At 70.7% G+C, this 57671-nt stretch carries 49 protein-coding genes (1 of these 49 running past the window's edge); 42 read left to right on the plus strand and 7 right to left on the minus strand.

The genetic code is table 11. The features are described 5' to 3' along the window. Positions 1-505 precede the first annotated feature (505 nt). From ACIQCZ_RS25450 to ACIQCZ_RS25515, 14 genes are all read left to right on the plus strand, one after another. The gene (locus tag ACIQCZ_RS25450; RefSeq protein WP_402285100.1) at positions 506-2191 is read left to right on the plus strand and encodes a CTP synthase; all 1686 of its coding nucleotides are present in this window, start codon (positions 506-508) and stop codon (positions 2189-2191) included. Between the two features lie 89 nt (positions 2192-2280). After that, positions 2281-2907, plus strand: a complete 627-nt coding sequence (locus tag ACIQCZ_RS25455) for an NUDIX hydrolase (protein ID WP_351085806.1) — start codon at positions 2281-2283, stop codon at positions 2905-2907. Between the two features lie 305 nt (positions 2908-3212). After that, a complete protein-coding gene (locus ACIQCZ_RS25460; RefSeq protein ID WP_402285103.1) occupies positions 3213-5276 on the plus strand; it encodes a tetratricopeptide repeat protein in 2064 nt (687 codons plus the stop codon). Between the two features lie 143 nt (positions 5277-5419). Further along, a complete protein-coding gene (gene ald / locus ACIQCZ_RS25465) occupies positions 5420-6535 on the plus strand; it encodes an alanine dehydrogenase (RefSeq protein WP_391740456.1) in 1116 nt (371 codons plus the stop codon). Positions 6536-6903: 368 nt separating this feature from the next. Beyond that, positions 6904-8022, plus strand: a complete 1119-nt coding sequence (locus tag ACIQCZ_RS25470) for a ParA family protein (RefSeq protein ID WP_351074738.1) — start codon at positions 6904-6906, stop codon at positions 8020-8022. Then, positions 8019-8630 (plus strand): hypothetical protein, encoded by a 612-nt coding sequence (locus ACIQCZ_RS25475; protein ID WP_402285627.1) that lies wholly within the window; start codon positions 8019-8021, stop codon positions 8628-8630. The genes ACIQCZ_RS25470 and ACIQCZ_RS25475 overlap by 4 nt, the downstream gene beginning before the upstream one ends. Positions 8631-8740: 110 nt before the next feature. Further along, on the plus strand, positions 8741-9829 hold the full coding sequence (locus ACIQCZ_RS25480) for a segregation/condensation protein A (RefSeq protein ID WP_402285105.1): 1089 nt from the start codon (positions 8741-8743) through the stop codon (positions 9827-9829). Further along, positions 9826-10473, plus strand: a complete 648-nt coding sequence (scpB, locus tag ACIQCZ_RS25485) for an SMC-Scp complex subunit ScpB (RefSeq protein WP_402285107.1) — start codon at positions 9826-9828, stop codon at positions 10471-10473. The genes ACIQCZ_RS25480 and scpB overlap by 4 nt, the downstream gene beginning before the upstream one ends. Then, entirely contained in the window at positions 10473-11579 is a 1107-nt protein-coding gene (locus ACIQCZ_RS25490) for a pseudouridine synthase (RefSeq protein WP_402285108.1), read from the plus strand. Before scpB ends, ACIQCZ_RS25490 begins: the two co-directional genes overlap by 1 nt. Before the next feature lie 182 nt (positions 11580-11761). Beyond that, positions 11762-12457, plus strand: a complete 696-nt coding sequence (gene pnuC, locus ACIQCZ_RS25495; RefSeq protein WP_402285110.1) for a nicotinamide riboside transporter PnuC — start codon at positions 11762-11764, stop codon at positions 12455-12457. After that, positions 12454-13563, plus strand: a complete 1110-nt coding sequence (locus tag ACIQCZ_RS25500; RefSeq protein ID WP_402285111.1) for an AAA family ATPase — start codon at positions 12454-12456, stop codon at positions 13561-13563. Before pnuC ends, ACIQCZ_RS25500 begins: the two co-directional genes overlap by 4 nt. Further along, positions 13560-14294, plus strand: a complete 735-nt coding sequence (locus ACIQCZ_RS25505) for an NUDIX hydrolase (RefSeq protein WP_402285113.1) — start codon at positions 13560-13562, stop codon at positions 14292-14294. The genes ACIQCZ_RS25500 and ACIQCZ_RS25505 overlap by 4 nt, the downstream gene beginning before the upstream one ends. Next, positions 14291-15313 (plus strand): ADP-ribosylglycohydrolase family protein, encoded by a 1023-nt coding sequence (locus tag ACIQCZ_RS25510; protein ID WP_402285115.1) that lies wholly within the window; start codon positions 14291-14293, stop codon positions 15311-15313. Before ACIQCZ_RS25505 ends, ACIQCZ_RS25510 begins: the two co-directional genes overlap by 4 nt. Positions 15314-15316: 3 nt before the next feature. Then, positions 15317-16114 (plus strand): DNA polymerase beta superfamily protein, encoded by a 798-nt coding sequence (locus tag ACIQCZ_RS25515; RefSeq protein WP_402285117.1) that lies wholly within the window; start codon positions 15317-15319, stop codon positions 16112-16114. 431 nt (positions 16115-16545) lie between these two features. Here the strand turns inward: ACIQCZ_RS25515 and ACIQCZ_RS25520 are convergent, their stop codons facing one another. After that, entirely contained in the window at positions 16546-17250 is a 705-nt protein-coding gene (locus ACIQCZ_RS25520) for a DNA polymerase beta superfamily protein (protein WP_402285119.1), read from the minus strand. Positions 17251-17362: 112 nt separating this feature from the next. Here ACIQCZ_RS25520 and ACIQCZ_RS25525 point away from each other — a divergent pair, with 112 nt between their 5' ends. From ACIQCZ_RS25525 to der, 6 genes are all read left to right on the plus strand, one after another. Continuing rightward, entirely contained in the window at positions 17363-20734 is a 3372-nt protein-coding gene (locus ACIQCZ_RS25525) for a hypothetical protein (protein ID WP_402285121.1), read from the plus strand. A 178-nt stretch (positions 20735-20912) separates the two neighbouring features. Then, complete coding sequence (gene aroH, locus ACIQCZ_RS25530; protein WP_351074760.1) at positions 20913-21275, plus strand: chorismate mutase; 363 nt, start codon at positions 20913-20915, stop codon at positions 21273-21275. Further along, positions 21272-22357: a prephenate dehydrogenase gene (locus ACIQCZ_RS25535; protein WP_402285123.1), complete on the plus strand. Its 1086-nt coding sequence runs from the start codon at positions 21272-21274 to the stop codon at positions 22355-22357. The genes aroH and ACIQCZ_RS25535 overlap by 4 nt, the downstream gene beginning before the upstream one ends. 124 nt (positions 22358-22481) lie before the next feature. Beyond that, complete coding sequence (gene cmk, locus ACIQCZ_RS25540; RefSeq protein WP_376221433.1) at positions 22482-23198, plus strand: (d)CMP kinase; 717 nt, start codon at positions 22482-22484, stop codon at positions 23196-23198. Further along, positions 23195-23878 carry a lysophospholipid acyltransferase family protein gene (locus ACIQCZ_RS25545; RefSeq protein WP_402285126.1) on the plus strand — a complete coding sequence of 228 codons (684 nt, stop codon included), beginning with the start codon at positions 23195-23197 and terminating at the stop codon, positions 23876-23878. The genes cmk and ACIQCZ_RS25545 overlap by 4 nt, the downstream gene beginning before the upstream one ends. 63 nt (positions 23879-23941) lie before the next feature. Beyond that, positions 23942-25411, plus strand: a complete 1470-nt coding sequence (gene der, locus ACIQCZ_RS25550) for a ribosome biogenesis GTPase Der (protein WP_351074767.1) — start codon at positions 23942-23944, stop codon at positions 25409-25411. A gap of 89 nt (positions 25412-25500) precedes the next feature. On the opposite strand, the gene ACIQCZ_RS25555 is transcribed toward der, so the two are convergent. Both ACIQCZ_RS25555 and ACIQCZ_RS25560 read right to left on the minus strand, forming a co-directional pair. Further along, positions 25501-25839, minus strand: coding sequence for a hypothetical protein (locus ACIQCZ_RS25555; protein ID WP_402285127.1), 339 nt, complete (start codon positions 25837-25839; stop codon positions 25501-25503). A 137-nt stretch (positions 25840-25976) separates the two neighbouring features. Continuing rightward, the gene (locus ACIQCZ_RS25560; RefSeq protein WP_391740454.1) at positions 25977-26756 is read right to left on the minus strand and encodes a hypothetical protein; all 780 of its coding nucleotides are present in this window, start codon (positions 26754-26756) and stop codon (positions 25977-25979) included. Positions 26757-27113: 357 nt separating this feature from the next. Between ACIQCZ_RS25560 and ACIQCZ_RS25565 the strand changes: the two genes are divergently transcribed. From ACIQCZ_RS25565 to ACIQCZ_RS25580, 4 genes are all read left to right on the plus strand, one after another. Beyond that, positions 27114-28397, plus strand: a complete 1284-nt coding sequence (locus tag ACIQCZ_RS25565) for a glycosyltransferase family 4 protein (RefSeq protein WP_402285129.1) — start codon at positions 27114-27116, stop codon at positions 28395-28397. Further along, positions 28394-29239, plus strand: coding sequence for a transferase (locus ACIQCZ_RS25570; protein WP_402285130.1), 846 nt, complete (start codon positions 28394-28396; stop codon positions 29237-29239). Before ACIQCZ_RS25565 ends, ACIQCZ_RS25570 begins: the two co-directional genes overlap by 4 nt. Positions 29240-29332: 93 nt before the next feature. Beyond that, positions 29333-30292, plus strand: a complete 960-nt coding sequence (locus tag ACIQCZ_RS25575) for a helix-turn-helix transcriptional regulator (RefSeq protein WP_402285132.1) — start codon at positions 29333-29335, stop codon at positions 30290-30292. Between the two features lie 413 nt (positions 30293-30705). Then, entirely contained in the window at positions 30706-30921 is a 216-nt protein-coding gene (locus ACIQCZ_RS25580; RefSeq protein WP_376208776.1) for an I78 family peptidase inhibitor, read from the plus strand. A 113-nt stretch (positions 30922-31034) separates the two neighbouring features. Here ACIQCZ_RS25580 and ACIQCZ_RS25585 read toward each other — a convergent pair whose 3' ends face one another. Next, complete coding sequence (locus ACIQCZ_RS25585; protein ID WP_402285134.1) at positions 31035-32054, minus strand: phosphatase PAP2 family protein; 1020 nt, start codon at positions 32052-32054, stop codon at positions 31035-31037. Positions 32055-32633: 579 nt separating this feature from the next. Here ACIQCZ_RS25585 and ACIQCZ_RS25590 point away from each other — a divergent pair. Both ACIQCZ_RS25590 and ACIQCZ_RS25595 read left to right on the plus strand, forming a co-directional pair. Next, positions 32634-34337, plus strand: coding sequence for an MFS transporter (locus ACIQCZ_RS25590; protein ID WP_402285136.1), 1704 nt, complete (start codon positions 32634-32636; stop codon positions 34335-34337). A gap of 73 nt (positions 34338-34410) precedes the next feature. Next, positions 34411-35625 (plus strand): acyl-CoA dehydrogenase family protein, encoded by a 1215-nt coding sequence (locus ACIQCZ_RS25595; RefSeq protein ID WP_402285138.1) that lies wholly within the window; start codon positions 34411-34413, stop codon positions 35623-35625. Between the two features lie 23 nt (positions 35626-35648). Here ACIQCZ_RS25595 and ACIQCZ_RS25600 read toward each other — a convergent pair whose 3' ends face one another. Next, complete coding sequence (locus ACIQCZ_RS25600; protein ID WP_351074782.1) at positions 35649-36092, minus strand: cell division protein SepF; 444 nt, start codon at positions 36090-36092, stop codon at positions 35649-35651. Positions 36093-36406: 314 nt separating this feature from the next. On the opposite strand from ACIQCZ_RS25600, the gene ACIQCZ_RS25605 reads away from it, so the two are divergent. Continuing rightward, positions 36407-37648, plus strand: coding sequence for a DUF5685 family protein (locus tag ACIQCZ_RS25605; RefSeq protein ID WP_402285140.1), 1242 nt, complete (start codon positions 36407-36409; stop codon positions 37646-37648). Between the two features lie 229 nt (positions 37649-37877). On the opposite strand, the gene ACIQCZ_RS25610 is transcribed toward ACIQCZ_RS25605, so the two are convergent. After that, positions 37878-38813, minus strand: a complete 936-nt coding sequence (locus ACIQCZ_RS25610; RefSeq protein ID WP_402285142.1) for an ABC transporter substrate-binding protein — start codon at positions 38811-38813, stop codon at positions 37878-37880. A 548-nt stretch (positions 38814-39361) separates the two neighbouring features. On the opposite strand from ACIQCZ_RS25610, the gene ACIQCZ_RS25615 reads away from it, so the two are divergent. The 10 genes from ACIQCZ_RS25615 (at position 39362) to ACIQCZ_RS25660 (ending at position 49947) form a co-directional block, all read left to right on the plus strand. Continuing rightward, positions 39362-40228 (plus strand): amino acid ABC transporter permease, encoded by an 867-nt coding sequence (locus tag ACIQCZ_RS25615; RefSeq protein ID WP_402285144.1) that lies wholly within the window; start codon positions 39362-39364, stop codon positions 40226-40228. Continuing rightward, positions 40225-42081 carry an FAD/NAD(P)-binding protein gene (locus ACIQCZ_RS25620; RefSeq protein ID WP_402285146.1) on the plus strand — a complete coding sequence of 619 codons (1857 nt, stop codon included), beginning with the start codon at positions 40225-40227 and terminating at the stop codon, positions 42079-42081. The genes ACIQCZ_RS25615 and ACIQCZ_RS25620 overlap by 4 nt, the downstream gene beginning before the upstream one ends. Positions 42082-42141: 60 nt before the next feature. Beyond that, positions 42142-43041 (plus strand): amino acid ABC transporter permease, encoded by a 900-nt coding sequence (locus ACIQCZ_RS25625; protein WP_402285147.1) that lies wholly within the window; start codon positions 42142-42144, stop codon positions 43039-43041. A gap of 38 nt (positions 43042-43079) precedes the next feature. Continuing rightward, entirely contained in the window at positions 43080-43832 is a 753-nt protein-coding gene (locus ACIQCZ_RS25630) for an amino acid ABC transporter ATP-binding protein (RefSeq protein WP_402285629.1), read from the plus strand. A 44-nt stretch (positions 43833-43876) separates the two neighbouring features. Further along, a complete protein-coding gene (locus tag ACIQCZ_RS25635) occupies positions 43877-44851 on the plus strand; it encodes an ABC transporter substrate-binding protein (protein WP_402285149.1) in 975 nt (324 codons plus the stop codon). A gap of 19 nt (positions 44852-44870) precedes the next feature. Next, positions 44871-45938, plus strand: a complete 1068-nt coding sequence (locus ACIQCZ_RS25640; protein WP_402285151.1) for an LLM class flavin-dependent oxidoreductase — start codon at positions 44871-44873, stop codon at positions 45936-45938. A 17-nt stretch (positions 45939-45955) separates the two neighbouring features. After that, positions 45956-47236 carry an NtaA/DmoA family FMN-dependent monooxygenase gene (locus tag ACIQCZ_RS25645; protein WP_402285631.1) on the plus strand — a complete coding sequence of 427 codons (1281 nt, stop codon included), beginning with the start codon at positions 45956-45958 and terminating at the stop codon, positions 47234-47236. A 4-nt stretch (positions 47237-47240) separates the two neighbouring features. Continuing rightward, positions 47241-48056 (plus strand): DUF1684 domain-containing protein, encoded by an 816-nt coding sequence (locus ACIQCZ_RS25650; protein WP_402285153.1) that lies wholly within the window; start codon positions 47241-47243, stop codon positions 48054-48056. Positions 48057-48354: 298 nt separating this feature from the next. Beyond that, complete coding sequence (locus ACIQCZ_RS25655) at positions 48355-49257, plus strand: S1 family peptidase (RefSeq protein ID WP_402285154.1); 903 nt, start codon at positions 48355-48357, stop codon at positions 49255-49257. A gap of 210 nt (positions 49258-49467) precedes the next feature. Next, positions 49468-49947, plus strand: a complete 480-nt coding sequence (locus tag ACIQCZ_RS25660) for a hypothetical protein (RefSeq protein WP_402285155.1) — start codon at positions 49468-49470, stop codon at positions 49945-49947. A 57-nt stretch (positions 49948-50004) separates the two neighbouring features. Here ACIQCZ_RS25660 and ACIQCZ_RS25665 read toward each other — a convergent pair whose 3' ends face one another. Then, entirely contained in the window at positions 50005-50931 is a 927-nt protein-coding gene (locus tag ACIQCZ_RS25665; protein WP_402285156.1) for a DUF4231 domain-containing protein, read from the minus strand. A 289-nt stretch (positions 50932-51220) separates the two neighbouring features. Between ACIQCZ_RS25665 and ACIQCZ_RS25670 the strand changes: the two genes are divergently transcribed. The 5 genes from ACIQCZ_RS25670 to fxsT form a co-directional block, all read left to right on the plus strand. Beyond that, a complete protein-coding gene (locus ACIQCZ_RS25670; protein WP_402285158.1) occupies positions 51221-51865 on the plus strand; it encodes a hypothetical protein in 645 nt (214 codons plus the stop codon). Between the two features lie 274 nt (positions 51866-52139). Beyond that, positions 52140-52313: an FxSxx-COOH cyclophane-containing RiPP peptide gene (fxsA, locus tag ACIQCZ_RS25675; protein ID WP_402285159.1), complete on the plus strand. Its 174-nt coding sequence runs from the start codon at positions 52140-52142 to the stop codon at positions 52311-52313. A gap of 30 nt (positions 52314-52343) precedes the next feature. Continuing rightward, entirely contained in the window at positions 52344-54578 is a 2235-nt protein-coding gene (fxsBH, locus tag ACIQCZ_RS25680; RefSeq protein WP_402285161.1) for a radical SAM/SPASM protein FxsBH, inactivated beta-hydroxylase extension form, read from the plus strand. 210 nt (positions 54579-54788) lie between these two features. Further along, positions 54789-56144, plus strand: a complete 1356-nt coding sequence (gene fsxC, locus ACIQCZ_RS25685) for an FxsC protein (RefSeq protein WP_402285634.1) — start codon at positions 54789-54791, stop codon at positions 56142-56144. Then, a protein-coding gene (gene fxsT / locus ACIQCZ_RS25690; protein WP_402285163.1) for an FxSxx-COOH system tetratricopeptide repeat protein crosses the window boundary here: on the plus strand, positions 56128-57671 show its 5' end (the start). It continues 2392 nt past the right edge of the window; the window shows 1544 of its 3936 coding nt (coding positions 1-1544); it begins with the start codon at positions 56128-56130; its stop codon lies off the right edge, out of view. The genes fsxC and fxsT overlap by 17 nt, the downstream gene beginning before the upstream one ends.

Raw genomic sequence — 57671 nt, forward strand, 5'->3', positions numbered from 1 at the left:
GCGGGGAAGGCACAGCCAGTCGACTGTGCCGTCCCGGCAGACCAGGGCGGCGGTCTGCATGTCTCCGATAAGTGCGTAATCCTCGATGCGCCCGGCCACGTGCATCTCCAGTCGAACGGCCTTGTCACCCCGTAGGGCATTACTGCGGGTCAAGAGGTCGTCGCAAGGGGTTGTTGTGGGGGAACCTGCGTGCTCCGAACCTCGCCCGGAGCGAGTGTCCGAGCAGGATACGACGCACCCGGGTGATCTGCGCGACCGTCTCATCAACGGACCTGCGCCGAACGGGTGCGGTGTGAGGGGCTTGAGATGATCTTGTGTGGTGAGTGTGCGGGGTGTGGCCGGAAGCAGCCTCCCCTGGTCGCTGATACCCTGGTAGCCCGTGGACCGGTGGTCGTCCGCAACAGCGGACGAGGCCCCCGAACCGCAGCGACGGCACCTCCGGAACGACCGGACGGCAACGCCGGTACGCACCTCACGATCGCGACCACGGGAGCCCCCTTTGGCTATGCAGCCCACATCCACGACGACCAAGCACATCTTCGTCACCGGGGGTGTCGCCTCTTCCCTGGGCAAGGGTCTGACTGCCTCCAGCCTCGGCGCCCTGCTCAAGGCGCGCGGACTCCGGGTCACCATGCAGAAGCTCGACCCGTACCTGAACGTCGACCCGGGCACGATGAACCCGTTCCAGCACGGTGAGGTGTTCGTCACCAACGACGGCGCCGAGACCGACCTGGACATCGGCCACTACGAGCGCTTCCTCGACGTCGACCTCGACGGCTCCGCCAACGTCACCACCGGGCAGGTCTACTCCCAGGTGATCGCCAAGGAGCGGCGCGGCGAGTACCTAGGTGACACCGTGCAGGTCATCCCGCACATCACCAACGAGATCAAGCACCGCATCCGCCGCATGGCCACCGACGACGTCGATGTCGTCATCACCGAGGTCGGCGGCACGGTCGGGGACATCGAGTCGCTGCCGTTCCTGGAGACCGTGCGCCAGGTCCGCCACGAGGTCGGCCGGGACAACGTCTTCGTCGTGCACATCTCGCTGCTGCCCTACATCGGCCCGTCCGGCGAGCTCAAGACCAAGCCGACCCAGCACTCCGTCGCCGCGCTGCGCAACATCGGCATCCAGCCCGACGCCATCGTGCTCCGCGCCGACCGTGACGTGCCGACCGCCATCAAGCGCAAGATCTCGCTGATGTGCGACGTCGACGAGGCCGCCGTGGTGGCCTGCGTGGACGCCAAGTCGATCTACGACATCCCCAAGGTGCTGCACACCGAGGGCCTGGACGCCTATGTCGTGCGCAAGCTCGACCTGCCGTTCCGTGACGTCGACTGGACCACCTGGGACGACCTGCTGGACCGCGTCCACAACCCCGACCACGAGGTCACCGTCGCGCTCGTCGGCAAGTACATCGACCTGCCCGACGCCTATCTCTCGGTCACCGAGGCCATCCGGGCGGGCGGCTTCGCGAACAAGGCCCGGGTCAAGGTCAAGTGGGTCGCCTCCGACGACTGCAAGACCCCGGCCGGCGCCGCCAGGCAGCTCTCCGACGTGGACGCGATCTGCGTCCCGGGCGGCTTCGGCGACCGCGGTGTCAACGGCAAGATCGGCGCCATCCAGTACGCCCGTGAGAACAAGGTGCCGCTGCTCGGCCTCTGCCTCGGCCTCCAGTGCATCGTGATCGAGGCGGCGCGCAACCTCGCCGAGATCCCCGACGCCAACTCCACCGAGTTCGACGCCGCCACCGCGCACCCCGTCATCTCGACGATGGAGGAGCAGCTCGCGTACGTCGAGGGCGCGGGCGACCTGGGCGGCACCATGCGCCTCGGCCTGTACCCGGCGAAGCTCGCCGAGGGCTCGCTGGTCCGCGAGGCGTACGACGACCAGCCGTACGTGGAGGAGCGTCACCGCCACCGCTACGAGGTCAACAACGCCTACCGCGCCGAGCTGGAGAAGAAGGCCGGTCTGGTCTTCTCCGGCACCTCCCCGGACAACAAGCTCGTCGAGTACGTCGAGTACCCGCGCGAGATCCACCCCTACCTGGTCGCCACCCAGGCGCACCCGGAGCTCCGCTCCCGCCCGACCCGCCCGCACCCGCTCTTCGCGGGCCTGGTGAAGGCCGCCGTCGAGCGCAGGACGGGTGCCGGGGCCGGTGGCAAGCAGGCCGCCGCATCGGGCAAGTAGTCCGGCGGCGAACAGGCATTAACGTTGACCGGGGTACGGATCCACTGTGGATGCGTGCCCCGGTTTCTGTTCTTCGTGGGAGGACGTAGATGGGTTTCCAGGACACGCCCGAGGAGTGGCAGGTCACCGCGACCAAGACGCCCTTCACCGGCAACAAGACCAGCGTCCGCACCGATGAAGTGGTGATGCCCGACGGCACGGTCGTACGCCGCGACTACCAGGTCCACCCGGGTTCGGTCGCCGTGCTCGCGATCGACGAGGAGGACCGGGTCCTCGTGCTGCGGCAGTACCGCCACCCGGTGCGCCACAAGCTCTGGGAGATCCCGGCCGGACTGCTCGACATCCCCGGCGAGAACCCGCTGCACGCGGCGCAGCGCGAGCTCTACGAGGAGGCGTACGCCAAGGCCGAGGACTGGCGGGTGCTGACGGACGTCTACACCACGCCGGGCGGCTGCGACGAAGCCGTACGGATCTTCCTGGCCCGGAATCTCTCCGAGGCCGACGGGGAGCGCTACGAGGTCTCCGAGGAGGAGGCCGACATGGAGCTGGCCCGGGTGCCGCTCCAGGAGCTGGTGCGCGGGGTGCTCGCCGGGGATCTGCACAACAACTGCCTCGTGGTGGGTGTCCTCTCGCTCGCGGCGGTGCGCGCCGGTGACGGGATCGATTCCCTGCGTCCGGCCGAGGCGCCCTGGCCGGCCCGTCCGTTCGAGGTCTGACGACGGCAAGGACCGCTCGGGGTCCGGCCGTTCGACGGGCAGGCGCCGTCCGGGGAGGACCGGGCGGGGTGTCGCCCGGAGCCCGGTGGTCCGATCGGTGGCCTGACCGGCGGCTCGGCGGACCGCGGAACGGTTCACCGGCATCACCGACATCACCGAGATCTTCTGATCGGAAAAGATGCTGATCCGATCGGGGGACCTCTGCGCCATGCTCCACGGAATTCGTCCATACGCCTGAACTACGCTCGGAATGCCCTGACCGGAGTCCCGGCGGGCGATGCGTGCAGCGAAGTGGAGCGTGGCCCGTGACGGATCAGGCGGTGGACACCAGCGGCCCGGTTGAGGCAGCGGGAACCGAGGAGCCGTCCGGCGCCGCCCCACCCCGATTCTTCGGCCGCGAACGCGAGTTGAAGGCACTACGGGCCGACATCGAGCGGGCCGGACTGGACACCCTGGCCGGCCGCAAGGCCGCCCGCGCCCGGGTCCTGCTGATCGCCGGCCGTCCCGGTTCCGGACGCACCGCGCTCGCCGACGAACTCACCCGCCGGCTGCTCTCCACCGACGGCTACGCGGACGGACCGCTCAGGGCCCGGCTCACCGATCCCGGCGGCGCGCCGGTTCCCACCGAGCGCACCGCGCGGGAGCTGCTCGACCAGCTGGGCGTGACGGGGCCGCCCGGCGCGGACGGGGACGAGCTCTCCGAGCTGCTCCGCGAGGCGCTCGCCGGGCGCCGCACCCTGCTGCTCCTCGACGACGCCGTGGACGCGGAACAGGTCGACCCGCTGCTGCCGGACGACCCCGACTGCCTGGTCGTCGCCACCTCCGAGGGCCCGCTGACCGGCATCCCGGGCGTCCGCCCCTGCACCCTCGGCGGTCTGGACGCGGGCTCGGCGGTCCGGCTGCTCGCCCGGCTCATCGGCCAGGTCAGGATCACCGTCGACCCGCGGACCGCCGAGACCCTGGCCGAGGAGTGCGGTGGACTGCCGGCGGCCCTGGTGATGGTCGGAGGCTGGCTCGCCGCCCGTCCCATGGCCTCGGTCGCCGATGTCACCAAACAGCTGCGGGAACTGCCGGACGAGCCGGAGCAGTCCAACGGTGCCCGCCCGCTGGCCCGCGCCTTCCGGCTGGTCCACGACTCCCTGCCGGCGACCGCCGCCCGGATACTGCGCCTGCTCGCGCTCGCTCCCGCCGGGCTCGCCGACGCGCACACCGCCTCCGCGCTGGCCGGCTGTTCCGTCTCGGCCGCCCGGTCGACCCTCGACGACTTCGTGGCCCTGGGGCTGCTGCGCACCGACGGGGCGGACGAGCCGCAGTACGAGGTGCCCGGCTGCCTCGCCCCGTTGCTGGGGGCGCTCCTGGGGGCCAGGGACCGGCCGACGGAGATCCAGCTGGCCAGGGCCCGGATGCTGGAGCGGACCGTACGGCTGTTGCAGTCCTGCCGGGCGGTCACCGACCCCGAGGGCTCCCCGGCCCGCCGCAAGCTCGCCGGGCTGCCGCGTTCGCTGCGCTTCTCCGGCCCCGACGCGGCCGCCGCATGGCTGCGAATGCGCCGGCCCGCGCTGCTGGCCTCGGCCAGAATCGCCGTCGAGGACGGTGAACTCGACACTCTGGCAAGGAGGTTGGTGGCGGCTCTGGTGCGGGCGCTGGCCGTGCATCAGGGCACCGAGGCCGCCGCGCCCGACCTGTACGGGCTGCACGGTCTGGTCCTGGCCGTCGCCGAACGGCGCGATCTGCCGCGCGAGCGGGCCGCCGCACTGCTCAACCTCGCCGACCTCGATGCGAGGACCGGCCGTACGCGGGAGGCGCTGGCCCGCTACCGCGCCGCGCTGGACGCCGGACGGGCCGCGAAGGACCCGTACGCCACCGGCCGCGCGATGGAATCCGTAGGCGGCGCCTACGCCGAGCTGGGGGACTTCCAGCGGGCCTCCGACTGGTACGGCCGGGCGCTGGCGCAGCGGCTCACCCAGGGCGAGCGGGCCGACGAGGCGCGGTTGTACGGGCGGCTCGGCGCCGTCCACACCTATGCGGGGCGGTACGGCGAGGCGCTGCGGAACTGGCGCGCCGCCGCCGCCGGGTACCGCAGGCTCGGCGATGTCCCGGCCCAGGCGCGGGCGCTGAGCGAGGCCGCCCGGGTGCAGGAGTACGCGGGCCGCCCGCGCGAATCGCTGCACACCTGCCAGGAGGCCGTTCAGTGGGCCAGGCGGGCGGGGGACGTACGGCTGCAGGCGGCGCTGGAGCTGCGGCTGGCCGACACCCTCGAACGGCTCGGCGACCCGGCTGCGGCCCGGCTGCACAGGGGTCTGGCCGACAGATTGCTGGGCGAGAAGGGTGCAACCTGCGAAATCCGCAGTGCGGTCACTGAAAAATAATGCTTTGTAAGGCTAGACAGTGAGAAGTCCTTCATTAAACTGGCTGTACCGCGTGTGCTCGCGGTATCTCCATTTACGCAGTGTCTATCCGGATATGTGTAGCTGTGTCCGGGTAACCCTCTGAGTCAAGGACCGTGATCGACGTGAAGGTCGGCATCCCCCGCGAAGTCAAGAACAACGAGTTCCGCGTGGCGATCACGCCTGCCGGTGTGAACGAGCTCGTCCGCCACGGCCATCAGGTCGTCGTCGAGGAGAACGCCGGGGCCGGCTCCTCCATCACGGACGAGGAGTACATCGCCGCCGGAGCGCAGATACTCGCCACCGCCGACGAGGTCTGGGCCGCCGCCGACCTGCTGCTCAAGGTCAAGGAGCCGGTCGCCGAGGAGTACCACCGCCTCCGCAAGGACCAGACGCTCTTCACGTACCTGCACCTCGCCGCCTCCCGCGAGTGCACGGACGCGCTGCTGGAGTCGGGCACCACGGCCATCGCGTACGAGACGGTCGAGACCGCGAACCGCGCGCTGCCGCTGCTCGCCCCGATGTCCGAGGTCGCGGGCCGGCTGGCCCCGCAGGTCGGCGCCTACCACCTGATGCGCTCGGCCGGTGGCCGCGGCGTGCTGCCGGGCGGGGTCCCCGGCACGGCGGCCGGCAAGGCCGTCGTCATCGGCGGCGGTGTCTCGGGCTGGAACGCCACGCAGATCGCCGTCGGCCTCGGCTTCCACGTCACGCTGCTCGACAAGGACATCAACAAGCTGCGCGAGGCCGACAAGATCTTCGGCACCAAGGTGCAGACGGTCGTCTCCAACGCCTTCGAGCTGGAGAAGGCCGTCGTCGAGGCCGACCTCGTCGTCGGTGCCGTGCTCATCCCGGGCGCGAAGGCCCCGAAGCTCGTCACCAACGAGCTCGTCGCCAAGATGAAGCCCGGAAGTGTACTTGTCGACATTGCGATCGATCAGGGTGGCTGCTTCGAGGACTCCCACCCGACGACCCACGCCGAGCCGACCTTCATGGTCCACAACTCGGTCTTCTACTGCGTCGCGAACATGCCCGGCGCGGTGCCGAACACCTCCACGTACGCACTCACCAACGCCACGCTGCCGTACATCGTGGAGCTCGCCAACCGTGGCTGGGTCGAGGCGCTGCGCCGTGACGCCGCACTGGCCAAGGGGCTCAACACCCATGACGGACAGGTCGTTTACCGCGAGGTGGCCGAGGCGCACGGTCTGCCGCACGTCGAGCTGAGCTCGCTCCTCGGCTGACGGGTCAACATCTTCCGTCAACCCCATGAGTCCGGCCGGACCTTGCCGAGCAAGGTCCGGCCGGACTCATGTCGGGCCCCGTGGGGTCCCCGCGCAACTCGTCTCGAACGTAACCCTTCAACCGATTCGTGCACCTGTTAAAAGTGTGCGCCGGTGGCTGCGTGCCCTTGACAGGGAGGTGTTCGATTGCCGACACATCGGGCCGGGTCCGGCGGATTGTGTTGCTGCGGAGCGGTGACACGCCATAGAGTCGCCAATCGTCGGCATGGTGCCACGCTGACCTATCGATAAGTTTCCTGGTCACATCCAAGGAGGTAAGACGACTTGTGAATGAGTCGACATTTACTCCCGGGGGTGTTCAACCAGGGATGCCTGCACGGGGCCAGAGCCCGAACGGGCTGGAGGCTGTCGGCTCCGTCGCTGTCCGCACCTTCGCCACCCACCAGCACATGACGACAGCCCCCCAGATGATGGACGGCCTACACGTGAACGCCATGGCCGGCAACGAGAGTGGCCGAGACACCGCCCACTTCGCCGACTTCGACGAGGTGCCCCAGGGGCACTTCTACGACCCCGACGCCGAGTACGAGCCCGATCCGGAGTACGCGGCCACCCTCGCGCCCGACGCTGCCCGACAGCGCCGCGAGCGGATCGGCCCGACCGGTCGGCCCCTGCCCTATTTCCCGATCCCGGGTCCGCTGACCGACCACGGTCCCGCGAAGATCATCGCGATGTGCAACCAGAAGGGCGGCGTCGGCAAGACCACGTCGACCATCAACCTGGGTGCCGCACTCGCGGAGTACGGACGTCGCGTCCTGCTCGTCGACTTCGATCCGCAGGGAGCCCTGTCGGTCGGGCTCGGCGTCAACCCGATGGAGCTCGACCTCACGGTCTACAACCTGCTCATGGAGCGGGGCATGTCGGCCGACGAGGTCCTGCTGAAGACCGCGGTCCCGAACATGGACCTGCTGCCCAGCAACATCGACCTGTCGGCTGCGGAGGTGCAGCTGGTGAGCGAGGTCGCCCGGGAATCCACGCTGCAGCGCGCCCTGAAGCCGCTGATGGCCGACTACGACTACATCGTGATCGACTGTCAGCCGTCGCTGGGCCTGCTCACCGTGAACGCCCTGACGGCGGCCCACAAGGTCATAGTGCCGCTCGAATGCGAGTTCTTCGCGCTGCGCGGTGTGGCCCTGCTCACCGAGACCATCGAGAAGGTCCAGGAGCGCCTCAACCCGGATCTGGAGCTCGACGGCATCCTCGCCACCATGTACGACTCCCGTACGGTGCACAGCCGCGAGGTCCTCGCACGCGTCGTCGAGGCCTTCGACGACCACGTGTACCACACGGTCATCGGGCGCACCGTGCGTTTCCCGGAGACCACGGTCGCGGGTGAGCCCATCACCACGTACGCCTCCAACTCGGTCGGTGCCGCCGCCTATCGCCAGCTCGCCAGGGAGGTGCTCGCCCGGTGTCACGCCGAGTGAGTCTGCCCGGGGCCGACGAACTGTTCCGTACCACCGGGGGGATGGGTCTGCAGGCCTCGTCCCCCGCGGACCGGCGACGCAAGGCGAACGGCGAGGCCCGGGTGCCCGGTCCGGCCGGTGAGAGCGAGACCGGGGCCGACGGGCCGGCTGCGGGCACGACGGAGACCGGAACCGCTGCCGCCGCGCGGGAGGAGCACTCCGCGGCGGACGCCGACGCGGGGGAACCGCGCAGCCGCGGCGGCGACCGGGCCGCGGTGGCGGGACAGCCGGGGCGCAGGCCCCAGCAGTCCCCGCCGTCCGCGCAGTCGCCGGCGCCGTCGTCCGCGCAGGAGGCGGTTCCCGCCGTCCAGCAGCAGCGCAGGCGTGGCGGCGGGCGCGGGGCGAACCGGCGGCCCAGCGGCCGTGAGCGCCACGACGAGAAGATCACCGTCTATGTCTCCGCCGAGGAACTGATGGACCTCGAACACGCGCGTCTCGTGCTGCGCGGGGAGCACGGGCTCGCGGTCGACCGCGGACGGATCGTCCGCGAGGCCGTCGCGGTGGTCCTCGCGGACCTGGAGTCGCGGGGCGACGCGAGCATCCTCGTACGGCGGCTGCGCGGCCGCTGACGGGCGGGGCGCCGGTAGCCTGCCCGGGGTGCCGCCGTCGGCCGAGCGGCCCGGCCCCTTCCGTGCGGGCCTTCGCCCGCCGCCCGTATCCCGTTTGCCCCTGGACCCTCATGCCGACGAACGACAAGCCCGCCCGCACCTCTCGCCGCCCCTTGGGCCGGGGTCCGGGCGGTCGGCCTGCTCCGGCACCTGCGGTGTCCGGGGGCGGCGACGGCGAACCCGCCGTAGTGCCGCTTCCCGGCACCGATGAGGCGTCCCCGGCCCCGTCGCCGTCGGATGCGGCGGCGGCCGGGCCTGCCGGGACCGAGGGGTCCCGGGATCCCGCACCGCCTGCCGAGCCCGTCGCGACGGTGCCACCGGGCCCGTCCCCCGAGCCGGCCGACGACGGGCGGTTCACCGTGCGGCTGGCGAACTTCGAGGGGCCGTTCGATCTGCTGCTGCAGCTCATCTCCAAGCACAAGCTGGATGTGACCGAAGTCGCGCTGTCCAAGGTCACCGACGAGTTCATGGCCCATATCCGGGCCATGGGGCCGGACTGGGACCTGGACCAGACCACCGAGTTCCTCGTCGTCGCCGCCACCCTGCTCGACCTGAAGGCCGCCCGTCTGCTGCCCGCGGCGGAGGTGGAGGACGAGGCGGATCTGGCGCTGCTCGAAGCGCGTGACCTGCTCTTCGCCCGGCTGCTCCAGTACCGTGCGTACAAACGCATCGCGGAGATCTTCAGCGACCGGCTGGAGTCGGAGGGGCGGCGCTTCCCGCGGACCGTGGGCCTGGAGCCGCACCACGCCGAGCTGCTGCCCGAGGTCGTCATCAGGATCGGAGCGGAGAAGTTCGCCGAACTGGCCGCGCGGGCGATGCAGCCGAAGCCCGAGCCGCAGGTGTACGTCGACCACATCCACGCGCCGCTGGTCAGCGTGCGGGAGCAGGCCGAGATCGTGGTGGCCCGGCTGCGCGGGGGCGGGGAGATCAGCTTCCGGGTGCTCACCGAGGACGCGTCGGACACCCTCACTGTCGTCGCCCGGTTCCTCGCGCTGCTGGAGCTGTACCGGGAGAAGGCCGTGGCGCTGGACCAGGACGAGGCGCTCGGGGAGCTCCTGGTGCGCTGGGCCGGGGGAGAGGGGGCCGGGCCCGTCATGACGGACGAGTTCGACACCGAGGTGACCGGGGCGCAGGACGTCCGGGAGGATGGGAAGGCATGAGTCAGCAGGACACCACGGGTTCCCCCGTCGCGGATCTCGATCTCAAGCCCGCGCTGGAGGCCGTCCTCATGGTCGTCGACGAGCCCGCCACGGAGGAACACCTCGCCAAGGTGCTGGAACGGCCCCGCAGGGCCGTCGCCGACGCGCTGCGCGAGCTGGCCGACGAGTACACCGTGCAGCGCCGCGGGTTCGACCTGCGGCTGGTCGCGGGCGGCTGGCGCTTCTACACGCGCCCGGAGTACGCGGCGGCCGTCGAGGGCTTCGTCCTGGACGGCCAGCAGGCGCGTCTCACGCAGGCGGCGCTGGAGACCCTCGCGGTGGTCGCGTACCGTCAACCGGTCAGCAGGTCGAGGGTCTCCGCGGTCCGCGGCGTGAACTGTGACGGGGTCATGCGGACCCTGCTGCAGCGGGGCCTCGTCGAGGAAGCGGGCGCGGAACCCGAAACAGGTGCGATCCTGTACAGGACGACGAACTACTTTCTGGAGCGGATGGGCCTGCGTGGCCTGGATGAGCTCCCGGAGCTCGCGCCCTTCCTCCCCGAGGCGGACGCGATCGAGGCCGAGACGCAAGAGGGTGTGCCGTCGTTCGATCCGGACGCACCGGACACCCCGGAAACTCACGCAGACGACAAGACGGAATTTTGATGCGAAGCAGTGGCAGGAACAGCGGAAGCGGCAGCGGCAGGAGCGGCGGCAACCGGAATCCCCGGGGTGCCGGCGCCGGGCGCGACGGCAAGCAGGAGCAGCGTCCTCGTCGGCCCCGGCCCGAGGAGCGCCGCTACGACGTGGGCGCCACCGGCGAGAAGAGCGGCGACGGTCCCCGCAAGGGCCGCGGCGCCGCGGCCCGCGGCGGTGCCAAGGGCGGTCCGAAGCCCGCACAGTCCGGTGGCGGCCGGAGCGGCGGCGCGCGTCGCCAGGGCGCCCCGTCCCGTCCGCGTGAGCTCGACGCCAAGATCGAGCAGCGCAACCGGGACAGGTACGCGAACAAGCCCGACATCAGGACGCCCAAGACCTTCCCGGGCGCCGAGCAGGAGGGCGAGCGGCTCCAGAAGGTCCTCGCCAGGGCCGGCATGGGCTCGCGCCGCGCGTGCGAGGAACTGATCGAGCAGGCCCGCGTCGAGGTCAACGGCGAGATCGTCGTCGAGCAGGGCATGCGCGTCGATGTGCACAAGGACGAGATCAAGGTCGACGGTCTGACCGTCGCCGCGCAGTCGTACCTCTTCTTCGCGCTGAACAAGCCAGCCGGTGTCGTCTCCTCGATGGAGGACCCGGACGGCCGTCAGTGCCTCGGCGACTACGTCACCAACCGTGAGACGCGGCTCTTCCACGTCGGCCGGCTGGACACCGAGACCGAGGGCATCATCATGCTCACCAACCACGGCGAGCTGGCCCACCGCCTGACCCACCCCAAGTACGGGGTGAAGAAGACCTACCTGGCCGCCATCCAGGGACCGCTCCCGCGCGACCTGGGCAAGCGGCTCAAGGACGGCATCCAGCTGGAGGACGGCTACGCCCGCGCCGACCACTTCCGGGTCGTCGAGAACACCGGCAAGAACTACCTGGTCGAGGTGACCCTCCACGAGGGCCGCAAGCACATCGTCCGCCGGATGCTGGCCGAGGCCGGCTTCCCGGTCGAGCGGCTCGTACGGACGTCCTTCGGGCCGATCCCGCTGGGCGACCAGAAGTCCGGCTGGCTGCGCCGTCTCACCAACACCGAGGTCGGCATGCTGATGCGCGAGGTCGGCCTGTAACAGCCTGGTGCACTCTCCATCGTGCACCAGCCGTAGGACCGTCCGGGCGCTCCGCCCCGGCTCCGTCCGCTCCACGGCCCGCGGCCGGTTCCTGCTTTCGATTTTCGAACAGGAACCGGCCGCGGGCCTTTTGCTGCGACTGTTCCACCTTTATAGTCAGACTGACTATTAAGGAGGCGGGAGTGAGTCTCGCGGATGTCCTCGATCCCCTGCAACAGCCCCTGGTGACGGTCCTCGACACCCCGGTCAGCTGGACCGAGGTGCTCGGTTTCGGCAGCGGGGCGCTGTGCGTGTGGCTCGTGGCCCGCCAGCACCTCGCCAACTGGCCGATCGGCATCGCCAACAACCTCTTCTTCATCCTGCTGTTCGCCCAGTCCGGCCTGTACGCCGACGCCGGACTCCAGATCGTCTTCATCGCCCTTGCCGCGTACGGCTGGTGGACCTGGACCCACGGGGGTGGACCAGGGACGCCGGACCTGCCGGTGCGGCGCACCTCGCGCACCGAATGGACCTGGCTGCTCGCGGCAGGGGTGGTGGGGACCCTCGCCCTCACCGTCCTGCTCGACCACGCCACCGACTCGACCGTGCCCTTCTGGGACGCCCTGACGACCGCGCTGTCGCTGACGGCGACGTACGGGCAGTGCAGGAAGCTCGTCGAGTCGTGGTGGCTCTGGATCGCCGCCGATGTGGTGTACATCCCGCTGTACGCGTACAAGGAGCTCTATCTGACCTCGCTGCTGTACGTCGGCTTCCTGACGCTGTGCCTGATCGGCCTGAGCAACTGGCGGCGAGATCTCGCCGGTCGGCGGCCCGCGGAGGTGGCGGCGGCAACCGGGTACGAGGTCGGCGCGGGCCGGGGGCGTGGGGGGTCGCTGTGAGCGGTCGGTTTCCACGGGGCGGCGGCGCGAAGCGCTTCGCGCACGGGCTCGTCCTCGGCAAGTTCTACCCGCCGCACGCCGGCCACCACCACCTCGTCCGCACCGCGCAGGACCGCTGCGAGCGGCTGACCGTCCTGGTGTGTGCCGCCTCCGTCGAATCCATACCGCTCGCCGACCGCGTGGCCTGGATGCGGGAGGTGCACCCGGACGCACGGGTCGTGGGCGCCGTCGACGACGTCCACATGGACCTCCACGACCCGGCGATCTGGGACGCGCACATGGCCGTCTTCACCGAGGCCGTGCCCGAACCGGTGGACGCCGTCTTCACCTCGGAGTCGTACGGGGACGAACTGGCCCGCAGATTCGGTGCCGAGTCCGTCTGCGTCGACCCCGACCGCACGGTCTTCCCGGTCTCCGGCACCGCCGTCCGCGAGGACCCGGTCGGCTGCTGGGACTTCCTCGAACCGCCCGTACGGGCCGCGCTCACCCGCCGGATCGTCGTCCTCGGCGCGGAATCCACCGGCACCACGACGACGGCCCGCGCCCTCGCCGACCACTACCGGCGGCGTGGCGGTGTCTGGGCGCGGACCCGATGCGTCGACGAGTACGGACGGGAGTTCAGCGAACAGAAGCTGGCCGCGCTGCGTGCCCGGTGGCCCGGGGCCCAGTGGGAGGACGTCGCCTTCAGCACCGACGACTTCCCGCTGATCGCCGAGAAGCAGAACGCCGAGGAGGAGGCGGCCGCGCGCACCGGGTCGCCGGTGCTCTTCTGCGACACGGACTCCTTCGCCACCACCGTCTGGCACGAGCGGTACATCGGCGGACGCAACCCGCTCGTCGAGGAGACCGCCGACCGGGTCGCCCACCATCTGTGGCTGCTCACCGACCACGAGGGGGTTCCCTTCGAGGACGACGGGCTGCGCGACGGCGAGGAGCTGCGGCCCTGGATGACCGACCGGTTCCGGGCCGAACTCGCCCGTACCGGAAGGGAGTTCATCGAGCTCACCGGAACCCGTGAGGAGCGCCTGGCCACCGCCGTCGCCGCTGTCGACACCCTGCTCGCCGCCGGCTGGGACTTCGCCGCCCCCCTCCCGGAGCACCGATGAACGCCAATGCCCCCGCAGGCTACGACCCGTACGCCTTCGAACCCTTCGCGGTCACCGTCGACCTCGCCGTCTTCACGGTCCGCGACACCCGGCTGCACGTCCTGCTCGTCGAACGGGGCGAGGACCCCTACAAGGGCCACTGGGCACTGCCCGGCGGCTTCGTCCAGCCGCGCGAGTCCGCCGAGGACGCCGCCCGGCGGGAGCTCGCCGAGGAGACCGGCCTCACCGAGGGCACCGTCTCCGCCCTCCACCTGGAGCAGGTGCGCACCTACAGCGCGCCGGACCGCGACCCGAGGATGCGGGTCGTCTCGGTCGCCTACGCCGCACTCGTACCCGACCTGCCCGAACCCCGTGGCGGCGGAGACGCCGCCAGCGCCCAGTGGTGGGACGTCCGAACCGTCGGCCCGCTCGCCTTCGACCACGACCACATCCTCGCCGACGCACACGACCGCATCGGCGCCAGACTCGAATACAGCTGCCTGGCCACCGCCTTCTGCCCGCCCGAATTCACCCTGGGAGAGCTCCAGCAGGTGTACGAGACGGTCTGGGGAGTCGAGCTGGACCGGCCCAACTTCCGGCGCAAGGTCCTCACCACGCCCGGCTTCGTGCAGGCCGTGGAGGGTCCGCCGCGCCGCACCGGCGGACGGGGGAAACCGGCCGCTCTCTACCGGGCGGGCGCCGCCACCGCACTGCACCCTCCACTCCTGAGACCGGAAGGAAGAACCTCGTGATCGTGACCAGGACCATCACCAAACAGGCCGCCACCGGCGCACTGACCGGGCTCGCGCTCGGCGATGCACTGGGCTTCCCGACCGAGTTCAACAACGTGCCGTCGATCCTCGCCAAGTGCGGGCCGTGGCGCCGGATGCGGCTGCCGAAACCGGCGATCGTCACCGACGACACCCAGATGACACTGGCCCTGGGGAGGGGCATCCGGACCGCCATGGACCGAGGGCTGCTCACCGCGCTGCGGCTGACCCGCCCGGTCCGTGAGGAGTTCGTCGACTGGTACCACTCGCCCGACAACAACCGTGCCCCCGGCCGCACCTGCATGACCGCCTGCCGCCTGCTCGACAGCGACCGGCTCTGGCAGGAGGCCAGCCAGACCGGGTCCAAGGGCTGCGGCGCCAACATGCGGGTCGCGCCGGTCGGACTCGTGCCGGGGCTGAGCGACGAACAGCGCTCCGGCGCCGCCCAGTTGCAGGCGGCCCTCACCCATGGGCACCCGACGGCGCTCGCCGCGTCCGATCTGATGGCCCGAGCGGTGTACCTGCTGGCACAGGGGGCGGAGCCGAGGGGTCTGATCGGGCAACTGCGCAGATACGCGTACGAGAACAGCAGCCGCTACCTCACGCGCTGGCTCGGCGACCTCTGGCGGTACGCGGGCGACTCCTCGCCGGAGCTGTACATCCAGCGGGGCTGGGACGAATGCCTTGCCGCCCTGGCCCGTGTCCAGGACGCGCTGCGCGACCCGTCCCCGGAGACCGACCCCTGCGAGGCGACCGGCGACGGGTGGATCGCCGAGGAGGCCCTGGCCACGGCCCTGCACTGCTTCCTGCTCTTCCCCGACGAGCCCGTCACCGCGCTGCGCCGCGCCGCCTGCACCCGGGGCGACTCGGACTCCCTCGGCTGCCTGACCGGCGCGCTCGCCGGGGCGCACCTGGGCGCGGGGGCCTGGCCCAAGGAGTGGGCGGAGCGGATCGAGTACCGGAGCGATCTGCTCTCGCTGGGGGCGCTCTGGGACGCTTGATCCATGCAAGGCAAAACGACGCGCCCAGAGGAAGCCAGGCTGCCGGTCACGGACTTCGGCCCGGTGCTCGCCGGGGAACGCCACCCGCTGCTGTTCGCCACGGTCTCCGGGGCGCATCTGTACGGGTTTCCGTCCAGGGACTCGGATGTGGACCTTCGGGGGGTCCATCTCCTGCCCGCGGAAGAACTCGTCGGACTGCGCCGGCCCGAGGAGACACGCTCGCGGATGTGGGACCGGGACGGGGTCGAGATGGACCTCGTCACCCACGATCTGCGGAAGTTCGTCCGGCTGATGCTGAAGCCGAACGGCTACGTGCTGGAGCAGTTGCTGTCTCCGCTGGTCGTGCACACGAGTGACCTGCACGCGGAACTGAGGGATCTGGCGCCCGGTGTGCTCACCCGGCAGCACGCCCATCACTACCGGGGATTCGCCCGTACCCAGTGGCGGCTCTTCGAGAAGTCCGGCGAGCTGAAGCCGTTGCTGTACACGTTCCGGGCGCTGCTCACCGGGGTCCACCTGATGCGCAGCGGTGAGGTGTGCGCCCATCTGCCGACGCTCATCGGGGAGGTGGCTGCTCCGGCATATCTGCCCGGGCTGATCGACGCGAAGGCCGGGGCCGAGCACGGTGTCGCAGAGTGTGCGGACGGTAGGGCGGTGTCCCGGGACGTCGAGATGCTGCACGGGGTGCTCGACGAGGCGCAGGCGGCATCGGGACTTCCCGAGGTGGCCGGCGGCTTCGACGCGCTGCACGATCTAGTGGTGCGCGCACGGTTGCGGGGGCGGGCGTCTTCGAGGTGTTGACCGGACCACGGGGTGATGCACCGGAGGCGTGTGCATCACCTCTCCGGTCCGGCCGCCACTCGTTGCGTATCCGAGCCGCCACCGTCATCACCGCATTCCTTGAGGACAAGCCCGCACCCCTGCCGAACTCCCCGACCCGCGAAGAGATCCCCGCCTTCCTGCGCGACCACGGATGAAGACCCCTGCAGCCCGTCTCCCGCATCGGCGGGCGAACGCTCGAAGCCGCCTGGCCCTGCGTCAGGTGCGACCACGGAGTGTTCACCTGAGGGACGGCCTCTTGGTCCGGAAAAGCCGCAGGACGGCGGACGGGTTCGACTCCGCACGCTTCCACGAGGTGCGGGCTCCGCTGCCCGCATCGCCGTGGGGAGCGCCGAGGGCCGTGCACCGGAACCGGATCAGCAGGAAGGGGTGCTGAGGCCCCGTCGGGCCGTTCAGCTCTCCTCGGGCCGGAGCGCGGACGCCCGGCGGGTGCGGATCAGGAAGTCCTCCACCCGGGCCCGGTCCGGTTCGGGCGGCAGCGGTGAGGAGGTGACCGCCGCGTCGTTCTCCTCGGCCAGGTGGGTCATACGGCGTTCGACCTCCGCCCAGGGCACCTCGCCGCGCTTCACCGCCAGCAGTTCCTCCCGGGCCGGGCCCACCTCGATCGTGAGCTCGCCCGTGCGCAGCAGATCCCGGCAACTGGTCAGCAGCCGCAACAGATGCATGGCGTGCTTCCAGCGCGGCTCCCCGTACTGCCGTCGGTCCGCCTCCAGCTTTCTGCGTTGGCCCAGCGCGTACCGGACGAAGGTCTGATGGGCCAGCCGGGACAGGAACGCCGCCCGCAGGGAAAGGAGTTCACCGCCCACCGCGTCGATGTGTTCCACCAGCGGCGAGTGCAGGCACTCCAGAACATTGGGGTTGGCCCGCAGGGCCAGCTCGCAGAAGCGCTCCAGCTCCCAGGAGAACTGCTCCTGTGCCGGACCCTCGATGTGCGTCGGTGGCTTGTCGAACCGCCAGAACAGCGGGGTCGGCGCGAGGAAGACGCCGCGCCGGTCGGTGTCGCTGTCCTCCGTGGCGAGCCCGAACGCGCGTGAGCCCATCACACAGGAGTAGACCGTGTGGTCGCGTACGAGCGCCACGGGGTCGGGGGTGATCATGCCCGCGAGGGTACGTGAGCGAAAAGATGTTGCCCCGGACTTCTTCCGGTGCCACGATCGCCGCCATGACGATGATCGGAAAGGCACGCCGCGCCCCCCTCCGGTGAGCGCGATGACGACACCTCCGTACCCCAGAGAAGAAGCAACCGCTCTGCACACCAGGTATGCACACCTTCCGTACCCGGCCCGGATGCGGGCCATCGCCGAACACACCCGCTCCCTGGACGACGCCGCCTACCGCGCCGCGCAACGGGCCCTCGACCGAGGGGACCCCGAGGAACGCCGACTGGCACTGTTCCTGGCCGTCGTCCGCCGCGACCTCGACGCGGTCGCCCGGGCACTCACGGATCCGCTGCTCAGACCGCGCGCCCTGGCCGCCGCGATCCGGCTTCCGGTCGACGAACAGGTCCTGACAGAACTGGCGTTGGGCGACCTGAGGGACGTACGCCACCACACCTACCGGATCCTCCGGCTGTCGGGCCGGTCCGCACTCGCCGACCGGCTGCTGCCCCGCGTGCACGCACGGCACGGCGACGAGGACGCGGCCCGGCTGCTTCCCGCCTGCACGCCCTGCACCGCCGAACAGTGGCTGCCACGGCTGGTCCAGGTGCCGCCCGGCGTCCTGCACGCCCTCGCCCGGACCGCACCGGCCGCACTCGCCGCCCATCTCGCCGACCGGCTGCCCGCGAAGAACGCCGAACGGTCCGAACCCAGGGGTCTGCGGGCACGCAGCACATTTTTGGTGACCCGCCTCGGCACCCGCGATCCGTCGGCCGGGATGCTGCTGCTCGACCGGGCCCCGCATCTGGTCACCGGTACGACGATGGCCGCACTGCTGCGCGACCCCGCCGCCGTACTGGCCTCACTGCGCCGAACCGGCGCTGCACGCCTGCCCCTGGCCGCGCAGCCGCTGCCGCGGCGGGCGCTGAGCGCCCTCGCCTCCTGCGCGCCGGAGGACATCGCCCTGCTCGCGAGTGTCCTGCGCGTCGAATCCCCCAGGGGGCCGGCGTCCTTGGGGGCGTACGAGGCCCCCGAGCCGCTGCTCGCCCTGCTGCCCCCGGCGCAACGGCGGCGCGTGGTCGAATCGCGATCGGGCGACGGACTCACCGACTGGCGGGGCGAACTCGGCGGCGTCGCCGCCCTCGCACCCGCCGACAGGGCGGAGATCGCCACACGCTGGCTGACCGGACGGGCCGGGCGCCGCACCTACCCGTGCACCTTCGTCTCGGCCCTGCTCCCGCTGCCAGACGGCGAGCCGCGCCTGCGCGAACTCGCCACCGCGCACCGCCCGTACGACCGGGCAGCGGCCTGGCCCGCCCTCCTGGTCTGTGCCGCGCTGCACGGGGATCCAAAGGAGTATGCGCGTGTCCTCACCACCTGCGAACGGGCCTGGCACGACCAGGAGGAGGTGCGCCGGGCGACCCTGGCCGCGGCCGGCGCCGTCCCGGAGGCATTGCTGGACGCGGCACCGTACGCGGCTCTGCGCGATGCCGCGATGACCACGGTGCAGTCCCGCGACTCGACCCGGGCGTCGCTCCTGGCCGCCGAGGAATGGCTGCGGCGCACGGCGGTGAGCGCAGCCCGCAACGGCGACCTGCACCGGGCCGAAGCGGTCATCGGCCTGCTGCTCCGGGTCCTCGCCGACCCGCGCGGCCCCGGAACCGTCCGGCCGCTGCCGCTGGGCAGGGACGCGGCTGTCGGTGTGTGGCAGCTCGGAGGCCCGATGGCGGAGCGCACGCTCGTGTGCTTCGCGGCCCTGTTCGTGCGTCATCTGCCCTACATCCCCGCCCTGGACGAGGCGATCGGCCGGGCGGCACGGGACCTGTCGGGCGGAAAGCACGCCCGGCAGGCGGCCGAACTGTGGCTCGCGGACCCGGTCACCCGGGAGCGCCGCTGCGCCGAACTCCTTGCCGCAGCGCCCACGTCGGTCGTCGTGCCCGTCGTCTGGCGCACCCTCGCCCGGCGCCGTACCGACCTGCTCGACACCGTGATGGGATCGGGACTGCCACCGCGCTGGGTGCCAAGGATGCGCCGGAGCGTCCTGGGTCGCTGGCTGCCGCGTCAGCGCACCGCACTCGACGCGCAGCTGGCGCGTGTCGCCACCGACGACGAGGCACCCCTGCCGGAACGGACCGACGCCGCCGTCCTCTGGGGCGAGACGGACGGTCTGCGCGCGCTGGCGGGGACGGCGCCGCAGCCCGTCGCCGCGGCCGCACTCACCGCGCTCGGGGAGCGCGCCGCGGACAGCGGTGGTGCCCAGGCCCATACCGAAACCCTGGACTTCCTGCTCGGACACGCCGGGCAGGGAGGGGTACGGGGGCGGGCCGCGATGACCGGTGTGCGGGCCCTGCTCGGCACGGTGCCCGACGAGGGGGCCGTGGCGCTGCTCAGCCGGGTCGTCAGGGACGTCACCGGGTCCGTCGGCAGCCGGAAGGCGGCGGTGCGCGGGCTGGCCGAACGGTCCTCCCCGGCGGCGTTCGCGGCCGTGCTGGCCGGATGGGACGTACCCGGACAGCACCGGGACGTCCACGCCACGATGGCCGGGGTGCTCGCGACCCGTATGGATGCGGCCGGTGTCGCGGAGCGGGTCACGGCGCAACTGCATCATGCGGCGGTGCGCGAACGGGTGATGGCGGCGCGGCCCGACCGGCCGTCGGCCGCCGACGCCCTGGCGGGATTCCTCGCGCACACGGTGGCCACGGGCGAGTCGGTGTCCGCGGCGGCCGCCGCCCACGCGCTCCTCGGCACGGCGGGAACCGCCCCTGCCCGCGACGCCGTCGCCGCCGCGGTGACCGACAGCGGCCGCCCGAGCGGGGTCCGCAGCGAGGCGGCGCGCCTGCTGTGCGCGTGGGCGACCACCGGGGAGGGGCGGTCGGCGCTCAAGGGCGCACTCGACGCGGTGGTGAACCAGACCGGTTCCGCGGACGGGGAGGAGCGGTGGGACGCGTTGTTCGTCCTCGACTCGCTGAAACGGGACTTCCCACCGCGCCCGGTCGCCGCCCTGGACACCGTCACCGAGGCGCTCCGGGAAGCGGGGCTCGTCCGCACCGCGTCCGGGGTGGCACTCGCGGCGGCCCTCGCGTCGCTGACGGAGGTGGACGAGGCGGACCAGGTGGACGAGTCGGCGCCGGCGGAGGCGGCCGGGGGAGCGGTCGGAGCGGCGGTCGAGCGGTGGGACCGGTGGCTGGCCCTCGCGGGGGAGCGGCCGGGTTCCCTCGACGCCATCCGGTACGACCGGCGGGGGCCGCGGAAGGCACTGCCGCTCGCGGCGATCGGCACGGTGGTGGCCGCGCTGCGGGCGCGGGGATCGGCCGTCGCGGGGCTGGCCGCCGTGGAGCTGGTGGTGCGGGCGGGAGGGCACACCCGGTGGGCGGCCCCCTGGCCGGACGAGCTGTCCGCACTGAAGGGCAGCGCACATCCGGACGTCGCGGAGGCGGCGCTCCTGGCCGATGTCCGCCGGAGCCGTCGGACGAGCGCCGGTTGACCGGAAGCGCCGGAGGCGCCGCCTGGGCCACCGGCGCCGACCACCACGGCGCCGGCGCCCCGTCTCACCGACAGAGCACGCAGGCGGGACTTTCGAAACACGCCCTAGGCTGATCACGCGGAAAGATCACGCAAACGGACAGCAGGCGTGGCACGCACGAAGAAGCGAGGAGCACGACGTGGCGGTACGAGCGGTCCGTGGAGCCGTCCAACTGGAACGGGACGAGGCCGGACACATGGGCGAGCGGGTCAGTGCCCTGCTCACCGCCGTCCTGGAGCGCAACAGCCTCGTCGCGGACGATCTGATCAGCATCTGGTTCACGGCCACCCCCGATCTGCACAGCGACTTCCCGGCCGCCGCGGCACGCGGGATCGGTATCGTCGACGTACCGCTCATCTGCGCCCAGGAGCTGGACGTCGTGGGCGCGATGCCCCGGGTGGTGCGCATCCTCGCGCACGTCGAGACGTACCTCCCCAAGTCCGAGATCGCACACGTGTACCTCGGAGCCACCGCCGCCCTCCGCAAGGACATCGCCCAGTGAGAACCGCCCTCGTCATCGGAACGGGCCTCGTCGGCACCTCCGCGGCCCTCGCCCTGGCCGGGCGCGGCATCCATGTCCACCTCGTCGACCAGGACCCCGAGTCGGCCCGTACCGCGGCCGCGCTCGGCGCCGGTACGGACCAGGCGCCCGAGGGCCCCGTCGACCTGGCGATCATCGCCGTGCCGCCCGCCCATGTGGCCTCGGTCCTGGCCGCGGCCATGCGGGACGGCGTCGCCCGCGGCTACCTCGACGTCGCCAGCGTCAAGGGCGGCCCGCGCCGTGAGCTGGAGGAACACGGCGTCGACCTCACCCCGTACATCGGTACGCACCCCATGGCCGGGAAGGAGCGATCCGGACCCCTCGCCGCCACCGCGGACCTCTTCGAGGGCCGTCCCTGGGTCCTCACCCCGACCCGGGACACCGACACCGAGGTCCTGAACCTCGCCCTGGAACTGGTGGCCCTCTGCCGTGCCGTCCCCGTCGTCATGGACGCCGACGCGCACGACCGGGCCGTCGCCCTGGTCTCGCACACCCCGCAGCTGATCTCGTCGATGGTCGCCGCTCGTCTGGAGGAGGCCGACGAGACGGCCGTACGTCTCTGCGGCCAGGGCATCAGGGACGTCACCCGGATCGCCGCTTCCGACCCCCGGATGTGGGTGGAGATCCTCTCCGCCAATCCCGGGCCGGTCGCCGACGTACTGGCCGGGGTCGCCGCCGATCTGGACGAGACGGTACGGGCGCTGCGCGGTCTGCAGTCCGGTGACGACGACAGGCGCCGCGAAGGCACCGAAGGCATCGAGGACGTCCTGCGTCGCGGCAACGCGGGACGGGTCCGGGTGCCCGGCAAGCACGGGACGGCCCCCACCTCGTACGAGATCGTGTCCGTGCTCATCAGCGACCGGCCGGGCGAACTGGCCGGGATCTTCGCCGATGCCGGACGGGCCGGGGTCAACGTCGAGGACGTCCGCATCGAGCACGCCACCGGGCAGCAGGCCGGCCTGGTCCAGCTGATGGTCGAGCCGAGCGCGGTCGCCGGGCTGAGCGCGGCGCTGCGCGAGCGGGGCTGGTCGCTGCGCCAGTAGGCCCCGGGAGGCGGGCCCGCGAGGAGGTTGTCCACAGGGGTGCAGAGGACCCCTCCGGCACTCGGTAACCTTGTGCGGGGCGGGTTCGCGCGTCCCCGTCCCGCCCACCCCGAGTACCAGGAAGGTGTCCACCACCGTGGAAACCGCAAGCGCCGCCGCCCGGACGGCCCCGGCCGCAGTGATCGTCGCCATCGACGGGCCCTCCGGCACCGGCAAGTCCAGCACGTCCAAGGCCGTAGCCGCTCAGCTCGGCCTGAGCTACCTGGACACCGGCGCCCAGTACCGGGCGATCACCTGGTGGATGCTGAACAACGGCATCGACGTGCAGGACGCGATGGAGGTGGCGACCGCCGCCGCCAAGCCGGTCATCGTCTCCGGTACGGATCCGGCCGCCCCGACCATCACCGTCGACGGCGAGGACGCCTCGGGCCCGATCCGTACCCAGGAGGTCACCTCCAAGGTCAGCGCCGTCAGCGCGGTCCCCGAGGTGCGCACCCGGATCACCGAGCTGCAGCGCACCATCGCTGCCTCGGCCGAGCGGGGCATAGTGGTCGAGGGCCGTGACATCGGGACCACCGTGCTGCCCGACGCCGACCTGAAGATCTTCCTCACCGCGTCGCCGGAGGCGCGTGCCGCCCGCCGCAGCTCGGAGGTGAAGGGCTCCGATCTCGCCGCCACCAGGGAGGCGCTGATCAAGCGGGACGCGGCCGACTCCGGCCGCAAGACCTCCCCGCTGGCCAAGGCGGACGACGCCGTCGAGGTGGACACCACCGAGCTGACCCTTCAGCAGGTCATCGAGTGTGTCGTCACCCTCGTCGAGGAGAAGCGGGCCGCGAAGTGACCCGAGCCACGGGCTCGCCCACGCCGCGCGGCGCGGCGGTGGGGCGCGGGATCGGCATCGGGCTGATGTACGGGCTGTGGAAGCCCCGCGTCCTCGGTGCGTGGCGGGTCCCCGCCTCCGGACCCGTCATACTCGCGGTGAACCACTCCCACAACATCGACGGTCCGATGCTGATGGGCACCGCGCCCCGGCCCGTCCACTTCCTGATCAAGAAAGAGGCGTTCGTCGGCCCGCTCGACCCGTTCCTGCGCGGCATCGGTCAGCTGAAGGTGGACCGTACGACCGCCGACCGCACCGCCATCACCGACGCCCTCGGCGTGCTGAAGAGCGGCGGGGTGCTCGGGATCTTCCCCGAGGGCACCAGGGGCGATGGCGACTTCGCCTCGCTGCGTGCCGGGCTGGCGTACTTCGCGGTTCGCAGCGGGGCGCCGATCGTGCCCGTGGCCGTACTGGGAAGCACCGAGCGCCGCGGACGGTTGATATCGGCACTGCCGCCGTTGCGCAGCCGGGTCGACGTCGTCTTCGGCGATGCCTTCGTCGCGCAGGAGGGGGCGGGCAGCTCGGACAAGGGCGGTGGCGGGCGGCGGACACGCAAGGCGCTGGACGAGGCGACGGTGCGGATCCAGGCCCGGCTGACCGCCCACCTGGACGAGGCCAGGCGTTTCACCGGGCGTAGGTAAGACTTGAGTAGTGGGCCGCGTGGTCGTGGCCCATCGATGATGATGCAAAGAGGAACGGACTTCATGAACGACCAGATTCACTCCGACGGCTCGGACCACGAGCACGGAGCGCTTGGCGACGCCGAGTACGCGGAGTTCATGGAGCTCGCCGCGGAGGAGGGCTTCGACGCCGAAGAGGTCGAAGGCGCGATCGGGGAGGCCGGTCACGGACCGCTGCCCGTGCTCGCCGTCGTCGGCCGCCCCAATGTCGGCAAGTCGACGCTGGTGAACCGGATCATCGGCCGCCGCGAGGCGGTCGTCGAGGACAAGCCCGGAGTCACCCGTGACCGCGTCACCTACGAGGCCGAGTGGGCGGGCCGCCGCTTCAAGGTCGTCGACACCGGCGGCTGGGAGCAGGACGTGCTGGGCATCGACGCCTCCGTCGCCGCCCAGGCCGAGTACGCGATCGAGGCCGCCGACGCGGTCGTCTTCGTGGTCGACTCGACCGTCGGCGCCACCGACACCGACGAGGCCGTCGTCAAGCTGCTGCGCCGGGCCGGCAAGCCCGTCGTGCTGTGCGCCAACAAGGTCGACGGCCAGAGCGGAGAGGCGGACGCCACCGCGCTCTGGTCGCTGGGCCTCGGCGAGCCGCACCCGGTCTCCTCGCTGCACGGGCGCGGCACGGGCGACCTGCTCGACGCCGTACTCGAAGCGCTTCCGGAGGCCCCGGCACAGCGCTTCGGCACCGTGATCGGCGGACCGCGCCGGATCGCGCTGATCGGCCGTCCGAACGTCGGCAAGTCCTCGCTGCTGAACAAGGTGGCGAACGAGGACCGCGTCGTCGTCAACGAGCTCGCGGGTACCACCCGTGACCCGGTCGACGAGCTGATCGAGCTCGGCGGCATCACCTGGAAGTTCATCGACACGGCCGGTATCCGCCGCCGTGTCCACCTCCAGGAGGGCGCGGACTACTACGCCTCGCTGCGTACCGCCGCCGCCGTGGAGAAGGCCGAGGTCGCCGTCGTCCTGATCGACGCCGCCGAGTCCATCAGCGTCCAGGACCAGCGCATCGTCACCATGGCCGTGGAGGCCGGGCGTGCCCTGGTGATCGCGTACAACAAGTGGGACACCCTCGACGAGGAGCGCCGCTACTACCTGGAGCGCGAGATCGAGACGGAGCTCGCGCAGGTCGCATGGGCCCCGCGGGTCAACGTCTCCGCGGTCACCGGCCGTCACATGGAGAAGCTGGTTCCGGCGATCGAGACCGCCCTCGCCGGCTGGGAGTCCCGCGTCCCCACCGGTCGGCTGAACGCCTTCCTCGGTGAGATCGTCGCCTCGCACCCGCACCCCGTCCGCGGCGGCAAGCAGCCCAGGATCCTCTTCGGCACCCAGGCGGGCACCAAGCCGCCGCGCTTCGTGCTGTTCGCCTCGGGCTTCCTGGAGCACGGCTACCGGCGCTTCGTGGAGCGCCGCCTGCGCGAGGAGTTCGGCTTCGAGGGCACCCCGATCCACATCTCGGTGCGGGTGCGCGAGAAGCGCGGCCGCAACAAGTAGTACGCAAGGGCCCGGGAAAGAGCCCCGGACCGTTCCGCAGCCGGAACGGTCCGGGGCTCTTTCATACGGTCAGGCCCCTCTGCACGCGGTCAGGCCCCTCGCGATCCCGGCGGCAGTGCCGCGGGCTGGGTGCGCCCGGAGTGCCGTCCCACCCGCTGCCAGGAACCGAGGCTGCCGGTGTGTGTGCTCGGGCCGCTGCCGTGTCCGGTGGTCGCGCCGTGCACGGAGAGGCCGGTGGAGAGACCGGAGTGGCTGCTCAGCGGGAGACGGCTGCCGAAGAGCCCGGTGCCGAAGGCCATGAAGCCGAGATTCTCCTCGCCGCTCCGATCGCCCGGCAACGCCCTGAACGACCGGCGGTACTCCGAGTACAGCGCGTCGTAGATCGGGGTCTGGGACTGACCGCCCGAGGGTTCCTGCGAGGGACGCATGGCAGGGATCGGGCTCGGTCGCTGGTGGGAGGAGTCGTATGAGTGCACGTATGTGCCAACGACCCCGGTGTCCGTCGGATGCGGGCCCGGCGGAGAAATAGCTGTTCGCCGCAGGCGCGAGGAGCCGAGGGACATGATCAGGTCCCGGCCAGGGGCATCGCCGCGGCGACCAGCAGCCCGGCGGCGGCGGCCTTGTCCAGGGCGTCGCGCAGCAGGTCCTCGCGGGGCTGCTGGCCGATCGCTCCCGCCGGGGCGGCGAAGAGGAGCACGGTCTGCGACTTGTTGGCCGCCGTTCGCCAGCCCTCGGTGACCTGGAGCGGCGCGTGTGCCTGCCACCAGGCGACGGGGGTGCCGCCGGTGCCCGGCTGCAGCACGGCGTGCAGCCGGCCCATGGCGAGCAGGACCGACCAGCCGTGCAGCACCGAGGGCATCAGGTCCACCCGGTGGGCCGGCTGGAAGCCCTGCTCCAGCAGCAGCTGCAGGAACTCGTCGCCCCGGCTGCCGTCGGTGCCCGGACGGGCGATGGCGCCGGTCGGCTCGACGACGAGGGCCGGATGGAGCTCGTCGTCGATCAGGACGAGGCCGCTGGTGACCCCGAGAACGGCCTGTTCGGTGCTCGGGCCCTCCGGGTGTTCCGCGTCGCTGCGGGTGATGCTGCGGACGGCGCCCTGAAGCTGCTCCTCGGCGACCTGGACGACCTGCGAGGGGATGCAGCTCGCGTGGGCGAAGGCCAGGACGGCGGTCTCGTCCCCGACGAAGAGCACCGTGCTGGTGCGTTCCTGCTCGGAGTCTCCGGGGGTGCGGCAGGAGGTGCAGTCGTAGCTGCCCGGGGTGTTGTCGCCGACGAGCAGCCGGTCGGCTTCGGCGTCGCCGATCTCGGCGCGTACGTCCTCGCTGACGTCGAGCATGCGCGGCACGGGTGGCTCCTCGAACTCGTTGCGTGGGCCGAGCGGTTCCCGGCTCATGAAGATGACAACGGGCGATCCGTGGCCGGGGTCACGCGAGAAAGGGAACGTAATCGAACCATCCGACGCGGAGGGTGAATCTCAGGATCCGAGGGGCCGTTTACGACTCGTTCGTCCTGATTGACCGTGGGGTGATGTGGTCGACTCGGCCATGAAGTGGTTCACCGATACATCGACAAATCAGGAAAACGGGCGAATATGAGGATGGCCGGAACTGACCGATGTCCGGAGTGAACCCCCGGCCGATTCGCGTCGTCATGCGTAGTGCCGCCCTCCACCGGCCGGCCGAACCGGGAGATGCACCGTTTTATGCACATTTCTTTCCTGCTCCATAACGCCTACGGCGTCGGGGGCACGATCCGTACGACGTTCAATCTCGCCGGGACACTGGCCGAGCACCATGACGTCGAGATCGTCTCCGTCTTCCGGCACCGGGACGTCCCGGCGCTGGGTGCTCCCGCGGGCGTGCGTCTGGGCCACCTCGTCGACCTGCGGAAGGAGAGCCCGACGTACGACGGCGACGCGGCCGAGCATGCCCGTCCCGCGACCGTGTTCCCGCGCGGCGACAGCCGGTACCGGCAGTACAGCAGGCTGACCGACGCGCGGGTGGCGGACCATCTGCGGTCGCTGGACGCGGACGTCGTGGTCGGAACCCGCCCCGGACTCAATGTGCAGATCAGCAGGCAGACCCGGCGCGGTCCGGTCCGGATCGGTCAGGAGCACCTCACCTTCGACAGCCACGGCTACCGGCTGCGCCGCGAGATCGGGCACCGCTACGCCCTGCTGGACGCGATCACCACCGTCACCGAGGCCGACGCCCGTGCCTACCGGAGCGGGTTCAAGCTGCCCGGCGTGCGGATCGAGTCCATTCCCAACAGCGTTCCCGCGCCGAGGATCGAACCCGCCGACGGTGACGGTAAGTGGGTGATCGCCGCGGGCCGCTTGCACAAGGTCAAGCGGTACGACCTGCTGGTCCGGGCCTTCGCCGACGTCGTCGCCGTCCGTCCGGACTGGCGGCTGCGCATCTACGGCGGCGGTGACGCGACCGGGAACGAGCGGCAGGCGCTGCTCACCCTCATCGGTGAACTCGGCCTGCACAACCACGTGTTCCTGATGGGTTCGGTCGACCCGCTGGAGGCCGAGTGGCCCAAGGGTGCGATCGCCGCGGTCACTTCGGACCGCGAGTCCTTCGGCATGACCATCGTCGAGGCGATGCGCTGCGGCCTGCCGGTCGTCGCCACCGACTGCCCGCACGGCCCCCGCGAGATCATCGAGGACGGCACGGACGGGCGGCTGGTGCCCGTAGGTGACACGGCGGCGGTGGCGGCGGCCCTGCTCGGTCTGATCGACGACGACGAAGCACGGCACCGGGCGGGACGCGCCGCGCTGGTCGCGTCGCAGCGGTTCGATCCGTCGCGGATCGCCGAACGCCATGAGCGGCTCTTCACCGAACTCGCCTCCCGGGCCCCGAGCGACCGTTCGCACGGCGCTCTGCGCACCACACTGCACCGCGCCCGCGGCACCGTGCTGGACGGGGCGTACGCCGTGCGCTACAAGGCCGCCGACGTCATCCGCAAGGGGAAGCCCGCATGACCGTCTCCACAGAGCGACCGACACCACGAGCCGACTGCACCGCGGGTCCCGACGGTGGGATCGTCTTCGATCTCGACCCCGGTCGCCGTGCGGAGGGAAAGGCATACGAACTGCTTCTCCGGCTGCGCGGCAGCGAGGACGACGACGGCACCCTGCGGCTGCCGCTGAGCCCGGTGGGGGACGGACGGCTGCGGGCGGAGCTGCCGAGCACCGCGGAGCCCGCCGAGGGCCGCTGGGACGTCTATGTGCGTGAGCCGGGCGCGGGTGACGACGGGGAGGTGGCCGTCGAGCCCGGGATCAGGGATCTTCGGCTCCTCATGGACCGCGCGCCCCGGACCGGGCGGATCGCGGTCCGCATCCCGTATCCGACCGTCGACGGCCGGCTCGCCCTGCACTGCTGGATCCGCTCACCGCACGCCGAGGCCGGACCGGTCACCTTCGACCGGGACGGGATGACCGTCGAGGGCACGCTGTACGGGACCGGTCTCGGCGACGGCGCCCGTGTCGAGGCGCGACCGCCCGGTACCGGCGAGCGGGTCTGCCGGGTGCCGGTCACCGGGGAGGGGCACACGTTCTCCTTCACGCTGCCCCTCGACCGGTTGGCCGCAGGGCCGGTCACCGGGAAGCAGTTGTGGACGCTCTGGCTGATCCCCGGCACGTCCGGCGGTGGGCCGGCCGACGGCGTACGGATCTCCCGCCTCCTCGACGACGTCTGGGACCGGAGGAACATCTTCGTCTACCCGGCACACGACGCGGGTGAGGGCGCACGCGCCACCCCGTGCTATTCGGCCGAGAACGACCTCTGTGTCCGGATCGAACCCGGTCCGACGCCGGCCGCGTGACACCCTGATCCACTCTCTGGGTGCACCGGGCCGTAAGGCCTCGGCAGCCGATCGCGGACGCGGGGTGTCCGCGATCCCTGGCAGACTCGCCCCATGTTGGAGACCTCGGCACGACTGCTGCGCCTGCTCTCACTGCTCCAGGCACACCGGGACTGGTCGGGCGCCGATCTCGCCGAGCGGCTCGGCGTCACGCCGCGGACCGTCCGGCGCGATGTCGACAAGCTGCGCGAACTGGGCTACCCCGTCAACGCCGCCCCCGGCACGGGCGGCGGATACCGGCTCGGCGCCGGTGCGCAGTTGCCGCCGCTGCTCCTCGACGACGAGGAGGCCGTCGCGGTCGCCGTCGGACTGCGCACCGCGGCGGGCAACGGGGTCGAGGGCATCGGCGAGACCTCCGTACGCGCCCTGGCCAAGCTGGAACAGGTGCTGCCGAACCGGCTCCGCCGCCGGGTGAACGCGCTGAACACCTTCACGGTGCCGTTGCTGCGCGGGCCCGGCGCGTCCACCGCCGACCCGGGGGTGCTCACCGAACTGGCCGGAGCCTGCCGGGACAGCGAGCGGCTGCGCTTCGAGTACCGGGACCACTCCGGTTCCGTGTCGCGCCGGTCCGTCGAACCGCACCGGCTGGTGTGCACCGAACACCGCTGGTATCTGGTCGCCTGGGATCTGGACCGTGCGGACTGGCGTACGTTCCGTGCGGACCGGATCACTCCCGCACCGCCGCACGGTCCGAGGTTCGTGCCCCGCGACGCACCGGCCGAGGATCTGGCCGCCTATGTCTCAAAGGGCATCTCCACCACCGCGTACGCGACCCGTGCGGTGATCCGGCTGAAGACGGGGATCGAGCGCGCGGCGGAACGGATCCCGCCGTCGGCCGGGGTGCTGGAGGCGGACGGCACCGACAGTTGTCTGCTGCGCACCGGGGCCACGAGTCTCGATGTGATGGTCATCCATGTCGTGCTGATGGGGATCGACTTCGAGGTCGTGGAACCTCCGGAGCTCAATGACGCCGTCAGGACGGTCAGGGACCGGCTGTCGAGGGCCCTGGGCTGAGCGCCTCCGACGGTGTTCCCGCACGGTGACGGTTCGGCTCGTCCGCTATACGGGCGGCCGCGGGCGGTAGTGCCGGCCCGCGGCACGGGTTTTGTGACCAAAGGATAAGGCTGCCATAAGGAAGCGTGAATTCCCGGTGGCATGCTCCTTTACGCGGGTTATTCGGTGCGAGAATTCCGACTGCCCGATACGGCGTACTCCGTTTTGTTTTCGAGTGTTCCGTATGATCGTTTCCCGGCTTGTGTGATTACTGTGTGTCGGGTCGTGGGCCGTGAGTCCGGGCGGTGCGATCCGGGCAGCGCACGTGTCGAGATCCTGTGACACAAGCGTGACAGGCGGGGGACGCGAGGATGCCGTGCGGCAACCCGTGCCCCGGCTTCCGTCGTGGTCCCAGGGAGCCTACGGTGAGAGACATGGCACCCATACCGACCCCTCCCGTCCAGCCCGAGGACGCACCCGGTGCGTACGTCGGCCTCGCTGTCGAAGCGGCCGAACGGCGAGCCCGCAGCCATGGCTGGACCACTGTCAGATCCCTGCCGCCGGGGGCGATCATCACCATGGAATTCCGGGGCGGACGGATCAACTTCGAGGCCGTCGACGCCGTCGTCACCCGCTGCTGGGTGGGCTGAGAACGGCTGCTGTCCGGCCCCGGGCAACAGCGAAGGCCCCGACCGGAGTCGGGGCCTTCGCTGTGCTCGGGGGGTGCGGGGGAGCGGCTGTGCGTACCGGCTCCCGGCTTTGTTCAGCCGCCGGACACCGGGCGGGCCGAGGTCGTGCCGCCGCGTGGCGTACGGTCCGCGTGCGGCGGGCGCCGGCTCCCGGCCGGGGTGACCGGAGTCCGTTCCGAGCGCACCAGATGTGTCGGATGCGACGGGGCAGCCGGATGCGTACGCGAACGGGGGCCCGTGACCGTGCCCGCGGCGACCGGTTCCAGCACCGGGCTCTCCGCCACGGCGTCGCCGCCGTCCAACTGCGGGAGCAGCGCGGTCCGGGGGCCGCCCGCAGCGACGGGCAGGGAGGGGACGGGGCGGGCGTGTCCCCGCAGGATCTCGCGCTGGGCGAAGATCCAGGCCTCGGCCCGGGTGATCAGCGGCTCGAACCAGGGCAGCGCCAGCAGGATCAGCAGCCCCGCGGCCCAGCCGAGCAGCACATCGCTGAGCCAGTGCGTGCCGAGGTAGACCGTGGTGAGTCCGACGCCGAGCGAGACGATCGCGGACACGGCCGACAGATAGCGTCTGGCCCGCGGGGTGGTCGCCAGGTAGGCGAGGATCCCCCAGGTCACGACCGCGTTGGCGGTGTGGCCCGACGGAAATATATCGCCGCCGGCGAAGAGTTCGGCGGAGCCGATCTGGGTCGCGTAGTGCGGGCCGAGCCGCCCCAGGCCGATCTTGACCGCGCCGACCGTCGCGTTGAGCAGCAGCAGCGCGGCGCCGAGTGTCAGCAGGGGCCGCAGTGTGTGCTGCCGCCAGGAGCGCCAGCCGAGCCAGCAGGCGACCATGGTGGCGGTGGGGCCGCGCTGACCGAGCACGATGTAGTAGTCGAGGAACGCATGGATCTGCGGCCACTGTTGATAGGGCCGGAAGAGCATGACCTTCCAGTCCAGGGTCACCAGCCAGGAGGAGACCAGCACGGCGACGACGATGGCGAGATAGAACGCCAACGTCCCGCCGAAGAGAGCGATGCGGTGACGGCTCATCCGCGGCGGCTCTATCTTCGGCGGCTCCGGCTCCCGGTCCAGGCGGGCAAAGATGTCGGTACGCACCCAATCGACGTTACAGCGAGTTAGTGCGTGGACAGGTCGATCCGGTCTCTTTGTGATGACGATGTGATGTGGACTATGTCTCAGCCGGGCCTTAATTCCTGACTCGAAGAAGCACCTCGGCATGCCTGTGCGCTTTTTATTTCGCACTTATTTCGGAAGGGTGTTCAGGGGTGGGAAGAAAGGCGAAGGAGGTGCCGGTATGAATTTATCCGGCTCCTCCCGGGGGTGAAACCGAAGGTATCCGTCCGGTCACCGACCGCTTTCGGTGCAGGCCCGGCCCGTGGTGCCGCAGTGGCGCCCGGTACCTTCTGAGCCGGGTGCGGAGGTCGGTGGGACGGCTTCGAGCGGTCTCCCGGTGGCGGTCGTCCGTGCAGGTCCGACGGGCTCCGGGCGGCGCCCCGGCGTGGCGTACGCCACACTCCACGGCCGGTCGGGGTATGAGGTGGACCACGTGTGGGTGCTCCGAACTCGCGTACGCTGACGGATCACTCGCCCGTCGATGCCGGGCCCCGAGGGGCGGCGAACCGCCGCGTCCCCGGCTGGCCCGCCGAGCGTGAGGACCTTTTGGGAGGTACATGCATGTCCGGGACGACCGCAGGCCGAATCCGGCTGCGCTCAGCCGCCGACGGTGCCAATCGATGGGTCGTCCTCGTCGTCCTCTGCCTCAGCCTGCTGCTCGTCGCACTCGACGCGACCGTGCTCCATGTCGCCGTCCCCGCCGTCACCGAGGACCTGCGGCCCAGTGCCGCCGGTCTGCTCTGGATCGTGGACGCCTATCCGCTGGTCTGCGCCTCGCTGCTGATCCTCTTCGGCACCCTCGGCGACCGGGTCGGACGACGCCGCGTGCTGCTGCTCGGCTACGCCCTCTTCGGCGTCGCCTCGGCGATAGCCGCGATGGCCGACAGCCCCGGCGTGCTGATCGCGGCGCGTGCCCTGCTCGGGGTCGGCGGGGCGATGATCATGCCCGCGACGCTGTCGATCCTCCGGCAGGTCTTTCCCGACCGGCGCGAACGGGCCGTGGCGATCGGCGTCTGGAGCGCGGTCGCCGCCGTCGGAGCGGCCACCGGGCCCGTCATGGGCGGCTTCCTGGTCGAACACTTCTGGTGGGGCTCGGTCTTTCTGATCAATGTCCCGCTGATGGCCCTGGTCCTGCCGGTGGGCCGCCTGCTGCTGCCCGAGTCGCGCGGCAGTGACGACGGCCCGTGGGACGTGCTGGGCGCGCTGACGGCCGCGGCCGGTGTGCTCGGCGTGGTTCTCGGAGTGAAGCGGGCGGGCGCCGGGGAGGGGCTGCTGAGCCCGGCCACGCTGGCCCCGCTGCTGATCGGGGCCGTACTGCTCGTCACCTTCGTACGCCGTCAGAAACGCCGTAGGCATCCGCTGATAGACATCGGGATGTTCGCCCGGCCGGCCTTCTCCACCGCGGTGGGCTGCATCGTCCTCGCCATGCTGGCCCTGGTCGGGCTGGAACTGATAGCCGTGCAGTACCTCCAACTCGTGCTCGGACTGAGCCCGCTGGAGACCGGGCTGCGGCTGCTGCCGCTCACCTTCGCGGCCATGGCCGCGGGCGCCACCGGGTCGTACACGCTGCGCCGCGTCGGGCCGCGGCGGATGGTGGCCTGGGGCTTCGTGCTGACGGCCGCCTCGGTGCTGATCCTGACCGCGATGGGGCAGCACGACCGGCCCGGCCTGCTGACCGCGGCGTTCGTCGCACTCGGTTTCGGACTGCAGACCACGCTCTTCGGGGCGTACGAATCCATGCTCAGCGATGCCCCGGCCGACCGGGCGGGTGGTGCGGCGGCGATCGGCGAGACCTCGTACCAGCTGGGCGCGGGCATGGGCATCGCCCTGCTCGGCAGTGTCATGAACGCCGCTTATGCCCCCGGACTCGCGAAGCTCCCCGGGAAGGGCGTCCCCGCCGGGGACGGCGCGGCCGCCGCCCACTCGCTGGGCGAGGCCTACCAGGTGGCGGACCGGCTCGGCGGTCCGCTGGGCGAGGCGCTGCGCTCCACGGCCCGCCATGCCTTCATCACCGGGCTGCACGTCACGCTGCTGGTCAGCGCGGCCCTGCTGCTGGTCGGCGCGCTCGCCGCGCTGCGGCTGCCACGCGCGATGGAGTGCCCGTCGCCGGCTCTCGACGAAACCCGTGCGGCCGACGCGGGCGAGGCGCCGGAGCGCCCCGAGCCGCAGGAGGTGCCCGTCGCGGGCCGTGCGCAGCGGTCACTGGCGCTGTCCGCCCGGCGCCGACCCGCCGAGGCGACCGGCTCTGGACGGGCGGGGCACTGAGCCGTAACGTCGGCACGAGGCCATAACTAACACTGCTAGTTTTAGCACCGTGCGAGCCGCCGGAGGCGCCCTCATGTCCACCACCCCGTCCTCGAAGCTCCCGCCCTTCGACCCCGCCGACCCGATCGGCATCGACGACCTGCTCGACACCGAGGACCTCGCCATCCGCGACACCGTCCGGGGCTGGGCCACCGACCGCGTACTGCCGCACATCGCCGAGTGGTACGAGAACGGCGAGCTGCCCGGCATCCGGGAACTGGCCCGCGAACTCGGTTCGCTCGGCGCTCTCGGCATGTCCCTGCAGGGGTACGGCTGCGCGGGCGCCACCGCCGTGCAGTACGGACTGGCCTGCCTGGAGCTCGAAGCGGCCGACTCGGGGATCCGCTCGCTGGTCTCCGTGCAGGGATCGCTCGCCATGTACGCCATCCATCGCTTCGGCTCCGAGGAGCAGCGGCAGCGGTGGCTGCCGGCCATGGCGGCCGGCGAGGTCATCGGCTGCTTCGGTCTCACCGAGCCGGACCACGGCTCCGACCCGGCCGGGATGCGGACGTACGCCCGGCGCGACGGAGGGGGGGACTGGGTCCTCACCGGCCGCAAGATGTGGATCACCAACGGCTCGGTCGCCGGTGTCGCCGTCGTCTGGGCGCAGACCGACGAGGGCGGCGCGGGCGGCGGAATCCGCGGATTCGTCGTGCCGACCGACACCCCGGGATTCACGGCGCCCGAGATCAAGCACAAGTGGTCGCTGCGTGCCTCGGTCACCAGTGAGCTGGTCCTCGACGAGGTACGGCTGCCCGCCGATGCCGTACTCCCCGGAGTCACCGGCCTGCGCGGCCCGCTCAGCTGTCTCGGTCACGCCCGCTACGGCATCGTCTGGGGAGCCATGGGCGCGGCGCGCTCCGCGTTCGAGGCGGCCCTCGACTACGCGCGGACCCGGGAACAGTTCGGCAGACCGATCGGCGGCTTCCAGCTCACCCAGGCCAAGCTGGCGGACATGGCCGTGGAACTGCACAAGGGCATCCTGCTCGCCCACCATCTGGGCCGGCGGATGGACGCGGGCAGGCTCCGCCCGGAGCAGGTCAGTTTCGGAAAGCTCAACAATGTGCGGGAGGCGATCGACATCTGCCGTACCTCGCGCACGATCCTCGGCGCCAACGGGATCTCGCTGGAGTACCCGGTGATGCGGCATGCGACGAATCTGGAGTCGGTGCTCACCTACGAGGGAACCGTGGAGATGCACCAGCTGGTGCTGGGCAAGGCGCTCACCGGTCTCGACGCGTTCCGGTAGACCGGTCCGGCGAGGCGCCCTGCTCAGCTCTGGTTGAAGAAGCCGTCGGCCGGCCTGCCGACGGCTTCGCCGTTGACCACCCGGGTGTCGGCCGGAGTCAGCAGGAAGACCCGGGTGGCCACGCGCTCGATCGAACCGCGCAGCCCGAAGGTCAGCCCCGCGGCGAAGTCCACGACGCGCTTGGCGTCCGTGGGGTCCATGGTCGTGAGGTTGACGATCACCGGCACGCCGTCCCGGAAGAGCTCACCGATGCCTCGTGCGTCCCGGAAGCTGTCCGGGGTGACGGTGGCGATCCGGCGGCCCGTCTCCACGGCCGCCTCGGAAGCCACCTGCACCCGGGGATCGGTCACCCAGGCCTGACCGGTCCCGGTCTGCGCACCCCCGGCGTACTCCTCGTCGTCGTAGTACCGCTCGTCGTTGTCCTCCACGAGGCCCAGCCAGGCACTCGCCTTGCGCACCGATCCCATGGACGCCTCCTCTCACCGCGGTTCCGTGATGTTCCGCATCTCTATCTCTTTCGTGTCCCTATGGTCGTCCATGATGCGGATCGTGCGCCAAGTGGATAGTCGGCGCGCAGGGGATTCGTGACGGTACTGGTGCAGAAGATGTGGCGGTTCGTCAAGGTTCCTCCCGCATCAGGGGCCTGGAAGAAAGAAAATATGATGCACCGGCCCGTACGGGTGACGCGGGGGACGTACGGGTGAATGGAGCGCTCGATACGATGCACGTCGCGCACGCGCACGGGCTCGGCGCACGAGTGAACGACTCTCGGGGGATCGTCGTGTTCGGAATAGTCAGGCCCTGTACGCACCGGTTGTCCGAAGGGCTCAGGACCGAGTGGATGGCCCATCTCTGCGGGCTCTGTCTCGCACTTCGCTCGGACCACGGGCAATTCGCCCGCATCGTGACGAACTATGACGGCCTGATCGTCTCGGTCCTGACGGAGGCTCAGGCCGAGCGGACCAACGGATGGCGACGCACCGCGGGGCCCTGCCCGCTGCGTGCCATGCGGACCGCCCCGGTCGCCCATGGCGAGGGAGCCAGACTGGCCGCCGCCGTCTCACTGGTGCTGGCGTCGGCGAAGGTGCGGGACCACGTCGCCGACCGGGACGGCCTGTTGAAGCGCCGCCCGGTCGCCGCGGCCGCGCGCAGGGTCGCGGCGGGCTGGGACCGGGCAGGCGCGCGCACCGGCGCGCAACTCGGCTTCGACACGGCTCTGCTCGTGGACGCCGTCGACCGGCAGACCGGAATCGAGCTGCTCGCCGGGCCCGGCACCCCGCTGCTCACGGTCACCGAGCCCACCGAGACCGCCACTGCGGCCGCCTTCGCCCACACCGCGATACTCGCGGGCAGGCCGCAGAACACGGAACCGCTGGCCGAGGCGGGCCGGCTCTTCGGGCGCCTGGCGCATCTGCTGGATGCCGTGGAGGACCAGGAAGCTGACGCCGCGTCGGGCGCCTGGAACCCGCTCACCGCGACCGGCACGTCGCGGGCCGAGGCCCGACGGCTGTGCGACGACGCGCTGCGGGGCGTACGGCTGGCGTTGCGCGACGCGGAATTCACCGACGACAAGCTGGCCCATGTGCTGCTGGTGCACGAACTGCGGCAGTCGGTGGACCGGGCGTTCGGTACCACGGCGTGCTCGCACGGGGCGGGCGTCCCGGTGCGAGACGGAGCCGGCCGCCCGTCGGACAGACAGCGGACCGGGTCCTTCGGCCCGCCGCCGGGCAATCCGTACGCACCGAGCCCCGGCAACCCCTTCGGCCCGCCGCAACCCCCGCCCGAGCCTCCGCGCGACCGGCGAGGGCTGATCGCCGGCTGCCTGGTGTGGGCGGGGCTGGCCTGCACCTGCCAGATGTGCTGCGGCACCTTCGAGGACCCGTGGACCCATCAGCGCCGCGAGGGGCTGTGCAGTCAGTGCGACTGCAGCGACTGCTGCGATGCGTGTGACTGCTGCAGCAACTGCGGGGACTGCTGCGACGGATGCGACTGCTGCGACTGCGGGTGCGACTGCGGCTGCTGAGCGGGAGGCCGGGTGTCGCGACGTGAGCCGTCCCGTGACGCGGAGCCGGTCCGGAGCCGGCCTGGACGCGTGGCTCGCGACATGGTCCCGGCCCCGGGATCCGGGTCCGGCGCGGCCCGCGCCGTGGGCCGCGCCGCGACATGCGTCCGTGACCGCCCCTTTCCGGCCCGCGCGCAGCCGAAGCCGTCCCGAGGCATGGGGTGGCCCGGCCCCGGTCCGCGGGCCCGTGTCACCTGATCTCGGGCGGTGAGATCTGCGAGGTCCTGATGGCCGACGCGCCGATGCCCCACTTCTTCAGGATCCGGTCGTAGGTACCGTCCGCCTTGAGACCGTTCACCGCGGCCTGGAAGGCGGGTGCCAACGGGGTGCCCTTCTTGAAGGCGAAGCCGACGTCGAGGCGCTTGAACTCGTTGAGGAAACGCACACCCTCCTGCTGATCCACCGCGTACCGCAGCCCGTTGATGGTGGACATCACCACATCGCTGCGACCCTGCTGGAGCGAAGCCCAGGTCGCGCCCTGGTCGTTGTAGGTCTTCACCTCGTACGGCTTCTTGCCCGCGTCGGAGCACCGATGTCTGTTCTCCTCCAGCGTCACCTCGAAGGTGGTGCCCGCGCCGGTGCCGACCGTCAGACCGCAGAGCTGGATGAGATCGGTGACCTTCTTCAGCTTGCTGTCGTCGCGGACCGCGAACCCCTGGCCGTCATTGATGTAGGTGACGAAGTCGATCGTCTTGCGGCGTTCCTCGGTCACCCCGAAATTCCCGGTGCCCACGTCGTACTTGCCGCTGTCCAGCGCGGGCAGGATCGCCTCGAAGGAGGCCACCTCGCGCTTCAGTCCCAGCCCGAGCTTCCTGGCCACCGCGTCCGCGAAGTCGATGTCCGTACCGGCCACCGTCTTCCCGTCGGCGAGGTAGGTGGCACCGGGCGGACTGCCGATGCTGGAGGCGATGGTCAAGGTGCCGGCGGCGCGGACGTCGGCGGGCAGGAGCTTCGCCGCCGCCTCGTCCTTGTGCACCGACGACACGACATCAGTGGTCGGGACCTTCCCCTTGACGTCCGCGGCGCCGGCCGACGCGGGCGCCGGACCGCCGGACCCGCACGCGGTGAGGGTGAAGGTGGCGACGGTGATCAGCGCGAAGGCAGCGGTGTGCCGGGTTCGGGGCATGAGGCGTGTTTCTCCAGGGTCGTCGGCCGTGAGCGGGCGCGGCGGCGGGCCCGTGAGCAGGGCAGCGCGCGGCGACCCCACGGCCGGGGCGAAGCGAACGGCAGGACGAAAAGTCGACAGAGCGAGAGATCGACACAGCACGGAAGAGCTACGGACGGAAGGGCTGCGGAACGAGCGAGGGGAGGGTGGAGCGGTGTTGTGTACGTGAAGACACGCGGGGAACAGTGCTCAGGCGCCGCACACGGCGCCGGGCGGAGACGCGAGGAGATGCAGGGGGTCTGCTCAACAGGAGGAGGACCACACGCGACCGAAGTCGATGTGGGAGCGCTTGACCAGCCACTGCTGCGAATGCATGGCCCCAGTGGAACAGGCATCCGGTGGTCCGTCAACTGAACTGAGACGTACGACTCACAGTGTGGACAAGCTTGACAACGCACGGTGAACAGCGTTTATCTCGGAAGCGGACCGGTGCTGAGGGGCCCGGTCCGCGTTGTGTCTCCGCTGAAGACGCGCCCCGTGTTCGATCTCTGCATCCACGGAGCCCTCGCATGTCCGCGCAGACAGACACCCTTCCTTCCCCGCTGCCCGCCCCACTCGCGAAGAGCGAGCAGACCGACCGGCTCAGGATCGTCCCGGTACGCCGAACGGGGCGGTGGGCAGCGGCAGTTGTCGCCCTGGCGCTCCTCGCCCTGGTGCTGAACTCCGTCATCCGCAACGACGCCTTCCAGTGGGACGTCGTCGCCGAGTACTTCGCCACCACCGCCGTCCTGCGGGGCCTCGGCCTCACTCTCTGGCTGACGGCGCTGGTCATGGTGCTCGGCTTCGCCCTCGGTACCCTGCTCGCCGTCCTCAGGCTCTCCGACAACCGCGTGCTGCAGGCGCTGGGCTGGGGATACGTCTGGCTCTTCAGGTCCACCCCGATCCTGGTCCAGCTGCTGTTCTGGTTCAACATCGGCGCGCTCTACCCGGAGATCCTCGGCGTACGTACGGTCGACCTCCTCGGCCCCGTCACGGTCGCCGTCATCGGGCTCACCCTGCACGAGGCCGCGTACGCCGCCGAAGTCGTCCGCGGTGGCATCCTCTCCGTCGAACGCGGACAGATCGAGGCCGCCCAGTCCCTCGGGCTCGGGCCCTGGCGCCGGCTCCGCCGGATCGTGCTGCCACAGGCGATGCGCTCCATCGTCCCGCCCGCCGGGAACATGCTGATCGGCACCCTCAAGGGCACGTCGATCGTCAGCGTCATCGCCGTACAGGACCTGCTGTACTCGGTGCAGCTCGTGTACCACCGCACCTACCAGGTCATCCCCCTGCTGCTGGTCGCCACGATCTGGTACGCCCTCGTCACCTCACTGCTCGGCGTCGGCCAGCACTACATCGAGCGGCATTACGCACGCGGCACGGCCGGTGCCCGATGAACCGGACACCGGCGCTCGTCGTCATCGGCGCCGGACCGCGCGGCACCGGTCTGATCGAGCGCATCGCCGCCAACGCCCCCGGCCTGTACGAGGGCCGCCCGCTGGACATCCATCTCGTGGACCCCCACCCGCCCGGCGGCGGGCGGATCTGGCGGCACGACCAGTCGCCGCTGCTCTGGATGAACTCCATGGCCGAGGACGTCACGATGTTCACCGACGACACCGTCCGGCTGGAGGGGCCGATACGTCCGGGGCCCGCGCTGCACACCTGGGCGGCGGACATCCGGGACGGGCGTCTGAAGCTCTCGGACGAGGCCGTCCCGGAGTCCGGACTCCTCGCCGAGATAAAGGCGTTGGGCGGGCAGGACTTTCCGAGCAGACGGCTGCAGAGCGTCTATCTGCGCTGGGTGTACGAGCAGGCCGTGGCCGCGCTCCCCGAGGGCGTCACCGTCCACTGGCACCGGGGCAGGGCCGTGCGTGTGAGCGGGCCGCGCGAAGGGCGTCAGAGCGTCTGGCTGGAGGGGGCCGACGAGCCGCTCCTGGCCGATCTCGTCGCGGTCACCATCGGCCACCTCGACGCCGAACCGGATCCGGAACAGGTCGAGTTGGCCGAATTCGCGCAACGGCACGGACTCGTCCACCTGCCGCCCGACTTCACCGCCGACACCGATCTGACCGAGCTGCCCGCGGGCGAACCCGTCATCGTCCGGGGCTTCGGACTCGCCTTCGTCGATCTGATGGTGCTGCTGACCGAGGGCCGCGGCGGACACTACGAGAACGGCGAGTACAAGCCGTCCGGCAGGGAACCGGTGCTGCACATCGGATCGCGCCGGGGCGTTCCCTACCACTCCAAGATCGGCTACACCTGGCAGGGCGAAAGGCCGCCGCTGCCGCGCTTTCTGGGCCCGGACCGGACCGAGGCACTGCTGAAGACGGACGAGCCGCTCGATTTCCGGCGCGATGTGTGGCCACATGTCGACAAGGAGCTCGGCTACGCCCACTACCACCGGCTCTTCACCGCCCACCCCGAGCGGACCACCGCCGACTGGCACGATTTCGAGGCGAAGTACGCCGCCGCGGATCCGGCCGGCCCCGAGCTGAGAGCCCTCGTGGCGGCAGCCGTGCCGGACCCCGCCGACCGGCTCGATCTCGAAGCGCTCGACCGCCCCCTGGACGGGGTGCGCCATCCCTCGTACGACTCACTCCAGGAAGGGATGCGTGCCTACATCTCCGCGGACCTGGAACGCCGCCACGACCCCGGCCACAGCCCGGATCTCGCCGTCTTCCTCGGACTCCTGTCCGCCTACGGGCAGTTGATCCGGATCGGCGACATCGGCAGCTGGTGGCACGGCTTCTTCAGCTACCTCGCCTCAGGACCGCCGGGCCCCCGGCTGCACCAGCTCCTCGCGCTCTCCCGGGCCGGCGTCGTCCGCTTCCTCGGTGCGGGAACGACCGTCGAGGCCGATGAACGCCGGGGCGTCTTCCGGGCCGGCAGCGCCACCGTGCCCGGGGAGTCGGTCGAGGCCCGCGCCCTGGTCGAGGCCCGGCTGCCGGATCCCTCACTGGAACGCACCCGCAGCAGCCTGCTCCGGGATCTGTACGAGGACGGGGCGGCCGCCACCGACACCGGACTGCTCTCCGTGGACCCCGACGACGGCCGGATCCTGGGCCGGGACGGGCATCCGCACCCGCGCCGCTTCGCGCTCGGCCCGTTCACCACCGCTCGCGCCGGCGGAGCGTTCACCCGGCCGCGCACCGGCGGCCCGGCCTTCGCGCAGAACGACGCCACCGCACGCACGGCGCTCGCCCTCCTCCGGGACCTCGGCTGTAGCGACGGCCCGCTCGGCGCCTGACCGCGGCTCCACGCGAAAGCCCGCACCCCACCTCCGTACCCCGTATCTCAAGGACCCCTGATGTCCCTCACCAGCGATCCACTCATCGACAAGGCGACAGGACCACACGTCGCCACACCCGCCGTCGCCGACCACGACGCGCTCACCGTCGTGCCCGTACGCCACCCCTGGCGGTGGGTCGCCGTCGCTGTCACCGCCGTTCTGCTCGCCCAGTTCCTGCACGGCCTGGTCACCAATCCCGGCTGGGAGTGGGACGTCTTCGTCCAGTTCTTCACGGCCGAGACCATTCTCAAGGCCGTCTGGGTCACGCTCCAGCTGACGTTCTACGGCACGGTGCTCGGCTTCGCACTCGGCATCGTCCTCGCCTTCATGCGACTGTCGGCGAGTCCGTTCCTCGGCGCGGTCGCCTACGCGTACATCTGGGCGTTCCGCTCCATCCCGCTCATCGTCCAGCTGCTCTTCTGGTTCAACCTCGCTTATCTGTACAAGGAGTTGCAGTTCGGCATCCCGTTCGGGCCCGGCTTCTTCTCCTTCGACACGATGAACCTGGTCGGTGCGATGAGTGCCGCCGTCCTCGGACTGGCACTGCACCAGGCCGCCTACGCGGCGGAGATCGTCCGTGCCGGCGTACTGGCCGTGGACGGCGGTCAGTCGGAGGCCGCGGCCGCGCTCGGGATTCCCCGGTACCGGCAGCTGCGGCGGATCGTGCTCCCGCAGGCGATGCGATCCATCCTGCCGAACGCCGCCAACGAGATCATCTCGCTCTTCAAGGGCACCTCGATCGTCTCCGTGATGGCGATCGGCGAACTCTTCTACCAGGTCCAGGTCGTCTACGGACGCAACGGCAGGGTCGTGCCCCTGCTCATGGTCGCGACGGTCTGGTACATCCTCCTGACCACCGTGCTCTCCGTCCTCCAGCACTACGTCGAACGTCACTACGCCAAGGGGGCCGCGCGATGAGCACCACCACCGACCGCACCACCGGATCCGCGGACACCATGGTCGAGATCCGATCGGTCCACAAGCGCTTCGGCGGCCTGGAGGTGCTGCGCGGCATCGACCTCTCCGTACGCGCCGGAGAGGTGACCGTCGTCCTCGGCCCGTCCGGTTCCGGCAAGTCCACGCTGCTGCGCACCATCAACCATCTGGAGAAGGTCGACAACGGCTGGATCAGCGTCGACGGCACCCTGGTCGGCTATCGCAGGGACGGCAACAAACTGTACGAGCTCCGCGAGCGCGAGGTCCTGCGCCAGCGCACCCGGATCGGCTTCGTCTTCCAGAACTTCAATCTCTTCCCGCACCTCACCGTGCTGGAGAACGTCATCGAGGCCCCGGTCGCCGCCCTCGGCCGCCCGAAGAGACAAGCCGTCGCCGCCGCGGAGCAACTCCTCGCCCGGGTCGGGCTCGCCGACAAGTCCGGGGCGTACCCCAAGCAGCTCTCCGGCGGACAGCAGCAGCGGGTCGCCATCGCCCGTGCGCTGGCCCTCGAACCGAAGCTGCTGCTCTTCGACGAGCCGACCTCGGCGCTCGACCCCGAGCTGGTCGGTGAAGTCCTCGACGTCATCAAGGACTTGGCGACCCAGGGCACCACGATGATCGTCGTCACGCACGAGATCGGGTTCGCCCGCGAGGTCGCCGACACCGTCGTCTTCATGGACGAGGGGCGGATCGTCGAGCACGGCGCGCCCGGCGACGTGCTCGACCGTCCGCAGCACGAACGCACCCGCGCCTTCCTCTCCAAGGTCCTGTGAATCCGCCCATGTCCCTTCCGCTGTTCTCTCCGAGGAGCACGCACGTGTCCGTCCGACGCACCCTGTCCACCGCGCTCGCCACCCTTGCCGCCGCGGGACTGCTCACGGCCTGCGGCAGCGGGGACGCCGCCACCACCGAGGTGAAGCCGAAGGGGCAGCGGGGCAGCGGCATCAACATCGGCCCCGACCAGCATCGGATCAGAGGCAAGAAGGTCGACGCCATCGCGGCGAAGGTGCCCGGGGCCGTCCGTGAGCGCGGCACGCTGCGGCTGGGCGCGAGCGCCGACGCCTCGCCACCGCTGGGGTTCTACGCGACCGACGACAAGACCCGGATCGGTTCGGAGATCGACATCGCGACCCTGATCGCCGACACGCTCGGTCTTGAGCCCGAGTTCGAACAGGTCTCCTGGGAGAACCTCTTCGTCGGTCTCGACAGCTCCAAGTTCGACGGGGTGCTCTCGAACGTCACGGTCACCGAGGAGCGCAAGGAGAAGTACGACTTCGCGACCTACCGGCTCGACAACATCGCCTTCGAGGCCAGGAAGGGATCCGGCTGGAAGGTGAAGGAGCCGAAGGACGTGGCGGGCAGGACGATCGCCGTCTCGTCCGGGACCAACCAGGAGAAGATCCTGGTCGACTGGAACGAGCAGAACGTCGAGGCCGGACGCAAGCCGGTGGAGATCAAGTACTTCCAGAAGGACACCGACTACTACCTGGCCCTCCGGTCCGGCCGCATCGACGCCTATCTCGGCCCCAGCCCCTCCGCCAACTACCACGTCGCGTCGGCCGGCCAGTCCGAGATCGTCGGCACGCTGTCGGGGGCGGGCGACGGGCTCCAGGGCAAGATCGCCGCCACCACGAAGAAGGGCAGCGGCCTGGTCGAGGCGTACGCGGCCGCCATCGACCACATCGTGCAGGACGGTTCGTACGCCGAGGTGCTGGGGCGCTGGGGGCTCTCCGGCGAGGCCGTCGCGAAGTCCGAGATCAACCCGCCCGGCCTGCCCAGGCCCAGGAACTGAGCCCCGAGAGGTAACGCCCATGCCTTCGACCGCACCCCTTCACCTGGCCGCCGAGATCGGCGGCCCGCCCGGCTACGACCCCGGGCATCACATCGGCCTCGCCCGGCTCGCCGAGCGCGGCGCCCTCGACTTCGTCACGCTCGGCGACTCGTTCGCCAGGCCCGGACCCGACGCGCTCGCCGTCCTCTCCCGGGTCGCCCCCACCACCGGCCGGATCGGTCTGGTGCCGACCGTCACCACCACCCACACCGAGCCGTTCCACGTGTCCTCCGCCGTGGCCACCCTGGACTGGGTGAGCCGCGGCCGGGCGGGCTGGTACGTCGATGTGTCGACGACCGAGGCCGAGGCCCGGCTCTTCGGGCGGCGTCCGGCCGCGCCCGCCGAGGAACTGTGGCGCGAGGCCGGCGAGGCGGCCGACGTGGGCGCCCGGCTCTGGGACAGCTGGGAGGACGACGCCGAGATCCGGGACGTCGCCACCGGACGTTTCATCGACCGCGACAAGTTGCACCACGTCGACTTCGAGGGCGCCTCCTTCTCGGTCCGCGGCCCGGCCATCGTGCCCCGGCCTCCGCAGGGACACCCGGTCACCGTCGTCGACGGGACCGGCGGCCCGGCGAGGGAGACCGCGGCCCGCCACGCCGATGTCGTCCTCGTCCGGGCCACCGCCCCCGAGCGGGCCGCCGCGATCCGCACCGATCTGCGCCGGCGCGCCGCGGTGTACGGACGCGACCCCGACACCCTCCGGGTCCTGGTCGCGCTCACCGTCGACCTCGGCGACGCCGAGACCGCCCCGGAACCGGGGCCGGAGAGCGGACCCCCGCTCGCCGCCGGCGGCTCCTACTACCGGGGCGGCCCGGTCGACCTCGCCGAACTGATCACCCAGTGGCACCGCGGGGGAGCGGTGGACGGCTTCCACCTCACGCCCATCACCCCCGGGCGCGACCTCGAACGCATCGTCAACGGCACCGTGGCCCTGCTCCAGCACCGCGGCCTGTTCCGCACCTTCTATCCCGGCGGCACCCTGCGCGAGCACCTGGGGCTGGCCCGCCCCGCCAACCGATACGCCCTCGAAGGGGGACGAGCATGAGCACCACGACGAGACAGATGCATCTCGCCGCCCACTTCCCGGGTGTGAACAACACCACCGTCTGGTCGGACTCGCGCTCCGGGAGCCAGATCGACTTCTCCTCGTTCGAGCATCTGGCCCGCACCGCGGAACGCGGCAGGTTCGACTTCTTCTTCCTCGCCGAGGGGCTGCGGCTGCGCGAGCACAACGGCCGGATCCACGACCTGGACGTGGTCGGCCGCCCCGAATCCCTCACGGTGCTGGCCGCGCTGGCGGCCGTCACCGACCGGCTGGGCCTCGCCGCGACCGTCAACACCACGTTCAACGAGCCCTACGAACTGGCCCGCCGCCTCGCCACCCTCGACCATCTCAGCGGCGGCCGGGCCGCCTGGAACGTGGTGACCTCCTCGGACGCCTTCACCGGGGAGAACTTCCGGCGCGGCGGCTATCTCGACCGGGCCCACCGATACACCCGGGCGGCCGAGTTCGTCGCCACCGCCCGCGAACTGTGGGACAGCTGGGCCCCCGACGGCACCCCGCGCCCGTTCGCGCACCACGGGCAGCACTTCACCATCGAGGGGGAGTTCACCGTCCCGCGCTCCCCGCAGGGCCATCCGGTCGTCATCCAGGCCGGGGACTCCCCGGAAGGCCGTGAGTTCGCCGCGTCCGCCGCCGATGTCATCTTCACCCGGCACGGCACCCTGGAGGCCGGCCGCACCTTCTACGCCGACGTCAAGGCGCGGCTGGCGAAGTACGGCCGGGAGCCGGACGATCTGAAGATCATGCCGGGGGTCACCTTCGTGCTCGGCGACAGCGATGCCGAGGCCCAGGAGAGAGCGGCCGAGATCCGCCTCCAGCAGGTCTCCCCGCAGAACGCGCTGCTGGCCCTGGAACAGGTCTGGGGCCGTGACCTCTCCTCCTACGATCCCGACGGACCGCTCCCCGAGATCGACCCCGACCCGCATTCCTCGCTGGTCCAGGGCCGGGTCAGGCACGGCGACCCCCTTGCTGTCGCGGCCCGCTGGCGCGCCCTGTCGAAGGAGAAGGGGCTGTCCATCCGTCAGACCGTCATCGAGACGACCGGGCGGCAGTCCTTCATCGGCAGCCCGCGGACGGTCGCGGCGCGGCTCACCGAGTTCGTGGCCGCCGACGCCGCCGACGGGTTCATCCTCGTACCGCATCTCACCCCGGACGGCCTGGACGACTTCGTCGACCGGGTCGTCCCGCTGCTCCAGGAGCGCGGCGTGTTCCGCTCCGCGTACACGGGTCTCACACTGCGGTCGCATCTCGGACTCGCCGAACCGGTATGGAAGGGTTGAACGCATGAGCACGGAAGCACACCGGCCGCACGATTCCGGGCAGGCGGCACAGGACTGGAAGCACTGGCACGAGGAGCGCACCGCCACGGTGTCCGCGCCGTACGGTCCGCTCTCCCTCACCGGCACCCACTGGCTCGCCGACTACCCGGAGGGCCACATTCCTGAGGTGCCCGGACAGTGGCGCGGGGACGGCGAGGAGCTGCTGCTCAGCGCCTTGGCCGCAGACGGCCTGACCGTCGACGGCAAGCCCTTCACCGGCCAGGTCCGCCTCACCGCCGACCGCGGCCCGATCGGCGAGTCCCGCGTCGCGCACGGCGCGCGGCGGCTGGTCGTGCTGAGCCGCGAAGGGCTCTGGGCGGTACGGGACTTCGACCCGGCCTCGGCGGCGCGGCGCGCCTTCCGGGCCATCGAGGCCACTCCGTACGAGGCCCGCTGGGCGCTGCCGGGCACCTTCCGCCCGTACGAATCCGCCCGTACGGTCCGCGTCGAGAACGCCGACGGGATCGAGCGCGGCCTCGGGCTCGGCGGTGAGATCGCGTTCGAGCTCGACGGTGCCCGGCACACGCTGCAGGTCGCGGTCGAGCCCGACGGATCGCTCTGGGCGGTCTTCGCGGATGCCACCAGTGGGAACAGCAGCTACCGCTTCCGGTTCCTGCGGCCCGCGGCCCCGGCCGAGGACGGCAGCGTGACGGTGGACCTCAACCGGGCGCTGCTGCCGCCCTGCGCCTTCGCCGATCACTTCATCTGCCCCTTCCCGCCGCCCGGCAACACCCTGCCTGTCGCCGTCGAGGCGGGCGAGCGGAACCGCATCGACGGCTGACACGCCGTCGGATCACTCCGGGACAAAGGCCCCGGTCCGCGGCCGACGCGCCGCAGGACCGGCCTCGGACAGAGGCCCCGGCAGCCCACGGGCTGCCGGGGCCGTCCGGTGCGACGCGGCAGGTTCAGGCCAGAAGGCCCTCTTGCGCCAGAAGTTGACGCCTTGAATACTCCCGAGCAGCGCTTGTCAGGAGCACGGCATTCCGGAACGCGGGCATGCTGCCGTGCGAACGACTGCGCCTCACGGGTCCGACCACCCCACAGGCGGACCCCCGATTTCCTTTCGGGAGGAATGAAAAGTGAGGATCAAGCGCACCACCCCCCTCAGCGGCACCGCCAGACGCAGCAGGGCTGTCGCCGTCGCAGCCGGCCTCGTCGCCGTCGCCGCACTCGCCGTACCCAGCGCCCAGGCCGACACCGCCCCCACCGCCTTCAGCGCCAAGCAGCTCTCCGCCGCGAGCAACGCCGTGCTCGGCGCCGATGTGGCCGGGACCGCCTGGAGCATCGACCCGGCGACCAACTCCCTCGTGGTCACCGCGGACAGCACGGTCTCACAGGCCGAGATCGAACAGATCAAGCAGTCCGCCGGAGCCAACGCCGGTGCCGTGCGGATCGAGCGCACCGCCGGAAAGCTCAGCAAACTGCTCTCCGGCGGCGACGCGATCTACGCCCCCGGCTGGCGCTGCTCCCTCGGTTTCAACGTCCACAGCGGCAGCACCTACTACTTCCTGACCGCCGGCCACTGCACCGACGGCAACCCGCCCTGGTACACCAACTCCTCGAACACGACCAGCATCGGCCCGACGGTCGGATCCAGCTTCCCGACCAATGACTACGGCCTGGTGCGGTACGACAACGCCTCGCTCGCCCACCCGGGCACCGTCGGCAGCGTCACCATCACCGGAGCGGCCAACGCCACGGTCGGCATGTCCGTCACCCGCCGCGGTTCCACCACCGGCGTCCACAGCGGCAGCGTCACGGGCCTCAACGCCACGGTCAACTACGGCAACGGCGACATCGTCTACGGCATGATCAAGACCAACGTGTGTGCGGAGCCCGGCGACTCCGGCGGTCCGCTCTACTCCGGCTCGAAGGCGATCGGTCTCACCTCGGGCGGCAGCGGCAACTGCAGCTCCGGTGGCACCACGTACTTCCAGCCGGTCACCGAGGCGCTCAGCGCGTACGGGGTCACCCTGAACTGACGCCCCGACATCCCGGTCCGGCCCCGGAACACGCGGTCGACCGAGACGGAGTCCCTGCCCGAATGCTGGGCGGGGACTCCCGCTCACCCCACGGCTTTTGAGAGAATGTGGGGCAGGTCGGTCAAGCAGGAGCAAACGGGGGCGGATGCTGTGCTTTCCGGAGGGATGCCTTCCGGAGCCCCCGCAGATACTTCAGGGGGTTCCAGGTCCGTGAAACGCATCGGAGTGACCGGCCACCGCAGCATTCCGCGGGAGGCCCATGCTTATGTGCTGTCCGGGTTACGGGCCGCGCTCTGCGGCCTCGAAGGGTCCTTGGAGGCCCTCTCCAGCCTCGCGGTGGGAGCCGACCAGCTCTTCGCCGACCTCGCCCTGGCCTGTGGCGCGGATCTGACCGTGGTCATCCCCAGCGGCGACTACGAATCCTGTTTCGCCGACGCTGCCGAACTCGCCCGCTACCGGGATCTCAAGGGGCGGGCGGCCCGGGAGGTCCGGCTGGGCTACCCGCACTCGACCGACGAGGCGTACTTCGCGGCCGGCGCGTACATCGCCGACCACTGCGACCGGCTGCTCGCCGTGTGGGACGGAAGGCCGGCCCGCGGCCTCGGCGGCACGGGGGACATCGTGACGTACGCCCGCAGCCTCGGCCGCCCGGTCACCGTCATCTGGCGCGAGGGCGTGGAGCGCGACTGACGGGTGTGCGCGGCCGTCCTCGAACACGACCGCGCAACGCGTCGGTCCGACACATCGTCACATCTGGTGTCTGGCAAGCCAGTCGGTGTGTTGAGGAGAGACGATGCGCTCGGTCTCGAACACCGCCCGCGGCCACTGGCGTTCGGTCAGTGTGGTCTCCATCGCCACCTGCATCGACTCCAGATCCTGCTCCACCAGCGAGTGGGCCGAGATCAGCGGGTGATGGCGGCGCATCTCGCTCCACGCCAGACAGGCCGCCGCCGCGGCCGACAGGACCCCGGTCAGGGCGAAGGACTGGCCGGCGGAGAACGTCCTCACCAGGGCGAACACCAGGGCGAGCGTCGTCAGTACGGCAATGGTCGTCGACCAGACCAGCGTGGCCCGCCGGGAAACCTCCTGGCGCCTGCGGTACCAACTGCGCTGCTCTATCAGCCGATCCCGCACGTATGTCTCCTTGCGCACGGTGAACGCCTTGTTGCGCAACTCGCGCATGGATTCCGTGATCAGGCCGCCCGAGTCCGCGGTCAGATCGCGGGGGTCTGCCCACCCCACCTTCCGGAGCTCCTGGAGTCCCTCTTCGAGACGGTTCGCGAACACCGCCTCGGGGTGCTGGGTGTGGGTGTCGAAAGGTGATCCGTGCACCGCGTAGCGCCAGCACATCGACTTGATGAACTCCGCCGCCGAGCGGTTGAGTTGCCAATGCGACTTTGCTTTGCGCCGGGCGGAGAGGTACGTCGTGATCAGGACACCCGCGTAGGCCAACACGCCGACGGCGTCGACGAGTTGGAAAGTGCCACCCAGTTCCACGTGCCAGGGGAGCGCCGCCGGGACCGTGCCGACGACCAGCAGGATCAGCTGGATCCGGGTGGTGTTCACGGCCTCCCGCTGACGGGCGATGGCGATCGCGTCCGTGTGGTGGAAGAGCTCCGGCAGATCAGCGTTCCTGAACACCATGCTCTGGAGCGGTCCGGGAATCGCCGTCATGTTCACTCCCGTCTGCGTCGTGGGGGCATGAGCGTAGGGGTGTGCATCGGGCACTGCAACGACATCGGCTGCATCAGCGGTTGTTTTCGGTCCCGCGGATGCCCTCTCGTGCGATCGGGAGCGTTATGAGACCGTGGTGCAACAGGCAGTGTTCTCAGGTGAGTTGGTGACAGATTCGCATGCATCTGTCGGTGCTTGCCAACATGCGGGGGAGACGGGGATGGTGCAGGCGGTACGGGATGGTACGGGTTCGTCGTCCGACGCGCAGCGCCGGATCCGTCGGAGTCCCTTGCTGTTCACTGCGCCGCTGATCTTCCTCGTGCTGCTGTCCGCCGTGCTGATCTGGGAGATGACCCGTGCCAATGTGAGTGCTGAGGCGCGGACCGGGTGGCCGTGGCGTCTGCAGCTGATCGCCCCGGAAGCGCTGGGGAGTCTGCTGGCTGTCGCGGCGGGGGCCGTGCTGGCCCGTGCGCAGTACGCCCGCACGGTGAGTCCCTACCTGGGATGGCGGGGGGCCTGGGTGAAGGGGCAACTCACCGAGAATGCTTCTGCCTGGCGCGTCGGCATACTCAATGGGGGTCAGCATCTCGCCGTCGTCGAGTCCTGGGACTGCAGGGTCGTGATGAAGGGTGCGCGGGACCTCGCGGACGCACCGTGGGGCGGCGTCCGTTCCGTCGCGGCCGAACTGACCGACGCCGGACTGGTCGACGGGGAGGACTTCCGGCTCGTCGACTTCGGTGCCGGCTTCCCTCTGGTGGGGGCCGGGGGAGGGTACGAGACCGTGCTGATGGGCGCGTTCTCGGAGAACTTCGTCGCGCGGGTCCAGTCCCTGTACGTGCGCGCCAGGATCACGGATGTCGTGGGCGACACCCACGAACGGATCATGGACTGCATGAAGGGCATCGGTGCCACCGGGGACCGGCCGGCCGGATGAGCTCCGCGCCACTGGCGCGAGCCACGTCGCCGGGCGGTGTTCCGCGGCCGGTGCGTTGTCCCATTCACCGACCTCACCTGCGGTTTTCTGTCACTTTCCGGAGGGTTCGAGGTTTCCGGTCCGTTACGGATGTGCAGCTCGATATGCCACTCGTGTGACGAGTGGATCTCCGCGGTTGCCAAGCGGGTTGAGGGGAGTAAAGTCGTTCCGCCAGGCACTGTGGATGTACAGAAACTGGCTGCTCTGTTCATGATCCGGAACGCTCCCCTCAAGGATGGCCGTGAAGACCTCTGAATCACCTCGTGCCTTCGCTGTTGCGAAGAAGGGCCGCGTGTCGCTCACCGAGATCGACACTCGCGGTGCAGAAGCCAGCAGGAAGCTCGGCCGAGTCGTCTCGGCCTCGACTGATCGCCACACCCAGGCGTCGACTTTCAGTTCCGCTCTCTGAGTTGCCCCGCATGCTGGCTAGACTGAGGGAATGACAGGACCCCTGGTCCCATTCCGCGAAATTGTGCTAAAAGTGCACAGCAGGTGCGATCTTGCCTGCGATCATTGCTACGTCTATGAACATGCAGATCAGAGTTGGCGTACCCGCCCGAAGACAATCTCTGACGAAGTCATCTTCCGGACAGCTCAGCGCCTGGCCGAGCATGCCGCAACGCATGCACTGCCCTCCGTGTCAGTGATCCTGCACGGAGGGGAGCCTCTACTGGCAGGCCCCGCCCGACTGCGGCGCGTCTGCGAAGAGCTCACCTCCGCCTTCGAAGGCGTCGCGGAGCTCGACCTCCGCGTCCACACCAATGGACTCCAGCTCAGCCCGCGCTATCTGGACCTCTTCGACGAGTTCGACGTCAAGGTCGGGATCTCCCTCGACGGCGACCGGGCCGCCAACGACCGGCACCGCCGCTACGCCGACGGGCGCAGCAGCCATCCCCTGGTCCTCAAGGCCGTCGAGCTGCTCCGGCAGGAGCGCTACAGCCATCTCAACCTCGGGCTCCTGTGCACCGTCGACATCGAGAACGACCCGCACGCGGTCCTCGACGCGCTCACGGAGCTCGAACCGCCGCTGATCGACTTCCTGCTTCCGCACGCCACCTGGGACGAGCCGCCGCCCCGTCCGGGCGGATCGCCCACCGCCTACGCCGACTGGCTCCTCGCGGTCTTCGACCGCTGGCAGGAGCAGGGGCGCCCGGTGCCGGTCCGGATCTTCTCCTCGGTCCTGTCCACTCTGAACGGCGGCCCCAGCCTCACCGAGTCCCTGGGCCTGGCCCCCACCGACCTCGTCGTCGTGGAGACCGACGGTCAGCTGGAACAGGTCGACTCGCTCAAGAGCGCCTACGAGGGTGCGGCGGCCACCGGATTCGACGTCTTCACGCACACCTTCGACGAGGTCGCGGCCCATCCCGGCGTGCGGGCCCGGCAGCTCGGACTGGCCGGTGTCAGCGAGACCTGCCGCCGATGCCCGGTCGTCCGCTCGTGCGGAGGCGGTCTCTACACCCACCGGTACCGCTCCGAGGGGCCGTCCGGCGCATTCGACAACCCGTCCGTGTACTGCGCCGATCTGGTCGCCCTGGTGCGCGGCATCGAGGCACGTACGGCGGCTGCCCTCGTCGCGCCCGCGGTGACCGAGCCCGTCGAGCTGCTCGCCTCCCAGCTGGATCTCACCCGCACCCTGCTCGCCCGCCTGAACGCCGACATCGCGGGGCGCGGCGGCGAGCGGTGGGCGGAGGCCTGGGAGCTGGCCGCCACCATCGAGGAGTCGGAGGAGGGGGCCCGCGGTCTGGACGAGGCGCTGTCCCATCCCTACACCCGCAGCTGGCTGCTCTCCGCTCTGGAGAGGGTCCACGAACGGCCCGGGGCCGTGCGGGTGGCGGGGGAGATGTCGGCGTACCTCGCGACCGCGGTCGTACGGGCCGGCCTCGATCTGTCCGTACCGGTGACCTTCTCGGGCGGCAGGATCTTCCTGCCCGGCCTGGGCGAGTTGCGGATCGCGGGAGAGGCGGAGCACGGCACGGCGCGCGTACAGGTCACCGAGGACGGCTTCGTGGTCCGGCGGGAAGGGGGTGACGCGGCCGAACGGCGGGTTGTCCGGCCGGAGGCGGCCGGTCCCGGCTGGCGGCCCTTGCGCAGGATCGCGACGCCCGGTTCCTCGCCCGGCCTCGTGCTCGACGACCTCGATCCGTACCGCTCGTGCTTCGACGCACCCGTCGCGGACCGTCTCGACGACCGGAGCGCCGCCGACCTGGGGGCCAGGATCGGCGAGGCCTGGAAGCTGATCGAGGCGAAGGTGCCCGGACACACCGGGGAGATGGCGGGCCGTCTCACCACCCTCACTCCGCTGGCCCGTCCGGCCCCGGCGGAGCCCGCCGTCGGGCGGCACGGTTACGGCGCGCTCGGGATCTCTCCGGACGGCAGCGCGGAGGATCTGGCGTTCGCACTGCTGCGGGGCTTCCGCAGGGCCCAATTGCGGGCGCTGCTCGATGTCACGGACCTTTACGCGGCGGACGGCTCCTGGGACCATCGGACGCCCTGGCAGGAAGAATCAGTTCCGTTTTCCCGGCTGCTGGCCGACACCTACGAGCGAATGGCATGGGGGGCTTTCGAACCCCGCTATCTGGAGGGCGTACCGCAGGCCCTCGACACGCTTGAGGGTGCCGCCGAACTGACCGTCAGTGGAAAACGGCTGGTGGATCTGATGCGAAAGGAGATCTGAGGCCCGCATTCCGGTTCGGCCGGGTCGCCGGTACACACAGGACAACTGGGAAGAACGGTCGCAGACCATATTCGATCAAGAAATTGATCGACTGAATCAGGGAACGTATGACTGAAAACCGGCGTTGAATGACCGAACGCCATGGGGGTGGAGCAACGTCCGCTCCGGAATGATGAATTCGCTCGCATTCACTTCACTCCTCGGGTGCGGGTGCTCACACAGGACGGGGGTCGTGTGCACGCAACAACGCAGCAGCGAGCGGCGGACCATCGGCCGTACTTCTTCTTGAGTTATGCGCATACACCGGGGTACGGCGGTGGAACGGACCCCGATATGTGGGTCGAGCGGCTCTTCCAGGATCTCTGTGGCCATGTGATGGCCATGACCGATCTGCCCGCCGGTGCGCCCGCCGGGTTCATCGACCGCGAGATACGGTCCGGCGAGGGCTGGTCGGAGCGGCTCGGCGAGGTGCTCGCCACCTGCCGGGTATTCGTACCGCTGTTCTCGCCGCGTTACTTCGCCAGCGAGATGTGCGGCAAGGAGTGGTACGCCTTCGCGCAGCGCGCCATTCACTACCGGGCCCGCTCCAATCAGCCGGCCGAGGCGATCGTCCCGGCGCTCTGGGTGCCGGTGCCGCCGAGTCAACTCCCGGGCCCCGCCGAGCGGTTACAGTTCAACCACCGTGACTTCGGGGACCGATACGTCAGCGACGGACTCTACGGACTGATCAAACTCAGGCTCTTCGCCGAGGAATACGAGCGCGCGGTGTACGAACTCGCCAAGCGCATAGTCAATGTCGCGGACACCATCAGGATCGGCAGCGGCCGTCCCGTCGACTACCGGCTGGCGCCCAGCGCCTTCGGCCCGCCGAACAGCGGAGTCGGCGGCCCCCGCCCCATGCAGGTGACCATCGCGGCCCCCACCCGGCACGATCTGCCCGAGGGGCGCAACGCCGACTACTACGGCGACAATCCGCAGGACTGGAACCCCTACCACCCGGCGGCCGCGCGCCCCCTGGCCTATGTCGCCGAGGACCTGGTGCGCTCCCTCAACTACCAGGCCACCATCTCCTCCTTCGACGAGGAGTCGGGGAACGCGGAGGGCAAACAACCGCCCAGCAGGCCGGAGATCCTGCTCGTCGACCGCTGGGCCCTGCAGGACGAGGACCGGCGCCGGCGGCTCGCCGCCTTCGACGCCGAGAACCGTCCCTGGGTGACGATGGTCGTGCCGTGGAACCGCGAGGACCACGAGAGCCGGGCGGCCGAGGCCGAGCTGACCGAGAAGCTCGAACAGACCATGCCGACCAAGATGCGCCAGGGGCGGGCCTACTGCCGGGTCGCCGCCAAGGGCATACCCAGCATGGATGCCTTCGGACAGATCCTGCCGCAGGTGGTCGAGGCGGCGGCCCAGCAGTACCTGAGACACGCGGCGGTCTACCCACCCGCCGCCGGAGGCGGACACACCGAACGGACACGGCTGATGGGGCCGATGGCGCAGACGCACTACATCCCCGAGACACACGATCCTGCGACGGATGCGGAGGACACGGATGACGGCCGGTCGTGACGGGCGCATCGTCACCTTCTACTCGTACAAGGGCGGCACCGGGCGCACCATGGCCCTGGCCAACACCGCCTGGATACTCGCCGCCAACGGAAAGCGGGTACTGGCCGTCGACTGGGACCTGGAGGCACCGGGGCTCCACCGGTTCTTCCACCCGTTCCTCGACCCGTCGACACTCGGCGCCACCACCGGCGTCATCGATCTGATCACCGAGTACGCGTGGGCAGCGACCAGCCCCGTCCAGCGCGCCGACGACTGGCACCGCGACTACGCCCGCATCCAGCCGCACGCCGTGTCCCTCACGCCCGAGGCGCTCGGCTGGGAGTTCCCGCACGGCGGCACCCTCGACTTCGTCTCCGCCGGACGACAGAACCGCGAATACTCCGCGACCGTCTCCACCTTCGACTGGGACAACTTCTACGACCGGCTCGGCGGCGGTCACTTCTTCGACGCCCTGCGCGACGACATGAAGGCCAACTACGACTACGTCCTGATCGACAGCCGGACCGGCCTCAGCGACATCGCCGACATCTGCACCGTCCACCTGCCCGACGTCCTCGTCGACTGCTTCACCCTCAGCGACCAGTCCATCGACGGCGCCGCCTCGGTCGCCCGGCAGATCTCCGAGCGCTACACCGGACGCCCCATCTCCATCTTCCCCGTCCCGATGCGGATCGACGAGGGCGAGAAGGAGAAGGCCGATGCCGGGCGGGCGCTGGCCCGGCTGAAGTTCGACCGACTGCCGCGCGACCTGTCCGGCGACGAACTCACCGCCTACTGGGGCGCGGTGGAGATTCCCTACCGCCCCTACTACGCGTACGAGGAGACCCTCGCCACCTTCGGCGACGAGGCCGGGCTCACCAACTCGCTGCTCTCGGCCTTCGAGCGGCTCACCTCCGTCATCACCGACCAGCAGATCACCTCGATGCCACCGGTCGGCGAAGAGGTGCGCCTGCGCATCCGTGACGCGTTCACCCGGCGCAGGCCCGCGCTGCCCGCCGATCTCTTCCTCAGCTATGTGGCGGAGAACCGGATGTGGGCCGACTGGATCGAATCCGTGCTCACCCGGGCCGGGTTCCGTGTCGTACCGCGCGATGTGTCCGCCGAGCGGGAGGCCGCGGAACCGCCCGCCGTCACCACCGAGATCGCCACCCGTACCGTGGTGCTGCTCTCCAGCGCCTATCTCAAGTCGCAGCGTGCGGTGAGCCTCTGGGACCGGGCCGTGGCGGAGGACCCCGGTGGTGGCCGACGCCATCTGCTGCCGCTCAGGGTCGGTGACGTGCGGCTGTCCGCGCCCTACATCGACCGCAACCCCGTCGATCTCTTCCGGCTCGACGAGGTGCATGCCACCGCCGCCCTGCTGCGCGCCCTGGACCGGCCCGTCCAGCTCACCGACGGCGTGGCGCCCGGGCCGCGGTTCCCCGGCACCGTCCCCAGGATCTGGAACGCGCCGCCGCGCAACCCCGGCTTCACCGGCCGTTCGCTGGTCCTGGAACGGATGCGTGACCAGCTCGGCGGCGGCATGGCCGT

The sequence above is a fragment of the Streptomyces sp. NPDC093149 genome, assembly GCF_044754145.1.
In the GTDB taxonomy this organism is placed as follows: domain Bacteria; phylum Actinomycetota; class Actinomycetes; order Streptomycetales; family Streptomycetaceae; genus Streptomyces.

Excerpts from the sequence above, each read along its gene's own strand:
- ACIQCZ_RS25450 (WP_402285100.1), top strand. The coding sequence starts at position 506 with ATGCAGCCCACATCCACGACGACCAAGCACATCTTCGTCACCGGGGGT.
- ACIQCZ_RS25455 (WP_351085806.1), top strand. The coding sequence starts at position 2,281 with ATGGGTTTCCAGGACACGCCCGAGGAGTGGCAGGTCACCGCGACCAAG.
- ACIQCZ_RS25470 (WP_351074738.1), top strand. The coding sequence starts at position 6,904 with ATGCCTGCACGGGGCCAGAGCCCGAACGGGCTGGAGGCTGTCGGCTCC.
- ACIQCZ_RS25480 (WP_402285105.1), top strand. The coding sequence starts at position 8,741 with ATGCCGACGAACGACAAGCCCGCCCGCACCTCTCGCCGCCCCTTGGGC.
- scpB (WP_402285107.1), top strand. The coding sequence starts at position 9,826 with ATGAGTCAGCAGGACACCACGGGTTCCCCCGTCGCGGATCTCGATCTC.
- ACIQCZ_RS25490 (WP_402285108.1), top strand. The coding sequence starts at position 10,473 with ATGCGAAGCAGTGGCAGGAACAGCGGAAGCGGCAGCGGCAGGAGCGGC.
- ACIQCZ_RS25505 (WP_402285113.1), top strand. The coding sequence starts at position 13,560 with ATGAACGCCAATGCCCCCGCAGGCTACGACCCGTACGCCTTCGAACCC.
- ACIQCZ_RS25515 (WP_402285117.1), top strand. The coding sequence starts at position 15,317 with ATGCAAGGCAAAACGACGCGCCCAGAGGAAGCCAGGCTGCCGGTCACG.
- ACIQCZ_RS25520 (WP_402285119.1), bottom strand. The coding sequence starts at position 17,250 with ATGATCACCCCCGACCCCGTGGCGCTCGTACGCGACCACACGGTCTAC.
- ACIQCZ_RS25525 (WP_402285121.1), top strand. The coding sequence starts at position 17,363 with ATGACGACACCTCCGTACCCCAGAGAAGAAGCAACCGCTCTGCACACC.
- der (WP_351074767.1), top strand. The coding sequence starts at position 23,942 with ATGAACGACCAGATTCACTCCGACGGCTCGGACCACGAGCACGGAGCG.
- ACIQCZ_RS25555 (WP_402285127.1), bottom strand. The coding sequence starts at position 25,839 with ATGCGTCCCTCGCAGGAACCCTCGGGCGGTCAGTCCCAGACCCCGATC.
- ACIQCZ_RS25565 (WP_402285129.1), top strand. The coding sequence starts at position 27,114 with ATGCACATTTCTTTCCTGCTCCATAACGCCTACGGCGTCGGGGGCACG.
- ACIQCZ_RS25570 (WP_402285130.1), top strand. The coding sequence starts at position 28,394 with ATGACCGTCTCCACAGAGCGACCGACACCACGAGCCGACTGCACCGCG.
- ACIQCZ_RS25575 (WP_402285132.1), top strand. The coding sequence starts at position 29,333 with ATGTTGGAGACCTCGGCACGACTGCTGCGCCTGCTCTCACTGCTCCAG.
- ACIQCZ_RS25580 (WP_376208776.1), top strand. The coding sequence starts at position 30,706 with ATGGCACCCATACCGACCCCTCCCGTCCAGCCCGAGGACGCACCCGGT.
- ACIQCZ_RS25590 (WP_402285136.1), top strand. The coding sequence starts at position 32,634 with ATGTCCGGGACGACCGCAGGCCGAATCCGGCTGCGCTCAGCCGCCGAC.
- ACIQCZ_RS25595 (WP_402285138.1), top strand. The coding sequence starts at position 34,411 with ATGTCCACCACCCCGTCCTCGAAGCTCCCGCCCTTCGACCCCGCCGAC.
- ACIQCZ_RS25600 (WP_351074782.1), bottom strand. The coding sequence starts at position 36,092 with ATGGGATCGGTGCGCAAGGCGAGTGCCTGGCTGGGCCTCGTGGAGGAC.
- ACIQCZ_RS25610 (WP_402285142.1), bottom strand. The coding sequence starts at position 38,813 with ATGCCCCGAACCCGGCACACCGCTGCCTTCGCGCTGATCACCGTCGCC.
- ACIQCZ_RS25615 (WP_402285144.1), top strand. The coding sequence starts at position 39,362 with ATGTCCGCGCAGACAGACACCCTTCCTTCCCCGCTGCCCGCCCCACTC.
- ACIQCZ_RS25620 (WP_402285146.1), top strand. The coding sequence starts at position 40,225 with ATGAACCGGACACCGGCGCTCGTCGTCATCGGCGCCGGACCGCGCGGC.
- ACIQCZ_RS25625 (WP_402285147.1), top strand. The coding sequence starts at position 42,142 with ATGTCCCTCACCAGCGATCCACTCATCGACAAGGCGACAGGACCACAC.
- ACIQCZ_RS25630 (WP_402285629.1), top strand. The coding sequence starts at position 43,080 with ATGGTCGAGATCCGATCGGTCCACAAGCGCTTCGGCGGCCTGGAGGTG.
- ACIQCZ_RS25640 (WP_402285151.1), top strand. The coding sequence starts at position 44,871 with ATGCCTTCGACCGCACCCCTTCACCTGGCCGCCGAGATCGGCGGCCCG.
- ACIQCZ_RS25645 (WP_402285631.1), top strand. The coding sequence starts at position 45,956 with ATGCATCTCGCCGCCCACTTCCCGGGTGTGAACAACACCACCGTCTGG.
- ACIQCZ_RS25650 (WP_402285153.1), top strand. The coding sequence starts at position 47,241 with ATGAGCACGGAAGCACACCGGCCGCACGATTCCGGGCAGGCGGCACAG.
- ACIQCZ_RS25665 (WP_402285156.1), bottom strand. The coding sequence starts at position 50,931 with ATGACGGCGATTCCCGGACCGCTCCAGAGCATGGTGTTCAGGAACGCT.
- fxsA (WP_402285159.1), top strand. The coding sequence starts at position 52,140 with ATGGCCGTGAAGACCTCTGAATCACCTCGTGCCTTCGCTGTTGCGAAG.
- fxsBH (WP_402285161.1), top strand. The coding sequence starts at position 52,344 with ATGACAGGACCCCTGGTCCCATTCCGCGAAATTGTGCTAAAAGTGCAC.